General features: G+C 66.7%; 52 protein-coding genes, 1 tRNA gene, 1 other RNA gene, 1 pseudogene and 1 riboswitch (1 of these 56 running past the window's edge). Of the genes and pseudogenes, 28 read left to right on the forward strand and 27 right to left on the reverse strand.

Features of this window, described 5'->3' with window-relative positions; translation table 11 throughout:
- The first annotated feature begins 237 nt into the window (after positions 1-237).
- Positions 238-768, forward strand: coding sequence for a hypothetical protein (locus AC3FNH_RS07635; RefSeq protein ID WP_488719613.1), 531 nt, complete (start codon positions 238-240; stop codon positions 766-768).
- Between the two features lie 285 nt (positions 769-1,053).
- On the opposite strand, the pseudogene AC3FNH_RS07640 reads toward AC3FNH_RS07635, so the two are convergent.
- The 4 genes and pseudogenes from AC3FNH_RS07640 to AC3FNH_RS07655 all read right to left on the reverse strand — a co-directional run.
- A pseudogene (locus AC3FNH_RS07640) lies at positions 1,054-1,191 on the reverse strand (polyphosphate kinase 2); the annotation flags it as partial.
- Entirely contained in the window at positions 1,178-3,118 is a 1,941-nt protein-coding gene (gene ftsH, locus AC3FNH_RS07645; RefSeq protein WP_488719614.1) for an ATP-dependent zinc metalloprotease FtsH, read from the reverse strand. The pseudogene AC3FNH_RS07640 and the gene ftsH, both read right to left, overlap by 14 nt.
- Positions 3,119-3,708: 590 nt before the next feature.
- Positions 3,709-3,793: transfer RNA gene (locus tag AC3FNH_RS07650), tRNA-Leu, on the reverse strand.
- An 81-nt stretch (positions 3,794-3,874) separates the two neighbouring features.
- Entirely contained in the window at positions 3,875-4,237 is a 363-nt protein-coding gene (locus AC3FNH_RS07655) for an HNH endonuclease (protein WP_488719615.1), read from the reverse strand.
- 93 nt (positions 4,238-4,330) lie between these two features.
- On the opposite strand from AC3FNH_RS07655, the gene AC3FNH_RS07660 reads away from it, so the two are divergent.
- Positions 4,331-5,242, forward strand: a complete 912-nt coding sequence (locus tag AC3FNH_RS07660) for an alpha/beta hydrolase (RefSeq protein WP_488719616.1) — start codon at positions 4,331-4,333, stop codon at positions 5,240-5,242.
- A 6-nt stretch (positions 5,243-5,248) separates the two neighbouring features.
- Here the strand turns inward: AC3FNH_RS07660 and AC3FNH_RS07665 are convergent, their stop codons facing one another.
- The 4 genes from AC3FNH_RS07665 to AC3FNH_RS07680 all read right to left on the reverse strand — a co-directional run bounded on the left by AC3FNH_RS07665 (position 5,249) and on the right by AC3FNH_RS07680 (position 9,671).
- Positions 5,249-6,139: an NAD(P)-dependent oxidoreductase gene (locus tag AC3FNH_RS07665; RefSeq protein WP_276098339.1), complete on the reverse strand. Its 891-nt coding sequence runs from the start codon at positions 6,137-6,139 to the stop codon at positions 5,249-5,251.
- Positions 6,140-6,189: 50 nt separating this feature from the next.
- Entirely contained in the window at positions 6,190-7,362 is a 1,173-nt protein-coding gene (locus tag AC3FNH_RS07670) for an ABC transporter substrate-binding protein (RefSeq protein ID WP_488719617.1), read from the reverse strand.
- Between the two features lie 127 nt (positions 7,363-7,489).
- The gene (locus AC3FNH_RS07675; RefSeq protein WP_488719618.1) at positions 7,490-8,638 is read right to left on the reverse strand and encodes a methyltransferase; all 1,149 of its coding nucleotides are present in this window, start codon (positions 8,636-8,638) and stop codon (positions 7,490-7,492) included.
- A 91-nt stretch (positions 8,639-8,729) separates the two neighbouring features.
- Positions 8,730-9,671: a CysB family HTH-type transcriptional regulator gene (locus tag AC3FNH_RS07680; protein WP_276098336.1), complete on the reverse strand. Its 942-nt coding sequence runs from the start codon at positions 9,669-9,671 to the stop codon at positions 8,730-8,732.
- 165 nt (positions 9,672-9,836) lie between these two features.
- On the opposite strand from AC3FNH_RS07680, the gene AC3FNH_RS07685 reads away from it, so the two are divergent.
- Genes AC3FNH_RS07685 through cobA form a run of 7 tightly spaced genes read left to right on the forward strand, consistent with a single transcriptional unit; the run spans position 9,837 to position 16,880 of the window.
- Entirely contained in the window at positions 9,837-10,610 is a 774-nt protein-coding gene (locus tag AC3FNH_RS07685) for a sulfite exporter TauE/SafE family protein (protein ID WP_488719619.1), read from the forward strand.
- A gap of 28 nt (positions 10,611-10,638) precedes the next feature.
- A complete protein-coding gene (locus AC3FNH_RS07690) occupies positions 10,639-12,321 on the forward strand; it encodes a nitrite/sulfite reductase (protein ID WP_488719620.1) in 1,683 nt (560 codons plus the stop codon).
- Between the two features lie 17 nt (positions 12,322-12,338).
- The gene (locus AC3FNH_RS07695; protein WP_276098333.1) at positions 12,339-12,914 is read left to right on the forward strand and encodes a DUF934 domain-containing protein; all 576 of its coding nucleotides are present in this window, start codon (positions 12,339-12,341) and stop codon (positions 12,912-12,914) included.
- Complete coding sequence (locus AC3FNH_RS07700; protein ID WP_488719621.1) at positions 12,911-13,714, forward strand: phosphoadenylyl-sulfate reductase; 804 nt, start codon at positions 12,911-12,913, stop codon at positions 13,712-13,714. The genes AC3FNH_RS07695 and AC3FNH_RS07700 overlap by 4 nt, the downstream gene beginning before the upstream one ends.
- Before the next feature lie 28 nt (positions 13,715-13,742).
- A complete protein-coding gene (gene cysD / locus AC3FNH_RS07705) occupies positions 13,743-14,708 on the forward strand; it encodes a sulfate adenylyltransferase subunit CysD (protein WP_276100805.1) in 966 nt (321 codons plus the stop codon).
- 24 nt (positions 14,709-14,732) lie between these two features.
- Positions 14,733-16,037 carry a sulfate adenylyltransferase subunit 1 gene (locus AC3FNH_RS07710; RefSeq protein ID WP_488719622.1) on the forward strand — a complete coding sequence of 435 codons (1,305 nt, stop codon included), beginning with the start codon at positions 14,733-14,735 and terminating at the stop codon, positions 16,035-16,037.
- A 39-nt stretch (positions 16,038-16,076) separates the two neighbouring features.
- Complete coding sequence (gene cobA / locus AC3FNH_RS07715) at positions 16,077-16,880, forward strand: uroporphyrinogen-III C-methyltransferase (protein WP_488719623.1); 804 nt, start codon at positions 16,077-16,079, stop codon at positions 16,878-16,880.
- Between the two features lie 519 nt (positions 16,881-17,399).
- On the opposite strand, the gene AC3FNH_RS07720 is transcribed toward cobA, so the two are convergent.
- The 3 genes from AC3FNH_RS07720 to lptF are packed head-to-tail and all read right to left on the reverse strand — an operon-like array spanning position 17,400 to position 20,100.
- Positions 17,400-17,813 carry a sirohydrochlorin chelatase gene (locus AC3FNH_RS07720; protein WP_488719624.1) on the reverse strand — a complete coding sequence of 138 codons (414 nt, stop codon included), beginning with the start codon at positions 17,811-17,813 and terminating at the stop codon, positions 17,400-17,402.
- A gap of 14 nt (positions 17,814-17,827) precedes the next feature.
- Positions 17,828-18,982: an LPS export ABC transporter permease LptG gene (lptG, locus tag AC3FNH_RS07725; protein WP_276098328.1), complete on the reverse strand. Its 1,155-nt coding sequence runs from the start codon at positions 18,980-18,982 to the stop codon at positions 17,828-17,830.
- Entirely contained in the window at positions 18,979-20,100 is a 1,122-nt protein-coding gene (lptF, locus tag AC3FNH_RS07730; protein ID WP_276098327.1) for an LPS export ABC transporter permease LptF, read from the reverse strand. Before lptF ends, lptG begins: the two co-directional genes overlap by 4 nt.
- Before the next feature lie 165 nt (positions 20,101-20,265).
- Here lptF and AC3FNH_RS07735 point away from each other — a divergent pair, with 165 nt between their 5' ends.
- Genes AC3FNH_RS07735 through AC3FNH_RS07745 form a run of 3 tightly spaced genes read left to right on the forward strand, consistent with a single transcriptional unit; the run spans position 20,266 to position 22,780 of the window.
- Positions 20,266-21,798 (forward strand): leucyl aminopeptidase, encoded by a 1,533-nt coding sequence (locus AC3FNH_RS07735; protein ID WP_488719625.1) that lies wholly within the window; start codon positions 20,266-20,268, stop codon positions 21,796-21,798.
- A gap of 23 nt (positions 21,799-21,821) precedes the next feature.
- A complete protein-coding gene (locus AC3FNH_RS07740) occupies positions 21,822-22,256 on the forward strand; it encodes a DNA polymerase III subunit chi (RefSeq protein ID WP_488719626.1) in 435 nt (144 codons plus the stop codon).
- Positions 22,253-22,780, forward strand: coding sequence for a hypothetical protein (locus AC3FNH_RS07745; RefSeq protein ID WP_488719627.1), 528 nt, complete (start codon positions 22,253-22,255; stop codon positions 22,778-22,780). The genes AC3FNH_RS07740 and AC3FNH_RS07745 overlap by 4 nt, the downstream gene beginning before the upstream one ends.
- An 85-nt stretch (positions 22,781-22,865) precedes the next feature.
- Here AC3FNH_RS07745 and ilvD read toward each other — a convergent pair whose 3' ends face one another.
- Entirely contained in the window at positions 22,866-24,539 is a 1,674-nt protein-coding gene (gene ilvD / locus AC3FNH_RS07750; RefSeq protein WP_488719628.1) for a dihydroxy-acid dehydratase, read from the reverse strand.
- A 151-nt stretch (positions 24,540-24,690) separates the two neighbouring features.
- Between ilvD and AC3FNH_RS07755 the strand changes: the two genes are divergently transcribed.
- Both AC3FNH_RS07755 and lgt read left to right on the forward strand, forming a co-directional pair.
- The gene (locus AC3FNH_RS07755; RefSeq protein WP_488719629.1) at positions 24,691-25,638 is read left to right on the forward strand and encodes a LysR family transcriptional regulator; all 948 of its coding nucleotides are present in this window, start codon (positions 24,691-24,693) and stop codon (positions 25,636-25,638) included.
- Between the two features lie 17 nt (positions 25,639-25,655).
- Positions 25,656-26,486, forward strand: coding sequence for a prolipoprotein diacylglyceryl transferase (lgt, locus tag AC3FNH_RS07760; protein WP_488719630.1), 831 nt, complete (start codon positions 25,656-25,658; stop codon positions 26,484-26,486).
- A gap of 18 nt (positions 26,487-26,504) precedes the next feature.
- Here the strand turns inward: lgt and AC3FNH_RS07765 are convergent, their stop codons facing one another.
- Complete coding sequence (locus AC3FNH_RS07765) at positions 26,505-27,548, reverse strand: M48 family metallopeptidase (protein ID WP_488719631.1); 1,044 nt, start codon at positions 27,546-27,548, stop codon at positions 26,505-26,507.
- Positions 27,549-27,599: 51 nt separating this feature from the next.
- The gene (locus AC3FNH_RS07770; RefSeq protein WP_488719775.1) at positions 27,600-28,700 is read right to left on the reverse strand and encodes a YjgN family protein; all 1,101 of its coding nucleotides are present in this window, start codon (positions 28,698-28,700) and stop codon (positions 27,600-27,602) included.
- 735 nt (positions 28,701-29,435) lie between these two features.
- On the opposite strand from AC3FNH_RS07770, the gene AC3FNH_RS07775 reads away from it, so the two are divergent.
- The 5 genes from AC3FNH_RS07775 (at position 29,436) to AC3FNH_RS07795 (ending at position 35,170) form a co-directional block, all read left to right on the forward strand.
- Positions 29,436-30,152 carry a GntR family transcriptional regulator gene (locus tag AC3FNH_RS07775; protein WP_488719632.1) on the forward strand — a complete coding sequence of 239 codons (717 nt, stop codon included), beginning with the start codon at positions 29,436-29,438 and terminating at the stop codon, positions 30,150-30,152.
- A complete protein-coding gene (locus tag AC3FNH_RS07780; RefSeq protein WP_488719633.1) occupies positions 30,149-31,591 on the forward strand; it encodes a malonyl-CoA decarboxylase domain-containing protein in 1,443 nt (480 codons plus the stop codon). The genes AC3FNH_RS07775 and AC3FNH_RS07780 overlap by 4 nt, the downstream gene beginning before the upstream one ends.
- A gap of 152 nt (positions 31,592-31,743) precedes the next feature.
- Entirely contained in the window at positions 31,744-32,745 is a 1,002-nt protein-coding gene (locus AC3FNH_RS07785; protein ID WP_488719634.1) for a Bug family tripartite tricarboxylate transporter substrate binding protein, read from the forward strand.
- A 3-nt stretch (positions 32,746-32,748) separates the two neighbouring features.
- Complete coding sequence (locus AC3FNH_RS07790; RefSeq protein WP_488719635.1) at positions 32,749-33,531, forward strand: enoyl-CoA hydratase/isomerase family protein; 783 nt, start codon at positions 32,749-32,751, stop codon at positions 33,529-33,531.
- 85 nt (positions 33,532-33,616) lie between these two features.
- Positions 33,617-35,170, forward strand: coding sequence for a malonate--CoA ligase (locus tag AC3FNH_RS07795; protein ID WP_488719636.1), 1,554 nt, complete (start codon positions 33,617-33,619; stop codon positions 35,168-35,170).
- A gap of 43 nt (positions 35,171-35,213) precedes the next feature.
- Here the strand turns inward: AC3FNH_RS07795 and AC3FNH_RS07800 are convergent, their stop codons facing one another.
- The 6 genes from AC3FNH_RS07800 to AC3FNH_RS07825 all read right to left on the reverse strand — a co-directional run bounded on the left by AC3FNH_RS07800 (position 35,214) and on the right by AC3FNH_RS07825 (position 38,622).
- Positions 35,214-35,906: an SIMPL domain-containing protein gene (locus tag AC3FNH_RS07800; RefSeq protein ID WP_488719637.1), complete on the reverse strand. Its 693-nt coding sequence runs from the start codon at positions 35,904-35,906 to the stop codon at positions 35,214-35,216.
- A gap of 83 nt (positions 35,907-35,989) precedes the next feature.
- Entirely contained in the window at positions 35,990-36,802 is an 813-nt protein-coding gene (locus tag AC3FNH_RS07805) for a sulfite exporter TauE/SafE family protein (protein WP_276098312.1), read from the reverse strand.
- A gap of 65 nt (positions 36,803-36,867) precedes the next feature.
- The gene (locus AC3FNH_RS07810; RefSeq protein ID WP_488719638.1) at positions 36,868-37,371 is read right to left on the reverse strand and encodes an EVE domain-containing protein; all 504 of its coding nucleotides are present in this window, start codon (positions 37,369-37,371) and stop codon (positions 36,868-36,870) included.
- 101 nt (positions 37,372-37,472) lie between these two features.
- Positions 37,473-37,690, reverse strand: a non-coding RNA gene (ssrS, locus tag AC3FNH_RS07815) — 6S RNA.
- Positions 37,691-37,957: 267 nt separating this feature from the next.
- Positions 37,958-38,299: a cell division protein ZapA gene (locus tag AC3FNH_RS07820; RefSeq protein WP_276098310.1), complete on the reverse strand. Its 342-nt coding sequence runs from the start codon at positions 38,297-38,299 to the stop codon at positions 37,958-37,960.
- Positions 38,296-38,622 carry a hypothetical protein gene (locus AC3FNH_RS07825; RefSeq protein WP_276098309.1) on the reverse strand — a complete coding sequence of 109 codons (327 nt, stop codon included), beginning with the start codon at positions 38,620-38,622 and terminating at the stop codon, positions 38,296-38,298. Before AC3FNH_RS07825 ends, AC3FNH_RS07820 begins: the two co-directional genes overlap by 4 nt.
- 197 nt (positions 38,623-38,819) lie before the next feature.
- A riboswitch (cobalamin riboswitch) is annotated at positions 38,820-39,073 on the forward strand.
- A 73-nt stretch (positions 39,074-39,146) separates the two neighbouring features.
- Between AC3FNH_RS07825 and AC3FNH_RS07830 the strand changes: the two genes are divergently transcribed.
- Genes AC3FNH_RS07830 through AC3FNH_RS07860 form a run of 7 tightly spaced genes read left to right on the forward strand, consistent with a single transcriptional unit; the run spans position 39,147 to position 46,020 of the window.
- On the forward strand, positions 39,147-41,063 hold the full coding sequence (locus AC3FNH_RS07830; protein ID WP_488719639.1) for a TonB-dependent receptor plug domain-containing protein: 1,917 nt from the start codon (positions 39,147-39,149) through the stop codon (positions 41,061-41,063).
- An 18-nt stretch (positions 41,064-41,081) separates the two neighbouring features.
- Positions 41,082-42,089, forward strand: a complete 1,008-nt coding sequence (locus AC3FNH_RS07835; protein WP_488719640.1) for a FecCD family ABC transporter permease — start codon at positions 41,082-41,084, stop codon at positions 42,087-42,089.
- Positions 42,086-42,922 carry an ABC transporter ATP-binding protein gene (locus tag AC3FNH_RS07840; RefSeq protein WP_488719641.1) on the forward strand — a complete coding sequence of 279 codons (837 nt, stop codon included), beginning with the start codon at positions 42,086-42,088 and terminating at the stop codon, positions 42,920-42,922. The genes AC3FNH_RS07835 and AC3FNH_RS07840 overlap by 4 nt, the downstream gene beginning before the upstream one ends.
- Positions 42,919-43,572 carry a cob(I)yrinic acid a,c-diamide adenosyltransferase gene (gene cobO / locus AC3FNH_RS07845; protein ID WP_488719642.1) on the forward strand — a complete coding sequence of 218 codons (654 nt, stop codon included), beginning with the start codon at positions 42,919-42,921 and terminating at the stop codon, positions 43,570-43,572. The genes AC3FNH_RS07840 and cobO overlap by 4 nt, the downstream gene beginning before the upstream one ends.
- 46 nt (positions 43,573-43,618) lie before the next feature.
- Positions 43,619-44,659, forward strand: a complete 1,041-nt coding sequence (cobT, locus tag AC3FNH_RS07850; RefSeq protein WP_488719643.1) for a nicotinate-nucleotide--dimethylbenzimidazole phosphoribosyltransferase — start codon at positions 43,619-43,621, stop codon at positions 44,657-44,659.
- A 9-nt stretch (positions 44,660-44,668) separates the two neighbouring features.
- On the forward strand, positions 44,669-45,445 hold the full coding sequence (locus AC3FNH_RS07855) for an adenosylcobinamide-GDP ribazoletransferase (protein ID WP_488719644.1): 777 nt from the start codon (positions 44,669-44,671) through the stop codon (positions 45,443-45,445).
- Positions 45,430-46,020 carry a histidine phosphatase family protein gene (locus AC3FNH_RS07860; protein WP_276098303.1) on the forward strand — a complete coding sequence of 197 codons (591 nt, stop codon included), beginning with the start codon at positions 45,430-45,432 and terminating at the stop codon, positions 46,018-46,020. The genes AC3FNH_RS07855 and AC3FNH_RS07860 overlap by 16 nt, the downstream gene beginning before the upstream one ends.
- Here the strand turns inward: AC3FNH_RS07860 and AC3FNH_RS07865 are convergent, their stop codons facing one another.
- From AC3FNH_RS07865 to cobU, 4 genes are read right to left on the reverse strand one after another with little or no spacing between them, the layout of a single operon-like run.
- Positions 46,021-46,935 (reverse strand): cobalamin-binding protein, encoded by a 915-nt coding sequence (locus tag AC3FNH_RS07865; protein ID WP_276098302.1) that lies wholly within the window; start codon positions 46,933-46,935, stop codon positions 46,021-46,023.
- Positions 46,936-46,967: 32 nt separating this feature from the next.
- Positions 46,968-47,990 (reverse strand): threonine-phosphate decarboxylase CobD, encoded by a 1,023-nt coding sequence (cobD, locus tag AC3FNH_RS07870; protein WP_488719645.1) that lies wholly within the window; start codon positions 47,988-47,990, stop codon positions 46,968-46,970.
- The gene (gene cbiB / locus AC3FNH_RS07875) at positions 47,987-48,967 is read right to left on the reverse strand and encodes an adenosylcobinamide-phosphate synthase CbiB (protein WP_488719646.1); all 981 of its coding nucleotides are present in this window, start codon (positions 48,965-48,967) and stop codon (positions 47,987-47,989) included. Before cbiB ends, cobD begins: the two co-directional genes overlap by 4 nt.
- A complete protein-coding gene (cobU, locus tag AC3FNH_RS07880; protein WP_276098299.1) occupies positions 48,964-49,623 on the reverse strand; it encodes a bifunctional adenosylcobinamide kinase/adenosylcobinamide-phosphate guanylyltransferase in 660 nt (219 codons plus the stop codon). Before cobU ends, cbiB begins: the two co-directional genes overlap by 4 nt.
- Before the next feature lie 122 nt (positions 49,624-49,745).
- On the opposite strand from cobU, the gene AC3FNH_RS07885 reads away from it, so the two are divergent.
- On the forward strand, positions 49,746-51,206 hold the full coding sequence (locus AC3FNH_RS07885; RefSeq protein WP_488719776.1) for a cobyric acid synthase: 1,461 nt from the start codon (positions 49,746-49,748) through the stop codon (positions 51,204-51,206).
- Here the strand turns inward: AC3FNH_RS07885 and AC3FNH_RS07890 are convergent.
- Positions 51,203-51,757: a GNAT family N-acetyltransferase gene (locus AC3FNH_RS07890; protein ID WP_488719647.1), complete on the reverse strand. Its 555-nt coding sequence runs from the start codon at positions 51,755-51,757 to the stop codon at positions 51,203-51,205. The genes AC3FNH_RS07885 and AC3FNH_RS07890 overlap by 4 nt on opposite strands.
- 173 nt (positions 51,758-51,930) lie before the next feature.
- Here AC3FNH_RS07890 and AC3FNH_RS07895 point away from each other — a divergent pair, with 173 nt between their 5' ends.
- Complete coding sequence (locus AC3FNH_RS07895; RefSeq protein ID WP_488719648.1) at positions 51,931-53,133, forward strand: PepSY-associated TM helix domain-containing protein; 1,203 nt, start codon at positions 51,931-51,933, stop codon at positions 53,131-53,133.
- A gap of 115 nt (positions 53,134-53,248) precedes the next feature.
- Here the strand turns inward: AC3FNH_RS07895 and panC are convergent, their stop codons facing one another.
- On the reverse strand, positions 53,249-54,097 hold the full coding sequence (panC, locus tag AC3FNH_RS07900; RefSeq protein ID WP_276098296.1) for a pantoate--beta-alanine ligase: 849 nt from the start codon (positions 54,095-54,097) through the stop codon (positions 53,249-53,251).
- A 150-nt stretch (positions 54,098-54,247) separates the two neighbouring features.
- Positions 54,248-54,653 carry the 3' portion of a segregation and condensation protein A gene (locus AC3FNH_RS07905; RefSeq protein WP_488719649.1) on the reverse strand. Its footprint extends 479 nt past the window's final position, so the window shows 406 of its 885 coding nt (coding positions 480-885); its start codon lies off the right edge, out of view — the gene reads right to left on this strand; the stop codon is at positions 54,248-54,250.

Genomic DNA, 54,653 nt, shown 5'->3' on the forward strand with positions numbered 1-54,653 from the left:
TTTGTCGCTCGGACAAAAGAGTAAGTCGCCGGCTACGCCGGCGAAACAGCGGCGCCCGCCAAGCACGACAACCCAATCCCAACCACAAAGCCCCCGCCGGCTAAGCCGGCGAAACAGCCGCGCCTGCCAAGCACGAAACCCCCAACCCTTCCCCATGCAAAAGTTGACGCTTGTCAATTTAACGGAAACCACGGGTCCTATAGTTCAACTACTTTCTTATAAACGAGGAGCTTTCGCATGGTCCACCTTCGCCGCTTTCCCATCCTCCTCGCAGCCGCTGCCCTCGCATGGGCGCCCGTCGCCTTCTCGGCATCGCCGTCAAACGACGCCGAGCACGAGAAGCACCATCCTAAGGAGCAGGTAAAAAAGCCGGCGCCGGCGGTCACACCCCAGAAAAAGGGAGATGGTGACCTCGACGCCAAGACAGCACACTTGCGCGCAATCCGTGAGCGGCTGTCGCGGGCCGGAACCCCGGAAGAGGTCCAGGCACTGATGGCCGAACGCAACAAGGTCGTGCAGGATGCCATGGCTGTCATGCACAAGGACATGATGGGAATGGGAATGGCCGGCGCAGGCGGGATGTCGTCGCCCAAGGGCAAAGGCGGAGCATCGCCCGACCAAATGCAAATGTGTCAGGACATGATGGGCCAGCACATGGCCTTCATGCAGGAAATGATGCAGGCAATGACGGGTTCTCAAGCGATGGGCGGCGGCAGTATGGGCCAAGGGATGGGGCAGGGAATGGGCGGCGGTATGATGAGCAAGTAGTCTGTTCTCAGCGGGCCATCTGTCATTGCCACGCAGGCGGCAGACGTCGGTTATTCAAAGGCGTAAGTTGGCCTCGCTCCGTTGAGCTTGGTTACCACTGGCGCGCAGCGCACGGGCCTCTCGCGTTAATCAAGCATTTCGACTTGGGGTGCCAGGGAGGCCACTGTCGCCGCCGTTCGTCGCACGCACCATCCCTGATGGTCATCCTAAGGCCAGCCGTCTCAGACCCTGTGAAGGCCACCACGCCTGAAGCCCTTGCGAGGCTTAAGGACGAGGGTATGCACCCAGAATCCGGTCGTTGCAGCAGATGAAGTGCTTCTGCAGCTTGACCAGTTCAATTTGCAGCAGGTGCAGGCTGGCCTCGTAGTCCTCATGGGAAATGGCGCTTGCTTCGGATGTAGAACTCTTGCTACTTGCCTTCATTCTCTTGGTTCCCCTTTGGCGATTCGGACGCATCGGGTGGAGCTGGGTGAGGCCTCCCGGGGGTAAGCTGGGTGACTTTTTCGGAGAGCAGCAGGTCCAGGGCAGGTCGGTCGACGACTTCCTGTTCGAGCAGTAGCTTCGCAAGTGCGTCCAGCTTGTGCCGATTTGCCAGCAAAGTCTGCTTCACCCGCTGGCTCGCGTCACCCAGGATCTTCCGGACCTCCGCATCAATAATCTGAGCCGTGCTCTCGCTGTACTCCTTACGTCCCCGGGGCACCAGTCCTGGTGCGTTGAATAGGGGGCTTGGCATGTCCTCGTAAGTCGCAAGTCCAAGCTGGTCGCTCATACCGAACTGCGTAATCATCTGGCGTGCCATGTCCGTCGCTCGCTGCAAGTCATTCTGGGCGCCGGTGGATACATCGCCAAAGACGATTTGCTCGGCCATTCGCCCGCCGAGCAGCACATCGAGCCGGTCAAGTAGTTCGCTCTGCTTCAGTAAATAGCGGTCCTCGGTCGGCGTCTGCTGTGTATAGCCGAGTGCTGCCACGCCACGCGGAATGATGGAGACCTTTGAAACTCGGTCAGAGCGGGGGCGCAGTTCCGCGACGATGGCGTGACCGGCCTCGTGGTACGCGATGGTTTCCTTCTCCTGTGGATTCATGACGCGATTCTTCTTCTCCAGGCCGCCAATGATGCGGTCCAGTGCCTCGTCGAAATCGACCATCTCCACGGCATCTTTACCCTTGCGCGCAGCCAGCAGAGCGGCCTCGTTGACGAGGTTGGCGAGGTCTGCCCCAGCGAAGCCAGGCGTGCGGGCTGCCAGCTTTGTCAGTTCGACAGTGGGAGCCAGGACGACATTCCTGATGTGGACTTTGAGAATCTGCTCGCGACCCTTCAGGTCTGGGCGGTCCAACGCGACATGACGGTCAAACCGTCCTGGGCGCAATAGTGCAGGGTCGAGAATTTCCGGCCGATTGGTCGCGGCCATAATGATGACGCCCTTGTTGGTATCAAAGCCATCCATCTCGACCAGCAATTGGTTTAGGGTCTGTTCGCGTTCGTCATTGCCGGTAACTGCACCGAGCGCACGAGTTTTGCCCAGCGCGTCGAGTTCGTCGATGAAGATAATGCAGGGTGCTTTGGTCTCCGCCTGGTTGAAGAGGTCGCGCACCCGTGCTGCCCCGACTCCGACAAACATCTCGACGAAGTCCGAGCCACTCATGCTGAAGAACGGCACGCCGGCCTCACCGGCTACCGCCTTTGCCAGGAGTGTCTTGCCGGTGCCCGGCGCCCCGAGTAGCAGCACGCCCTTGGGAATCTTGCCACCCAGGCGACGATAGCGCTGCGAGTCCTTCAGGAAATTGACGATTTCAGCAAGCTCGTCCTTGGCTTCGTCGATACCGGCGACGTCGGCAAACGTCACGCCAGTTTCCTTTTGCATGTAGACCTTGGCTTTGCTCTTCCCAATCTCCATCATGCCGCCGGCGGCACCACCCATCCGTTTGATGAGGAAGCTCCAGACGGCAAAGAAGAGCATTGCAGGAACAACCCAGGACAACAGCGTGCTAATCCACTTGTTGTCGGCCTGGCCAACAAAGCGCACCTTGGCAGTTTCGAGGTCCTGGACCAGATTCGGGTCATTGACCCGGAGCGTTGAGAACAGGTGGTCCCCCTTCTCCTGACGCTGCATCTCTTCGACTTGTTGCTTGGGAAGCAAATGCTCAATGCCATCGGTGTTGACCGTACCCGTAATGGCGCCCTCGCCAAGGGAAATGTCCTTGAGCTTGCCCGCCTTGAGCAGAACCTTGAAGTCGCTGTACGGTAACGTTTCGACGTGGGACGAGAACAGGACACTCTGAAGGATGAGCATCGCCGAGACGGCCAAGAGCACATACCAGAGGGAAAACTGCTGTTGTCGAGGTTCCATGAAGGGCCTTTCGTGTTGTCGCGAATCGGTAGAAATTGGGGCCGGTGCTATCCACAGTCGACCGCCAGTCCAGACGGAAGGGGCAAAGAGCAAACGTCCAGGCAAGGGAAGGCGTGTGCCGTGTCAGACAAGCCCTTTCGGTTCAAGGTTAGTCTTTGCCTTCAAGCACGTTGTGGAGCCATGCGAAAAAGGCGCCGGCAGCGAAGAACCAGGCTACGAAAAGGGAGGCTCTGCTGGATAGAATTCGAATTCGCATTGTCAGTGTGGGCATCCAGGGGAATTGGCTCTTGATGCCAATCAAGAAACCCGAGCGTTTTCGTGCATGCGAAAGTGCTGGGTAGCCCACGATAGTTCTGGGCGCTGCTGGCGTATCCAAAGCTTCTCTCGGGCGGGGTTCTTGGTGTTTCCGCAAATTGGCGGGTGGCCGTTGCTCGGAGGATGCTGCAGCGGGTGAAACAGCAGAGCGCCACCCCGGAATATGGGGTTTCACTGGAGTGAGGACGTTCTCGGACTCTACGGGAAACAAAAAACCCCGCAAAGCCAGGCTGGGCGGGGTTTGCGGGTTCTGGGAACTGCTTTGGAACTGTGTCTGGTGCCCGGGGTCGGACTCGAACCGACACGCCTTGCGGCGGGGGATTTTGAGTCCCCTGCGTCTACCTGTTTCACCACCCGGGCAGGTGTGGGCGCCTGAATCGGCACCGCGCTGAGCCGCGAATTATGCCGGAAATCGTCGCTGCCGACAACCTGCGGGCGCGCTCAGCGGCCCCGCCGGGCGTTTGTGTGGCGGCTGCGGTCGTTGTATTCGGGCGGCTTGCGGGCGATCCAGCGAATAAAGTCGGCCATGGCCGGGTGGTGCCGCAGTGCCTCCCAGTCGTGGAAGCCGCCCGCCAGCTCGGCCTCGGTGAAGACCGAGTGGATTTTCTGGTGGCAGACGCGGTGCATCGGTACGGTGTCGCGCCCGCCATGGCTGCGCGGCACGGGATGGTGGAGGTCGGTGCTCGGGCCTTCCACGAGTGGCCTGCCGCAGAGCGGGCAGCGGCCGGCGGCGTCGTCCGGCGTGGGTTCGGGCGGGCCGAGCTGGTCGGGCCGGCCGGCCCGGAGACTGCGTTTGACGACCATGGCGCGGTCCGGTGAGTGGTATTGGTACGGATATCCGCGCAGGCCGGGCCGGAGCTACGATGGCAGGGTTTGCCACGCGCCACCGAGCACGCCATGCCCGCACAATCCTCCCTGGCCAGCCTGGCCCGGCTGCCTTCGCAGGACCCGGCCTTCTACGAGCGAGAATACAACAACCGCGCCCGCGTGCCCGACAACGCCGAGCACATGGCGCGCTGGGCGACGCTGTCGGCGCAGGTACGCGCGCGCGGCGGCTACCAGGAGGATCTCAGCTATGCCGCACCGGGTTCGGCCCACGCGCAGGACGAGCGGCTGGACTACTTCCCGGGGACCGGCGAGCGCCCGCCGCTGCTGGTGTTCGTGCATGGGGGCTATTTCCGCGCGCTCGACAAGCGCGACCACAGCTTCGTGGCGAGCGAGCTGCCGCGGCTCGGCGTATCGGTGGCGGTCGTGAACTATTCGTTGTGCCCGTCCGTGACCGTACCGGCCATCGTGCGCCAGGTGGTGGGCAGCGTAGCGTGGCTCTACCGGCAATCGGAGCGGCTCGGCCACGACCACGCGCGCATCTTCGTGGCGGGCCACTCGGTTGGCGGTCACCTCGTGGCCATGCTGATGGCGGCGCTGTGGCCGCAGGTGGGCCAGGACCTGCCGGACGACCTGATCAAGGGCGGGCTGTCGATCAGCGGCCTGTACGACCTGGAGCCGCTGCGCCGCGCCGACTTCCTGCAGCGCGACCTGCGCCTGTCCGAGGCCGACGTGGCGCGCCTGTCGCCGGCATTCATGCAGCCCGCGACGCACGCGCCGCTGGTGACGGCCGTGGGCGAACTGGAAGCCGCCGAGTACCACCGCCAGAACGCGTTGATCCGCGCCGCGTGGCCGGCCAATGCCAATGCGGCGCAGGATGTGCCGCTGCCGGGCCGTCATCACTTCAACGTGATGGACGACCTGGCCAATCCCGACAGCACGCTGCTGCGCGCTGTCCTGGCCCTGACGGGCGTCAGGGCGTAGCCGCGCTCAATCCTCCAGCACGCGCAGCAGGGACGAGGTGTCGTCCTTGCCCCAGCCCTTGTCCATCAGGATCTGCAGCTGGGCGGAAGTGGCCTGCAGAGCGGGCAGCGTCAGTCCGATCTGCCCCGCGATATCGCGCGCCAGTCCGAAGTCCTTGTCATGCAGCCGCGCCTCGATGCCGGCGGCGAAGTCGCGGGCGACCATCTTGGGGCCCATCATGTCGAGCATGCGGCTGCCGGCCATGCCGGTGGACATGGCCTCGAACACGCGCGCCGTATCGACCTGCTGCGCAGACGCGAAGCGCATGGCCTCGGCGATGCCTTCGATGTTGACCACCTGCGCGATCTGGTTGCACAGCTTGGCCACCTGGCCAGCGCCGTGGTCGCCAATGTGCGTGATGGTCTTGCCGAGCAGCGCCAGCAGCGGGCGCACGTCTTCCAGCACGGCGGGCTTGCCGCCGACCATGATGGTCAGCGTGGCGGCCTCGGCCCCCATGGTGCCGCCGGATACCGGGCAGTCCAGCATGTCGATGCCGCGCGCGGCCAGCGCGGCGGCGATTTCGCGCGTGACGATCGGCGAGATGGTGCTGTGGTCGACGCAGACCGTGCCGGGGGCGGCGCCGTGGATCGCGCCGTTCTCGCCGAGCAGCACCTGGCGCACGTCCTCGGACGACGTGACGTTGGTGAACACCACGCTGGCGCCGCGCGCGGCTTCGGCGGGCGTGAAGTACGGCTCGGCGCCAAGCGCGCGCGCAGCCTCGGCGGCTTCCGGGCGGCGCACGAAGGCGCGCACCGAATGGCCGGCGGCCAGCAGGTGGCGGACCATGTGCGTGCCCATCGCGCCCAGGCCGATAAAGGCGACGGTGCGCGCGGAGGATTGTGGAGTGGTGGTGGTCATGCGGTGTTTCCCTTTCAGGGCGGCCGTGCCGGTCGCAATGGCTACAGGTGCTACTCGTCGCCCGCGTAGGCGAACTTGCCGTTGCGGACGGTTCCCATCACGCGCGAGCGCTGGTCGAAGCCCTGGTGGTCCTTCGCGTTCAGGTTCAGCACGCCGTTGGGAACGGTGAGGTTGGTGGTGGCTTCAATGGCGTTGCGCAAGGCGTTGCGGAATTCGCGTGTGCCAGGCTGGGCGCCGGTCTTCAGCGCGCGCCGCGAGGCATCGTCCAGCAATTGCCACGCGCCCCACGCGTCGCCGGCGAACTGGGTCACGCTGTCGGCGCCGTACTTCGCTTCATAGCGCGTGACGAAATCGAGCGCCACCTTGCGCACGGGATGGCTGGCCGGCAACTGGCGTGCCACCACGACGGGACCGGTCGGGAACAGCGTGCCTTCCACGTCCTTGCCACCCACACGCAGGAAGTCCCACGTGGCGATGCCATGGGTCTGGTAGATCCTTCCCTTGTAGCCGCGCTCGACCAGCGTCTTCTGCGGCAGCACCGCGGGCGTGCCCGAGCCGGCGATGAGGATGGCGTCCGGGTTGGCCGACATCAGCTTGAGCACCTGCCCGGTCACCGAGGTGTCGTTGCGGCCAAAGCGTTCATTGCCGACGACCTTCAGCTTGCGCACTTCCGCCAGGCGCGAGAACTCGCGCCACCAGCTTTCGCCGTAGGTGTCGGAGAAACCGATGAAGCCGACCGTCTTCACGCCATGGTTGCCCATGTACTCGGTCAGCACCGTGGCCATGTGCGAGTCGTTCTGCGGCATCTTGAAGGCCCAGCGCCGGCGCGCATCGGTCAGCGGCTCGATGATCGCGGCGGAGGCGGCCAGCGCCACCATGGGCGTTTCGTTCTCGGCGATGGCATCCAGCGCGGCAATCGCGTTGGGCGTGATGTTGGGGCCGACGATGACATCGACCTTTTCCTCGGAAATCAGCTTGCGCACGTTGCGCACCGCGGCGGCGGGGTCCGAGCCGTCGTCGAGCAGGACGTAGTGGGCTTTCTGCCCGCCGAGCGTCTGGGGCCACATCAGGACGGTGTTCTTCGACGGAATGCCGATCGATGCCGCCGGCCCGGTGGTCGAGACATCCACGCCGACACGGATGTCGGCAAATGCGGCATTGGCAATCAGTGCGGTGGCGGAGGCGCAGGCGACGGCGAGCGCGCGGCGCAGCAGGTTGGACATGGTTCTCCTCTTGATGTGTTTTCTCTTTTTTCTCTGCTGCTTCTCTCCCGCGGATGTGGGGAGAGAAGCAGTCAGGCAGCAAGCATAGCGGAGCGGCTGATCGTCCGCATTGTCCAGTGGCGCGTGCTTACCGTGCGCCCAGCCGCCAGAGCGAAGTGACTTCCGCCGAGCGCGCTGCATGCAGCGCGTCCGCGGCGTCCGCCGCACGCGGGTGGCGCGGGCGGATGTCCGAGCGGCCCAGCACCTGCAGGCCGGCCGCTTCGATCCAGCCGAGCAGTTGCTCGCGCGAGCGCAGGCCGAGGTGCTCGGCCAGGTCGGACAGCAACAGCCAGCCCTCGCCGCCAGGCTCGAGGTGCGCCGCCAGGCCGTCGAGGAAGCCGCGCAGCATCGCGCTGTCGGGATCGTAGACGGCGCGCTCCACGGGCGAGCTCGGTCGTGCCGGGACCCAGGGCGGGTTGCAGACGACCAGCGGCGCGCGGCCCGGCGGGAACAGGTCGGCCTCCAGGATCTCTACCTGGCCAGCCACACCAAGCTGTTCGAGATTCTCGCGCGCGCAAGCCAGTGCGCGCGCATCCTGGTCCGTGGCCACGACGCGCTGGACGCCACGCCTGGCCAGCACGGCCGATAGCACGCCGGTGCCTGTGCCGATGTCGAAGGCAAGGGTCTTCGAAGGCAGCGGCTCATTGGCGACCAGGTCCACATACTCGCCGCGCACCGGCGAGAAGACGCCGTACCACGGGTGGATGCGCGCGCCCAGCGCGGGAATCTCCACGCCCTTGCGGCGCCATTCGTAGGCGCCGATCATGCCGAGCAGCTCGCGCATCGACGCCACATAGGCCTCGCCGGCTTCGCCATAAACCTGCTCGCAAGCCTGCGTGACATCCGGCGCGCGGCGCAGCGGCACCTTGTGGCCGACGTCGAAGGGCAGCAACAGCATGCCCAGCGTCCGTGCGCGCTGGGACTGCGCCAGCCTGTGCTGGTGGAAAGCCTCGGTGATCGACTCGGGTGCGGCGGGTTTGTGCCCGGGCCGGCTCTTCTTCTTGGGCTTGCGCTCGGTACGGCGGGCCATGGCCTGCAGCAGCTGACGCGCGTTCTGGAAGTCGCCGCGCCACAACAGCGCGGTGCCTTCGCAGGCCAGGCGGTAGGCGGTGTCGGCGGAGGTAGTGTCATCGGCCACCACCACGCGGCGCGGCGGCGGCAGGCCGGCTTCGGAGCGCCAGCGCGCGCTATGCTCGGCGCCGTCCTCGGTCCAGTGGATCTGCGGGAGTTCGCTCATGAGCGGGCCTCCGGCTGCGGGCGGCACGGGCGTGCCAGGAAAACGTGCATGAAAGTGTCCTGCATAAGAAGAAAGGGCGGGGCGACGGGGCTCAAAGTTCGTAGGCCTCGTGCTCGCCCGACATGGCCTGTTCCACCAGCTTGCGGTTCAGCGTTGGCGAAAACAGTTCGATGAAGGTATAGACGAAGCTGCGCAGGTAGGCGCCCTGCTTGACGGCCAGGTGCGTCACATTGGTGCCGAACAGGTGCCCGGCCGGGATGCCCCGCAGGTTGCGGTCGCGCTCGGCATCATACGCAAGGCCGGCGACAATGCCGATGCCCAGCCCGATCTCCACATAGGTCTTGATCACGTCCGCATCGATCGCTTCCAGGATGATGTCGGGCTGCAGGTGGCGCAGCTCGAACGCCTTGTCGATCTTCGGCCGTCCGGCGAAATTCGGGTCGTAAGTGATGAGCGGGTAGTTCTTCAGGTCCTCCAGCGCCAGATGTTTCTTTTCCAGCAGCGGGTGGTCGGGTGGCGTGATCACCACATGTTGCCATTGGTAGCCGGGTAGCGAGACCAGGGTCTTCTCGTCGGAAATGCCTTCGGTAGCAATACCGATGTCGGCTTGGTCATGGAGCAGCATGTCGGCAATCTGTGCCGGGTTGCCCTGCTGGATCGACAGCCGCACTTTCGGGTAGCGCTTCGTGAACTCGCTGATGACGCGCGGCAGCGCATAGCGCGCCTGGGTGTGCGTCGTCGCGATGGTGAAGTTGCCCTGGTCCTGGGCGGCATAGTCCATGCCGACACGCTTCAGGCTTTCCACTTCCTGGAGAATCTTCTCCACCGAGTTCAGGATGCGGCGCCCCGGCTCGGTCAGGCTGCGGATGCGCTTGCCATGGCGCGTGAAGATATCGACACCCAGCTCTTCTTCCAGCTCAATAATGGCCTTGGACACACCGGGTTGTGATGTGTAGAGCGCTTTTGCAGCTTCCGTCAGATTGTAGTTCTGGCGTACCGCTTCACGCACAAAACGAAACTGGTGCAGGTTCATATAACTTCAGTCGTATAAACAAACAACTTCTTATTAGTTTGAGGTATGAGGCCAGTTTATTACGATTCTCGAACTTTGTTAATGAACGGCCAGCCCGCATTGCGCCCGCAGCCGCCACCCTGAAAGTGGCGCCGGCAAGACGGACTGGCCCAGCCGAGCCTCCCAATGTCCCTTGCCTATACCGTTTCCGGTCTGCTCGTAGGCGTCCTCGTCGGTCTGACCGGTGTGGGCGGGGGCTCGCTCATGACGCCGCTGCTGACGCTGCTGTTCGGCTTCTCGCCGGCCACGGCGGTCGGTACGGACCTGGCCTTCGCGTCGATCACCAAGGGCTTCGGCACGCTAGCGCACCGTGCGCACGGGCATGTGCAGTGGCAGGTCGTGCGCCGCCTGTGCCTTGGCAGCCTGCCGGCCGCGGCGGCCGCCATCCTGGTCCTGAAGAGCGCCGGTGAACTCAATGGACAGTGGCTGCACGCGATTCGCGTGACGATCGGCGTGTCGGTGCTGCTGACCGTGCTGTCGCTGCTGTTCCGCAAGCAGATGCTGGTCTGGCTCGAACGCAATCCGCGCTTTCAGCTCGCTGGCCGCTCGCAGGCCATCGCCACGATCGTGGTGGGCGCTGTGCTGGGCGTGCTGGTGACCGTTTCCTCGATCGGCGCCGGCGCGGTCGGCGCCACGCTGATCCTGCTGCTGTATCCGCAAATGAAGCCGGCCGAAGTGGCCGGCACCGATATCGCCTACGCCGTCCCGCTGACGGCGCTGGCCGGGCTGGGCCATGTGTGGCTCGGCACCGTCGACTGGAATCTGCTGCTGGCGCTGCTGGTGGGCTCGATCCCCGGCATCTGGCTGGGTGCTCAGCTTTCCCGCGCGCTGCCCGAGCGCCTGGTGCGCGCGGCCCTGGCCACCACGCTGACCCTGGTCGCCATCAAGCTCGTCTCCTGAATCCCACGAATACTGAACGGACCCCGCCATGTATCAGTACGACCAATATGACCAGCGCATCGTCAACGAGCGCGTCGCCCAGTTCCGTGACCAGGTGCGCCGCCGCCTGTCGGACGAGCTGACCGAGGAAGAATTCCTGCCGCTGCGCCTGCAGAACGGCCTGTACATGCAGCGCCATGCCTACATGCTGCGCGTGGCGATTCCGTACGGCCTGCTGGCCTCCAAGCAGCTGCGCAAGCTGGCCCACATCGCGCGCGAGTACGACCGCGGCTACGGCCACTTCTCCACGCGCCAGAACATCCAGTACAACTGGATGGAACTCGAGCGCGTGCCAGACGTGCTGGCCGAGCTCGCCAGCGTCGAGATGCACGGCATCCAGACCTCGGGCAACTGCGTGCGCAATATCACCACCGACCACTTCGCCGGCGTGGCGCCGGACGAGTCGGTGGACCCGCGCGTGCTGGCCGAGTTGCTGCGCCAGTGGAGCACGTTCCAGCCGGAATTCGCGTTCCTGCCGCGCAAGTTCAAGATCGCGATCTCGGCCTCGAAGGACGACCGCGCCGTGGTGCAGATGCATGACATCGGCATCTACGCCTACAAGAACGACGCCGGCGAGACCCGCATCCGCGTGCTGGCCGGCGGCGGCCTGGGCCGTACCCCGATCCTCGGCACGGTCATCAAGGACGACCTGCCGTGGCAGCACATGCTGACCTACGTCGAGTCCGCCATCCGCGTGTACAACCGCTATGGCCGCCGCGACAACAAGTACAAGGCGCGCATCAAGATCCTGGTCAAGGCCATCGGCGCCGAGAAGTTCGCGCAGGAAGTCGAAGAGGAATGGCAGTACAGCAAGGACGGCCCGGGCACGCTGACGCAGGACGAGTTCGACCGCGTGGCGCAGTACTTCGCGCCGCCGGCCTATGAAAAGCTGGCCGACACCGACACTTCGTACGAGAAGCACCTGCTCGAAGACAAGGCCTTCGCCCGCTGGGTCAGCCGCAGCGTGCATGGCCACAAGGTACCGGGCTACGCCGCCGTGACGCTGTCGACCAAGCCGGGTCCGGTCTCGCCTCCGGGCGACGCTACCGCCGAGCAGATGGAAGCCGTGGCCGACCTGGCCGACCGCTTCGGCTTCGGCGAGCTGCGCGTCGCGCACGAGCAGAACCTGGTGCTGCCGGACGTGAAGAAGCACGACCTGTACGAGCTGTGGCAACTGGCGAAGAAGGCTGGCCTGGCCACTGCCAACATCGGCCTGCTGACCGACATCATCGCCTGCCCTGGCGGCGACTTCTGCTCGCTGGCCAACGCCAAGTCGATCCCGATCGCGCTGGCCATCCAGGAGCGTTTCGACAACCTGGACTTCGTCCATGACCTGGGCGAAGTGTCGCTGAACATCTCGGGCTGCATCAACGCCTGCGGCCACCACCATGTCGGCAATATCGGCATCCTCGGCGTCGACAAGGATGGTTCCGAGTGGTACCAGGTCACGCTGGGCGGCGCCCAGGGCAACAGCACGGCGCTGGGCAAGGTCATCGGCCCGTCGTTCAGCGCCGAGGAAATGCCGGATGTGATCTCGCGCATCATCGAGACCTTCGTGGCCAACCGCATCGAAGACGAGCGCTTCATCGAAACCGTGAACCGGATCGGCATCACCCCGTTCAAGGAACGCGTGTACGCCGACAAGCAACCGCGCGAGCGCGCCGAAGCCTGAGGACCGGAGAAAGACACATGGCAAAGATCATTCAACTGCAACGTACCGCCGACGCGGTCACCCCGGTCATCGTCGAAGACAGCTGGACCGTGCTGCGCGGCGCCGAGGGCCAGCCGCTGACCGACGAGCAGATCACCGCCGCCGTGCAGAGCCAGGATGCCGTCCTGTTCCCGCTGTCGGTGTGGAAGTCGCATGAAGGCCTGCTGGCCGGCCGCGCGCGCGAGCGCACCGGCGTGTGGCTTGCTCCCGAAGACGAGCCGGGCGATGCCCAGGCGCTGTTCGACGGCGTGGCCGTGGTCGCGGTCGATTTCCCGGTGTTCCGCGATGGCCGCGGCTTTTCCACGGCCTACCTGCTGCGCACCCGCTACCAGTGGAAGGGCCAGCTGCGCGCGATCGGCGACGTGCTGCGCGACCAGCTCAACTTCATGAAGCGCTGCGGCTTCGACACCTTCGCGGTGCGTGCCGACAAGAACATCGACGACGCGATCAAGGGCTTCACCGAGTTCACCGTGACGTACCAGGCTTCGGTCGACGAGCCGCTGCCGCTGTTCCGGCGCGCGCGCGCCGAGTTTGGCGCAAGGGAATCGGCATGAGCAGTGCATTGAGCGACATCGCGGTGGTGGATGCCGGCGCGCCGGCGTCGGCGCTGCGTCCCGCGCTGTGGACCATGCCCGAGTGCACGGGCAGCCTGGCGGCGCTGGAAGAGAAGGAGCGCGAGCTGGCGACCCGCCTGGCGGGCATTGCCGGGCGCTTCTTCCGCGCGCGCTTCGCCACCAGCCTCGCCGCCGAGGACATGGTGCTGACCGATGCGATCCTGCGCGGCACGGAGGCCGTACGCGCCGGCATCCGCGTGTTCACGCTGAACACCGGGCGCCTGCACGCCGAGACCCTGGCTGTCCTCGATCAGGTCAAGGCGCACTACGGCTACACCGTCGAGCAGTTCACGCCGGACACCGAGGCCGTCGAGAACTACCTGAAGAAGCACGGATTGAACGCGTTCTATGACAGCGTCGACCTGCGCAAGGAATGCTGCGGCATCCGCAAGGTGGAGCCGCTCAACCGAGCGCTGTCGCACGCCGATGCCTGGATGACCGGCCAGCGCCGCGAACAGGCCGTCACGCGCGCCGAGCTGCCGTTCGAGGAACTGGACGAAGCCCGCGGCATCCCGAAGTTCAATCCGCTCGCGGACTGGACCGAGGCCGAGGTATGGGCTTACCTGAAGCGCCACAACGTGCCGGTCAACGCGCTGCATGCCAAGGGCTACCCCAGCATTGGCTGCGAACCCTGTACCCGCGCGGTGCGCGCCGGTGAGGACGTGCGTGCCGGGCGCTGGTGGTGGGAGAGCAAGGACTCGAAAGAGTGCGGGCTCCACGAACAGAACATCAAGCATTGACGCATTGAAGCATTCGAGGCCGAACGACATGGGCATCATGAACGACATCGCAAGCGCCGCCAGCAACGTGGCGCACCTGCTGCAGGTACAGAACGACCACCTCGACCGCCTGGAGGCCGAGTCGATCTACATCATCCGCGAGGTCGTGGCCGAGTGCCGCAACCCGGCGCTGCTGTTCTCGGGCGGCAAGGATTCGATCGTCATGCTGCACCTGGCGCTGAAGGCCTTCCGCCTCGGTGACCGCAAGATCGACCTGCCGTTCCCGCTGGTGCACATCGACACCGGCCACAACTACCCGGAAGTGATCACGTTCCGCGACCAGCGCGTGGCCGAGCTCGGCGCGCGCCTGGTGGTGGGGCACGTGGAAGATTCCATCAAGCGCGGCACCGTGCGCCTGCGCAAGGACACTGACTCGCGCAACGCCGCGCAGGCTGTGACGCTGCTGGAAACCATCGCCGAGCACCAGTTCGACGCGCTGATGGGCGGTGCCCGCCGCGACGAAGAGAAGGCCCGCGCCAAGGAGCGCATCTTCTCGTTCCGCGACGAGTTCGGCCAGTGGGACCCCAAGGCCCAGCGCCCCGAGCTGTGGAGCCTCTACAACGCCCGCATGGCGCAGGGCGAGCAGATGCGCGTGTTCCCGATCTCGAACTGGACCGAGCTGGACGTGTGGCAGTACATCGCCCGCGAAAAGCTGGCGCTGCCGCCGATCTACTACGCGCACCAGCGCGAAGTGGTGCGCAAGAACGGCCTGCTGGTGCCGGTGACGCCGATCACGCCGAAGCAGGACGGCGACGTCAGCGAGGTGCTGTCGGTCCGCTTCCGCACAGTGGGCGACATCAGCTGCACCTGCCCGGTGGCCAGCACGGCGGATTCGCCGGAATCGATCATCGCCGAGACGGCCGTGACCGAGATCACCGAGCGCGGCGCCACGCGCATGGACGACCAGACCAGCGAGGCGTCGATGGAACGCCGCAAGAAGGAAGGCTATTTCTAAGCCGACGCAGCCAAGGATTCAGACATGACTCACCAATCTACCCACCAGGGCCTGCTGCGCTTCATTACCGCCGGCTCCGTCGACGACGGCAAGAGCACGCTGATCGGCCGCCTGCTGTTCGACAGCAAGGCCGTGCTGTCCGACCAGCTCACTGCGCTCGCCAACGCCAAGAACAAGCGCACCGCGGGCGAAGAAATCGATTTCTCGCTGCTGACTGACGGCCTCGAAGCCGAGCGGGAGCAGGGCATCACCATCGACGTGGCGTACCGCTATTTCTCCACGGCGCGCCGCAAGTTCATCATCGCCGATACGCCGGGCCACGAGCAGTACACGCGCAACATGGTCACGGGCGCCTCGACCGCGCACGCGGCCATCGTGCTGGTGGACGCCACCCGCGTGACGGTCAAGGACGGCCGCGCCGAGCTGCTCGCGCAGACCAAGCGCCATTCGGCCATCCTGAAGCTGCTGGAGCTGCAGCACGTGATCGTGGCCGTCAACAAGATGGACCTGGTCGACTACAGCGAAGAACGCTTCAACGAAATCCGCGCGGCCTATGCCGAACTGGCTGAACAGCTCGGCCTGAAGGACGTGCGCTACGTGCCGGTGTCGGCGCTGCGCGGCGACAATATCGTGCATGCCAGCGACGCCATGCCGTGGTATCAGGGCGAGTCCTTGCTGCCGCTGCTCGAAGAGCTGCCAGTGGAAGAAGCCGCGCCCGAAGGCGACGCCGCGCTGCGCTTCCCGGTGCAACTGGTGATCCGCCAGGACGGCTCGCAGTCGGACGATTTTCGCGGCTATGCCGGCCGTGTCGAGGCAGGCACCGTGCGCGTCGGCCAGAAGCTGCGCGTGCTGCCGGCCAACCGCGAAGCCGTGGTGGCCGAGGTGCTGACGCCGAACGGCGCCGCCGACTCCGCCAGCGCGGGCGATACCGTAACGGTGCGCCTGGCCGAGGACGTCGATGTATCACGCGGTGACATGTTCGTTACCGCCGACGCGACGGCCGCCTCGGCCAAGAAGCTGCAGGCCGACCTGTGCTGGTTCGACGACGAATCGCTGAACCCGTCGCGCAAGTACGTGCTCAAGCACACCACGGCCAGCGTGTTCGCGCGCATATCGGCGGTGGATCGCGTGCTCGACGTGCACACGCTGTCGCACGAGACGGGCCGTCACGAGATCCGCCTGAACGATATCGGCTCGGTGCAACTCTCGCTGCAGAAGCCGATTGTTTGCGACACCTACGGTGACAACCCGGCGACCGGCGCATTCGTGCTGATCGACGAGGCGACCAATCATACGGTGGCCGCGGGCATGATCCGTGCGTACTCCTGAGCGTTACGACACGCAGTCAAGCGCAAGCGCAAGGGGCAGATGATGAGCAAGACAGGCAAAGCGACCGGCAAGGTCTACCTGATCGGGGCGGGTCCCGGGGCGGCGGACCTCATTACGGTGCGTGGTGCACGGTTGTTGGGCGAAGCCCAGGTCGTGCTGCATGACGCACTGGTATCGCCGGAGATGCTGGCCTGGTGTCCGCAGGCGAAGCTGGTGGAAGTGGGCAAGCGTTGTGGCAAGCGTTCGACGGCGCAATTGTTCATCAACCGCCAGATCGTCGACATGGCTACCAAGTTCGAACGCGTGGTGCGCCTGAAGGGCGGCGACCCCATGCTGTTCGGCCGCGCCGACGAGGAGCTTCAGGCGCTGGAAGCCGCGGGCATCGCGTACGAGGTGGTGCCCGGCATTACCGCCGCGCTCGCGGCCGCATCGGCCATCGCCAAGCCGCTCACCAAGCGCGGCGTGTCGCGCAGCGTTGCCTTTGCCACGCAGGCCAAGGCGGCGGACGGCACCGAAGTGCCGGCCGCGGTGGCCGACATCGAGGCCGATGTGCGCGCCGATACGCTGGTCTACTACATGGGGCGTGACCAGGCTGCGGCCATCGCGGCGCAACTGATCGCGCACGGCAAGGCTCCTTCGACACCGGCCTGGGTAGTGGAGGCCGTGAGCACGCCGCGCCAGCGCAGCCATGCCTTCACGCTGCAGCAGATGGCGGCCGGCGAGGCAGCCGGCTGGATCGACCCGGCACAGCCGAGCTTGCTGATGATCGGCGCGGCGCTGGCGGGCCGGGCGACGGAGCCGGTGCTCGATGTGACGGAGCCTGTTGCGGCGAAAGCGGCCTGAGGCAGCGTTGCAGACGAAAGAACGACCGGGCAACTGCCCGGTTTTTTTTGTTCCTCGGCGGATTGTGGGGGATGGGGGATGATGGGTTGTCGTGCTTGGCAGGCGCCGCTGTTTCGCCGGCGTAGCCGGCGAGTCACTTTTTGTCCGAGCGACAAAAAGTAACCCAGGCCGCAGGCAAACCGCGCCGCAGCGAAGCAGAGAAACCGAACCGTTGGCACTGGCGACGATGATGCCCGTCGCAGACCGACTAGGACGTGCGCGCAGCGCAGCCGTAGGCGTCCCACCGCTGACGCTGTTGGAACGCTGTACCCGAGCCCTACATGGGGATCGTACACAAGCCGGTTATCGCAGGCACTGGTTCTGAATCACTATGCGTAGCAGGTTCGAACGGGCAACCACGTCTCGCGAGACCAAAGCCGCTTGAAAACAAGAAGCGTATCGTTGATGGCCAGCGGCGCCTGCCAAGCACACAAACCCCATCATCTTCCATCCCCCGCATTCCGGCGAAGAACCTTTCTTTCAGGCGCCATCAGTCGCAGCCGGGGCGAGCGACGCCACGCAGTACGAGGCAATCGCATCCAGTACGCTGTCGGCTTCGCCCACGGCCGCGGCGCAGCGAATCGACAGGGCAGGGTACTGTTGCCGGCAGGCATCGACCAGCGCCGGCAGGTCGCGCCGCAGGTGGCCGCCCTGGCCAAAGAACACAGGTACTACGGTGATCTCGTCGACGCCTGCGGCAGCCAGTTCACCGAGGGCCTCCGGCAACTGCGGCGACATCAGTTCCAGGAAGGCAAGGCGCACCGGCATATCCGGCAGCACGGCGCAGAGCTTCTGCGCCAGCCGGTCGAATGGTTCACGCCAGCGCACATCGCGCGCGCCATGCGCGAACAGGACAAGGGCCTGGCGACTGGGCGTGGTTTCGGTCGGTTGCATGGCGTGGCCTTGCGTCAGTGACGATCGACCCAGCGCAACGCCGTCAGCGCCAGCAGCAGGTACAGCGTGCCTGGCACGAGCGCCGACACGATCGGCGGCCACGTATGCAGCAGCCCCACGTGCGAGAACAGCGTATTCGACAGGTGGAAAGACAGCCCGAGCATGATCCCGCCGAACACCTTGACGCCGACCGCGCCGGCACGCGCGTGCAGGTACGCGAAGGGCAGGGCAAGCGCCATCATGACGAACAGCGTCAGCGGGTAGACCACCTTCTTCCAGAACGCGATCTCGTAGCGCTGCGTGTCCTGCTTGTTGTCACGCAGGTGCCGGATATAGCGGAACAGGTCCAGCGTGGACATGCGCTCGGGCGTGACCAGCAGCACGGACAGGATCTGGGGCGTGAGTTCAGAGTGCATGGTGACGCTCGGGAAGCGCACCTGTTCCGCGCGGAACTCGGGCGCCAGGCCGTCGCGCCGGGTGGTGGACGGCTGCTGGTTCAGTTCGGAAAAGCGGGTTTCGTTGACATCGTTGAGCTGCCACGACTGGGCACCCTGGTACCGGCCTTCCTTGACCACGCGGATGACGCGCAGGCGGTAACGGTCGTCGAACTCGTAGACCGTGATGCCCGTGATGGTCTGGTCCGGCCGCAACCCGGCCACATTGACGAAGCGCGTAACCTCGCTGCCGGTCGCGTCCTTGTCGCGGTCCTTGACCCACACGCCGGAGCGGAAGTCCGACGAGACCGTGGCGCCAATGGCTTCCAGCTTGATCTTCTGCGCGAACTGCTCCGCGCGCGGCCCGATGAACTCGCCGAAGATGAACGTGATGATGGCCAGCGGCACCGCCAGCTTGAACAGCGAGAACAGCGCCTGGCGCGTATTGAGCCCCGCCACGCGGAAGATGGTGTACTCGGACTGGCTGGCGAGCTGCGAGAAGACATAGATCGCGCTGATCAGCACTGCGATCGGCAACACCTCGTAGATCCGCGTGGGGGCCTGCAGCAGGACATGCAGGAACGCGATCAGCGAGGTGTACTTGCCGTTGACGCTCTCCAGTTCGTTGAGCAAGTCGAAGAACACGAACAACGACAGCACCGCGAACAGGATGAAGATGAACACCCCATAAACCTGGCGCGCAAAGTAGCGCTCATAGACGCGCAGCAGCCTCATGCCGTACCCCCCTTGGCGGGTGCGGGCCGACGCCCGAACACGGCGCGCCAGCCTCCCAGGCTGCGGTTCTGGCGGTAGCGGAACATCAGCAGCGCGGCCAGGAACACCACCAGGTGGATCGGCCACCACCCCAGCCAGAACGGGACCGAGCCGGAGCGCACCCAGGACTGGGCGAGGTTGATCATGTTGCTGTAGGTCAGGTAGATCAGCACCGCGAATACCAGCGGCGTGTAGCGCCCGAGCCGCGGGTTCACGTATGCCAGCGGGATCGCGATCATGACGAAGTTGAAGGCGAGAATCGGCAGCGAAATGCGCCAGAGCAGCTCGCCGAGGTTCTCGCGCGTGGGGTTGCGCAGCAGGTCGATGGTGTTGCGGCTCTTGGGCGGCTGCTCGTTCTGGCTTTCAGGTGGCTTGTTGTCCACCTTGACCGCATAGCGCTCGAACTCGACGATGCGATAGTCGATCTGGCCCGGCGTGCCCGCGTAGCGGCGGCCGTTCTCCATCACCACCAGGCGGTCGCCGTTGGGCATGGTTTCGAAGGTGCCCTGGTGGGCCAGCGCGACGCCGATCTTGTTGGCCTCGGCATTGGCGACGAAGACGTTGCGGGCGTATTTCATGTCGGCATCGATGCCTTCGATGAACAGCACGTAGTTGCCGTTGGATGGCTCGATGAAACGCCCGGCGGCAATCATCGACAGCACGCCGCGCTGCTCGAAGCGGTCGCGGAACAGCGCGCTCTGCTGGTTGGCCCACGGCCACGCGAACATGCCCAGCAGCAGCGCCAGCACGATGAACGGCGCGGCGAACTGCAGCACCGGCTTGACCAGGTCGCGCAGCGAGATGCCGGCCGAGAACCAGACCACCATCTCGGAGTCCTTGTACCAGCGCGTCAGCACGATCAGCGTCGAGATGAACAGCGTGGCCGAGAGCAGGATGGACAGGTAGCCGATGGTGGCCAGGCCGATCAGGATCAGCACATCGTTAGGGCTGGCCTTGCCATTGGCGGCCAGGCCCAGGATACGGATCACGAGCGACGTGAGCATGAAGGTCAGCATCACCAGGAACACCGCGCCGGCGGTGTAGGCGAGCTCGCGTCGCAGGGCTTGTTGAAAGATCATGCGGTGTCGGTTCCGGACTGCCGGCCGGCGCGGGCGATGAGCCGTGCGTGAAGTGCCTCGCAGGACAGCGGGCTGGCGGCGGGGCGGATCGGCAGCGGCAGGTCGCGGATAAAAATCGCGGATAATGGAGGCTTTCGTGTCTACAAGCCCCTGGAAGGAAGCGCGATGGAATTTAGCACAAAAGCCCTGGATTGGAGTAAAGCCGGCCAAAATGGTTTCCTGGCGACAAAGACCGACTGCCTGGTGGTCGGCGTGTTCGAAGGCCAGAACCTGGCGGGCGTGGCCAAGGCCCTCGACGTGGCCACCAAGGGCTTGGTCGCACGGTTGCTGAAGCAGGGCGACTTCGAAGGCAAGCGCGGCACGCAGCTCACGCTGCACGAAGTGGCCGGCGTGGGCGCCGCCCGCGTGCTGCTGGTCGGCCTGGGCAAAGAGGCGGATTTCAACGACAAGGCCTTTGCCGAAGCCGTGCGCACGGCCGTGCGTGCCTTGTCGGCCACGCGCGCCACCTCGGCGCTGTGGTGCCTGTCGCAGCAGCCGCCGCAGCAGCGCGACATCGGCTGGGCGGTCATTACCACCATCACGCTGGTGCGCGACGCGGGCTACCGCCTGCTGGAGCGCCACCCGGGCCTGAAGCGCGCCAACGGCAAGCCGGGCGCGGCCGACAAGCCGACGCTGCGCAAGGTAGTGCTGGCCGTGGACGCCAACCATGCCAAGGCCGCGACCCAGGCCGTGGTGCGTGGCACGGCCATTGCCAACGGCATGGAACTGACCCGCGACCTGGGCAACCTGCCGTCCAATATCTGCACCCCGACCTACCTGGCCAACACGGCACGCGCCATTGCCAAGCGCCACAAGCTCAAGGTGGAAGTGCTCGGCCGCAAGCAGATCGAAGCGCTCAACATGGGCTCGTTCCTGTCCGTGACCCGGGGCAGCGACGAGCCGCCGCAGTTCATCGTGCTGCGCTATGACGGCGCCGGTGCCAAGCAGGCGCCGGTCGTGCTGGTGGGCAAGGGCATCACCTTCGATACCGGCGGCATCTCGCTCAAGCCGGGCGAGGGCATGGATGAAATGAAGTACGACATGTGCGGCGCCGCCTCGGTGCTGGGCACGCTGCAGGCCGTGGCCGAGATGGGCCTGAAGCTCAACGTGATCGCCGTGGTGCCGACCTGCGAGAACATGCCCAGCGGCGTGGCCACGAAGCCCGGCGACGTCGTGACCAGCATGTCGGGCCAGACCATCGAGATCCTGAACACCGACGCCGAAGGCCGCCTGATCCTGTGCGACGCGCTGACCTACGTCGAGCGCTTCAAGCCGGCCGCGGTGATCGATGTCGCGACGCTGACGGGCGCCTGCATCATCGCGCTGGGCCACATCAACAGCGGCCTCTACGCGCGCAGCGACGCGCTCGCCGACCAGCTCCTGCAGGCCGGCCGCACGTCCATGGACACCGCCTGGCGCATGCCGCTGGACGACGAGTACCAGGACCAGCTCAAGTCGAACTTCGCCGACATGGCCAATATCGGCGGCCGCCCGGCCGGCAGCGTGACCGCCGCCTGCTTCCTGGCGCGCTTCACAGAAAAGTACGACTGGGCCCACCTGGACATCGCCGGCACGGCCTGGAAGAGCGGCGCGGCCAAGGGTGCCACCGGCCGTCCGGTGCCGCTGCTGGCGCAGTTCCTGATGGATCGCGCCGCCTGACAGGCGCAAGGGGCAGGGTAGTCATGACGCGCATCGATTTCCACAGCAACGTGCCGGACAAGCTCGGCTATGTCTGCCGGCTGGTCCGCAAGGCGTACAGCGCTGGCCAGAAGGTCGTGGTGCACGGCCAGCCGCCGCAGCTCGCGGAACTCGACGCGCGCCTGTGGACGTTCTCGCCGCTGGACTTCCTGCCTCACTGCGGCGTGGACAGTCCCAACGCATCGGTCACGCCGATCGTTTTGGCCACCAGCCTGGACGGTGTCCCGCACCATCAGCTGCTGATCAACCTGGATGCGCAGGCGCCGGGGCAGTTCGCCAGCTTTGAGCGCCTGATAGAAGTGGTCGGCGCCGGCGCCGAAGACCGCGAGGCCGGGCGCGAGCGCTACCGCTTCTACCGTGAGCGCGGCTATGCGCTGACGCACCACGATCTCAGCCAGCCACGGGGAGACTCAGCATGAGCGAACGCACGACCTCGCGGGTGATCCCGCGGCTCGGGCCCAACGACAGCATTCCGCTGCTGACCGAGGTGGTGGACTTGCCGGATGCTGCTGCGGCGCCATCGGACGACGGCGTCATCGATACGGCTGGCATGGCCGAGTCGGGCGTGGTCACGCACGTAGGCGACACGGGTGAGCCGGACGCGCTGGCGATTCCGGTTTTGACCGATGAGCTGGAAGACGGCGATACCGCCTTGCCCGTCACCGAACCGGAGGACACCGTGGCCAGCCGCTACGCGTCCGATGCGCCCGGTGAAGACGACTTGCGCGCGATGCGCAGCGAGTTGCTGACACGCGTGATGATGCGGTTCCGCACCGAGTGGCCGCAGGTCGTGGAGGCGCATACCGAGGCAACGCTGCGCGCGCGGCTGGCGCCGCTGACCGCGCAGCTTGCGGCGGAATTGACGCAGGCGCTGGAGGCGCGGCTGGTTGAATGGCTCGATGCGACGCTGGAGGAGATTGAGAGGGATCCGGGGGGGATGTGAGGGGGGATTGGGTGGTGGTGCTCTGGTCGGGATTGGTGCATTCGGTGCATTCGTTCTTGCCAAGCACCCCCGCCAGCCAGCCCAATTAATCCGTCACCGCCCCCTTACTCGCCGTAGACGCCAGCCGCGAAAACTTCGCCAACACCCCCCGCGCATAACGCGGCGCTGGCTGCTTCCACTCAGCCCGGCGCCGCGCCAACTCTTCATCCGACACATTCACCCGCAGCAGCAGCTTGTGCGCGTCGATGGTGATCGAATCCCCTTCCTGCACCAGCGCGATATTCCCGCCTACATACGCTTCAGGCGCAACATGGCCCACCACCATGCCCCACGTGCCGCCCGAGAAGCGGCCGTCGGTGATGAAGCCCACTGACTCGCCCAGCCCCTTGCCGATGATGGCCGAGGTCGGCGCCAGCATCTCCGGCATCCCCGGCCCACCCTTGGGCCCCAGGTAGCGCAGCACCAGCACGTCGCCTGGGTTGATCTTGTCGGCGAGGATCGCCTCCATCGCGCTCTGCTCGTCCTCGAATACGCGTGCCGGCCCGGTGATGACCGGGTTCTTCAAACCGGTGATCTTGGCAACGGCGCCTTCCTCGGCCAGGTTGCCCTTCAGGATGGCCAGGTGCCCTTCGGCGTAAAGCGCCTTCTCGATCGGCATGATCACGTCCTGATCGGTGCGCGGCTGGTCGGGCACGTGCTCGAGTTCCTCGGCCAGCGTGCGGCCGGTGATGGTCAGGCAGTCGCCATGCAGCAGCCCGGCCTTCAGCAGGATCTTCATGACCTGCGGGATGCCGCCGGCCTTGTGCAGGTCGGTGGCCACGTACTGGCCCGACGGTTTCAGGTTGCAGATCACCGGCACCTTGCGGCGGATGCGCTCGAAGTCGTCGATGGTCCATTCGACTTCGGCCGAGTGGGCGATCGCCAGGTAGTGCAGCACGGCGTTGGTCGAACCGCCGGTGGCCATGATCAGGCTGACCGCGTTCTCGATCGACTTGCGCGTGATGATGTCGCGCGGCTTGATGTCTTTCTTGACGGCCTCGACCAGCACGCGCGCCGATTCGGCCGCGCTGTCGACCTTCTCCTGGTCGGGGTTGGCCATGGTCGACGAATACAGCAGCGACATGCCGAGCGCCTCGAACGACGAACTCATCGTGTTGGCGGTGTACATGCCGCCGCAGGAGCCGGTGGACGGGCAGGCGTTCCGTTCCACGCCCTCGAAGTCTTCCTCGCTCATGCGGCCGGCGGTGAATTCGCCCACCGCCTCGAACGACGACACGATGGTCAGGTCCTTGCCTTTCCAGTTGCCGGGCCGGATGGTGCCGCCATAGACATAGATGCCCGGCACATTGGTGCGCGCCAGCGCGATCATGCCGCCCGGCATGTTCTTGTCGCAGCCGCCGATCACGACCACGCCGTCCATCCACTGGCCCTGTGCGGCGGTCTCGATGCAGTCGGCAATGACCTCGCGCGAGATCAGCGAGTACTTCATGCCCTCGGTGCCCATCGACATGCCGTCGGAGATGGTCGGCGTGCCGAACACCTGCGGGTTGGCGCCGGCGGCCTTCACGGCATCGATCGCGGCATCGGCCAGGCGCTGCAGGCCGGCGTTGCACGGCGTGATCGTCGAATGGCCGTTGGCGATGCCGACCATCGGCTTGTCGAAGTCCTCCTTCTTGTAGCCGAGCGCGTAGTACATCGAGCGGTTCGGGGAACGCGCCACGCCTTGCGTGATGTTCTGGGAGCGCTTGTTGAATGCCATGATGGGGTCTCCGGGGGATGTCTTTCGGCCGCCAGGCCGCCGTGCGGGCGCAGGCAGAGCGATGTTGTGCCGAAAGAATGCGACTTGCGTTTTGGCGTGTCAAATATATTATTTGACCGTTATTGAGTCGAAAAACATATCAGGAGGACCATTGGACCTGCGCCAGCTGCGGTACTTTGTCACGGTAGCGGAAGAGTTGCATTTCGGGCGCGCGGCCACGCGGCTGGCCATGACGCAGCCGCCGCTTTCGCAGCAGATCCAGGCGCTGGAGGAGGAAATCGGCGTGCAACTGTTCGCACGCACGCGCCGCTCGGTGATGCTGACGCCCGCCGGTCAGCAGTGGCTGCCGGAGGTCCGGCGCGTGCTGGCGGACGCGGCGGCGCTGCCGGGGCTCGCGCAGCGGTTCGCGCGCGGGGAAATCGGCTCGCTCGCGCTGGCGTTCGTCAGTACGGCCGACTACGGTATCCTGCCGGACCTGCTGCGGCGCTTCCGCGCGCAGCATCCGGAGGTCCAGCTGCAGTTGCGCGAGGCCACCAGCGATATCCAGCTCGAGGCCCTGATCGACGGCAGCATCGACGCCGGGCTAGTCATCCGTCCGCAATGGCCGGCCATGCCGCACGGCCTGTCCTACCTGCCGCTGATCAGCGAGCCGCTCGTGCTGGCGGTGCCGGATGGCTGGCGGCCCGCGCACGGCACCGTACCGGTGGATGGCAAGGTTTCGCTGCGCGACGCCGCGCACGAGCCGCTGATCATTTTCCCGCGCCGAAGCGCGCCGGTGTTCTATGACATCATTACAGGCTACTATGCGCGCGACGGCTTGACGCCGGTGATCGCGCAGGAAGCCATCCAGATGCAGACCATCGTGAGCCTGGTGTCTGCAGGCATGGGGGTGGCGCTGGTGCCGGCCTCGCTCTGCAACCTTCGCCGCACCGGCGTGTCGTACCTCGCGTTGCGCGAGGCGGGGCCGCAGATCGAGACCGGACTGGCCTGGCGCGAAGGCGCCGCCGGTGTCGCGCCGGCGCTGCGTTCCCTGATCGACATCGCGAGCGGGCTGGCGTCCGAGGGATCTTTGGTATCCGCGGCTGCCGGGCCTTTATAACTTCCACCCACCTCACCATGCTGATTCATCCCCAATTCGATCCGGTTGCCATCCATCTTGGCCCGCTTGCCATCCGCTGGTACGGGCTGATGTACCTGGCCGGGTTCATCATGTTCCTGTGGTTCGGCCGCCTGCGCATCCATCAGCCGCATATGGCGGCGAAGGGCTGGGTGACGCGCGACCTCGACGACATGCTGTTCTTCGGCGTGCTGGGCGTGATCCTGGGCGGGCGGCTCGGCTATGTGCTGTTCTACAAGCCGTCCTACTACCTTTCGCATCCGCTGGAGATCTTCAAGGTGTGGGAGGGCGGCATGGCCTTCCATGGCGGCTTTCTCGGCGTGCTGGTCGCGATGTGGCTGTTCGCGCGTCTGCGCAAGCGCCACTGGCTCGAAGTCACCGACTTCATCGCGCCGATGATCCCGTGCGGGCTGGCCGCTGGCCGCATCGGCAACTTCATCAACGGCGAACTGTGGGGCCGGCCCACGGACCTGCCGTGGGGCATGATCTTCCCGCAGGCGGGCGACAACATTCCGCGCCACCCGTCGCAGCTTTACCAGTTCGCCGGCGAAGGCGTGGCGCTGTTCATCATCCTGTGGCTGTTCGCGCGCAAGCCGCGGCCGATGGGCGCAGTGTCCGGCGTGTTCCTGATCGGCTATGGCTGCTTCCGTTTTGCCGCCGAATTCGCGCGCGAGCCGGACAACTTCCTGGGCCTGCTGGCGCTGCACCTGTCCATGGGCCAGTGGCTGAGCCTGCCGATGATCCTGGCCGGTATCGCGATGGTGGTGTGGGCCTATCGCCGGCAGGCGCGTTCCGGCGAGGAACAGCCCGCGGCGGGATCGGGCGCCTGACGGTACGTTCGCGCGGCGTCAGGGGCCTGCCGCGCGCAACGCCTCGATCCGTTCGCGCGTGTGCGGATGCGTGGAGAGGAAATCATCCAGCGCAGGGCCCTCCGCCTTGGCGCCGGCAGCAGGCTCGTTCTTCTGCGCGCCACGGTTCTGGTTCTCGAGCGCGATCAGGACATCGGCGAGCGCTGACGGCGGCAGCCGGTTGCGCTGCATGATCTCGATCGCATAGGCATCGGCCTCGCGTTCGTGCTCGCGCGAATAGCGCAGCGTCAGCATCGCGGCGGGCACGCCGGCCAGCACGGAAGAAAAGTCCCCGAACATATACGCAGCCAGCGCGCCGACGGCCGAAGCCTGGATGACCTGCTGCAGGCCGTGGCGTTGCGCGACATGGCCCGCCTCGTGGGCGAGCACCCCGAGCATGCCGGCGCCAGTGCCGGCCAGCCCCACCAGTTCGTCCGTGACCACGATGGCGCCGCCGGGCAGGGCCAGCGCGTTGGCGCCCAGGCGCCCGCCTTGGCGGAACACGATCTGGTAGTCATGGCCGGGATCATCCGGCCGCTTCAGCCCGGCGAAGCCTGTGCGGATGCGGGCCTGTTCCGCAGGGGGCAGGCGCGTGGGCTCGACCACCCCGTTGTCCAGGCTGGCCAGCGTGGCACGGCCGAGCTGTGCCTCGAGCGCGGGCGGCACCGCCCGCGCAATATGCGACGCGCCCCACGGCAGCAGTACGTAGTAGCCCAGCACGAATACGGCGACCAGCGCAGCCACTGCCATGCCCGCCATGCGCCAGCTGTTCTGTGCCTTGACCACCCAGCCTTCCTGATGCCCCGTCGCGGCGAGCAGGCTGTCGAAGGCAGCGTGGTCGCTGACCTGGCAGAAGGCGCCGTCCGCGAACGTTACGAGGCGCGGCGCGCGCCGTACCCGCTCCGATACGCGCAGCGACGACAGCGCCGCGCGCCGCAGCTCCGCGCCATCGGCATCGCGCAGCACGGCCTGCCCGGCGTCCACGGCCAGCGTGGCCGGGTGCGCCCGCGACGAGCGGCCATCGAAGTAGGTGACGGGAATCATCGGCGCAATTTCGTCGGTGAGTCATTTCCGGCTCTGGCTGTGCACGCAGGCTCAGAGCGCAATGTCGATGTCATACCAGTCCGCCGCGGCATCGCCGAGCGCACCGACGTTCTCGGCCTGGCCCGCGACGAAGGCGTCCAGCGGCGCGCGCGCCAGCAGCGACATGCATTCCACGCGGTAACGCGCGGACCTGACCCGGGCAAACGGCAGGAACAGTCCCAGGGTCAGTGCAATGCCAATCATGTTCGTCAGGAAAATATAGAACAGGCGGCCTGCCTTCACTTCGCTGCAGAAACCGTGCGGGGCCAGCGTGGTGTGGTTCCACACGAGGTTCTGCAGCGAGGCATTGAAGTACGGGCCGACGGCCAGCAAGGCGACATAGATGCCGAGGGTGCCGAGCAAGCCGGCAAACACCGCGGCGCCGCGGCCCGATCCGGCACTGACGCCCAGCGCGATGCCGCCGGCCACCGCGACCAGCACGACCACGATCGTCATGGCGAAGGTGCGCAGGTACACGCCGTAGAACGAGCCGGCCGATGCATCGAACGCAAATGGCGCCGTGCCGAAACGCGTGTGATTATGCTGGTAGTGCTTCAGGCGCTGATGCGCCAGCGGCGCCAGCGCACCGAGCGTGAATACCGTGAGCAGCGGCCACAGCACGAACACCTTGTACGCTTCGGCATCGCCTCCGGTGAAGGCAAAGCGCAGGCCGCGATAGCTCGAGTTCGCCATGCGAAAGCGCAGCGACCGGACCAGCAGGAGCGGGAACACCGCCGCCAGCGCCAGGGCCAGCAGTGCAGCCAGCATCGGTGACACCTTGCCGGCAAGCTGGAACGCGAATGCCAGCACGAACACGATGGCGCGTCCCTTGAGAATCGCTGCTGCCCGGCCGTGGTAATCGAATGTGGCCCCGTCCAGGCTGGTGTTGCGATAGAAATACTGCAGCGTGCGGACCTTGGCCCACGCGGAGTAGATGCCGAACGTGACGATGGTCAGCAGCGTGTTGACGATCCAGATGCGGAAATACTCCGATCCCGTGCCTGTGAAGGCGAGCCGCAAGGCCCTGGGCTCGATCGGGCGTGTCGCCGGAGCCTGGCCGCTGTCGGGCGTTTCGGGAGAAGCAGGGACTGCGCTGGTGTCGCCGGTTTGCATGGTCGGAATTCCCGTCTGGTCGGATGGCGGCCCGAGGCCAAGTTGTTTCATCAGCGCAACCAATTTGCGCGTGTCGATTGTGCCTTACTCCACATACTGCAGGTGCCTGAACTGGCAAATTCGCCACAAATGCCAAGGTCTGCGGGGAAACACCCAAAGCCGCAAGATGGCGTCCCTGAGACTTTGGTCGTAACACCCGAGATACATTCTGTTACACGAATGCGGCTTTGTAACAAGTTTCCCATCCTCAACATCAATAAAAACAATGGTTTATGTCTCGTGGCACGATACTCGCTAACTACCTTGTTACAAGAATGCGGGCCATGCCGAAGCCCGCGAAGGACGGGGCCGGGGAGGACCTGCAGGCAGACAGGGGCACCGGACAATAAAACGACGGCAGACGGGAAATCCGCGCATACGACAGGGTGCGCGATCAAGGGGGGCGCAGGGTCAGCGTCGGTAGTCCATGACCCACGCAGGCCGATGCCGTCGAGGCAGCGACCGGCGATGACATAGTCCGCAGCAGTTCTTTCAGGCGCGGGCGCATGCTGGCAGGGAGGCTGGCATGCGCCCGCCGCACCTCTGGCTCATTCCGATACCGCGTATGTTTCTTTTCTGTTGCGCGCCGCAACATCGAAATGCCTTGCCTGAGACTTCCGATTATTCATAATTATGAATTATGTGGCGACCTGCACATGGTGCGGGAGGGGCCCGGATCGATCCTGGCGGAGGCTTATGCGTATCGTCCAGCAGGCGCTTTATCTCGAGGTGGCGGACCGCATGCGCGGCATGATCGACGCACATGCGCTCGTACCGGGGGCATGGATCGACGAAAGCGCGCTGGCCGCCCAGCTCGGCATCTCGCGCACGCCGCTGCGCGAGGCGCTCAAGGTGCTGGCCGCCGAAGGCCTCGTCCGGCTCGAGCCCCGGCGCGGCTGCTTCGTCAACGAACTGTCCGAGCGCGATCTCGACGAGATCTTTCCGCTCATGGCGCTGCTCGAGGGGCGCTGTGCCTACGAGGCCGCGCGCAATGCCACCGCGCAGGATCTTGAAGCGCTGGAAGGGCTGCACGCCGAGCTTGCGCGGCATGCCGGCGCAGGCGATATCGATGCCTATTACGAAACCAATTTCCAGATCCACGAAGCCATCCAGCGTCTGGCCGGCAACCGCTGGCTTTCCGGGCTGATCAGCGATTTGCGCAAGGTGCTGCGCCTGTCACGGCACAAGAGCCTGAAGCTGCCCGGGCGCATTCATGAGTCCTGCGCCGAACACCTGGGCATTTTTTCGGCGCTCAAGGCGCATGACCCCGAAGGCGCCGAAGCCCTGATGAAGACCCATCTGCTGCGCCAGCGTGCCGCACTGACGGCGCTGGACCGCACCGCTACGGCCGAAGCGGCCGCGCTGCACGAGTTCCCGAAGATTTCGTCACGCACCAAGGCAGGTATCCCATGAGCTCCCTCGACTCCGGCGACCACAAGATCAGCGCCCCCTTGGGCGTCAGCGAACCGTCAGGCCCCAATCTCTTGTCGAGGATCGGGCGCTGGTGGGGCCGCAAGGGCGATGCCGACGCGGCTCCTGCACCGGCAAAGGATGCCGGGGCCGCGCCACTGCCCGCGCGCGTGGCGCGCCGCCAGCGCGAACAGTTGCGGCTATGCCTCGATGCGCGGCTGACCGACAGCAACGCCAACGCTGCTGCGCAGGCCTGGCAATCCGAGTACGAAGCCGCGGACGAGGGCATGCGCCGCGGCATGCTCGAAGTGCTGGCGGAGGTGGCCGGCAGTACGGGGCCGGATGAGGGCGCCGCGGACGCGGACAAGCCCGGCAAGCCGGCACGCGGCGGCTCCGGCCTGAGCCAGGCCTTGTCCAATGCGCGCATCCGCTTCTTCAAGCGCCTGGCCGCGCTGCATGGCCAGCGTGGCAACAGCGCGTGCGGCCTGCATTTCCTGATCCGCCTGCGCGCCGATATGCTGCGCTGGCAACGGCGCATTCCCGGCTTGCGCGTGCTCGATGAAGACCTCGAGGCGCTGTTCTCGAACTGGTTCGATGTCGGCCTGCTCGAACTGCAGCCCATCACCTGGGACTCGCCGGCCTCGCTGCTCGAGAAGCTGATCCGGTACGAAGCCGTCCACGAAATCTCGTCATGGACGGATCTGCGCAACCGCCTCGATTCTGACCGGCGCTGCTATGCGTTCTTCCATCCGCGCATTCCGCGCGAGCCCCTGATCTTCGTGGAAGTGGCCTTCGTGCCGGAGATGGCGGCCAACGTCCAGGCTTTGCTCGACGAAGCCGCGCCGCTCGAAGACCTGCGCCGCGTGAAGTGGGCCATCTTCTATTCGATCTCGAACACGCAGGCCGGGCTGCGGGGCGTCAGCTTCGGCAATTTCCTGCTCAAGCGCGTGATCGAGGAGCTGCAGCGCGAGTTTCCCAAGGTCCGGCAGTTCGCGACGCTGTCGCCGATCCCCGGGTTTGCCGACTGGCTGCGCAAGCAGGACGGCGCCGCCGTGGCCAGCGCGCTGGGACCAAAGCGGCTGGCGCGCTGGCAGGACCGGCACGGCCCGGCGCCAGCCGGCGGCGCGGGCTGGCTCGAGGCGTTGCCGCCCGATTCCCAGGACGCCGTGGTGCGTGACACCGCGTTGTCGCTGGCCGCCCATTACCTCGTGCGCGAGCGCAGCCAGTCCTTCCCCGCCGATCCGGTGGCGCGTTTCCACCTTGGCAATGGTGCGTGCGTGGAACGGCTTAACTGGGGGGCGGACCTGTCGCGAAAAGGCTGCATACAATCGTGCGGCATGATGGTGAATTACCTTTACGCGCCCGAGGCACTGGATGACAATCTAGCGCGCCTTGGCGAAGGCAACCCGCGCATCAGCCGTGCCGTGGGGAAGCTGCTGTGACTCGGGTCAGGTCACGAACAACATGCCATGGCACCGCTGAGCACCAGGTACGGCATTTGTCGGGATTTACAACAAGCGCAACGAGCACAACGAGCAAAACAAGCAGTATCCGGATCAACTTTCCACTTCGAGAGAAAGAGGAGGCAGTGAAGATGAATCGTCGTCAGTTCAGCCTGGCCGCGTGCGCGCGCGCCGCCGTCGTGGTCGCTGGCCTTGCCGGCATGGCATGGCAGGCGCCGTCCGCGCTGGCGGATACCTGGCCGTCCAAGCCGGTCACGGTCATCGTGCCGTTCCCCGCAGGCGGCGGCACCGACGCCTTCGCGCGCCCGCTGACCGCGCAGCTTTCCAAGCAGCTCGGCAAGCAGTTCGTGATCGATAACCGCGGCGGTGCCGGCGGCACCCTTGGCGCGAGCCTGGCGGCCAAGGCCGCGCCGGACGGCTATACGGTCTTTATCGGCGGTGCGCACCACGCGATTGCGCCGTCGTTCTACAAGAAGCTCGACTACGACATCGAAAAGGATTTCATCCCCGTCACGGTGATCGCCCAGCCGCCCCAGGTCATCGTGGTGAACCCGTCGCGCGTGCACGCCAATACGCTGCAGGAACTGCTCGACTACGCACGCAAGAATCCGGGCAAGCTTAACTATGGCTCGGCGGGCAACGGCTCCTCGCACCATCTCGCGGGCGAGCTGTTCAAGCTGCAGACCAAGACCCTGATCACGCATATTCCCTACAAGGGCGCGGGCCCGGCGCTGTCGGACCTGATCGCCGGCCAGGTCGACATGATGTTCGACGGCCTTGGCTCATCCGCGCAACATATTCGCGCCGGCCGCATCAAGGCGCTGGCGGTGGCATCGGCCAAGCGCTCGCCGGCATTCCCGAATGTGCCGACCGCGGCGGAGGCGGGCGTGCCGAACTACGAGGTGTCGACCTGGTACGCGATGTGGGTGCCCAAGGGCACGCCGAAGGAGATCGTCGACCGCCTGTACACCGAGACCGAGAAGGCCCTGAATACGCCCGAGCTCAAGCAGGTCTGGATCAGCAATGGCTCGGAAACGCCGCAGTTCACCCAGGAGCAGTTCGCCCAGTTCCAGCGCAGCGAGATCAAGCGCTGGGCCCAGGTGGTGCAGCTCTCCGACGCCAAGATCGACTGAGCGATGAGCGGTACTGTCGAGTTCGCAGCCCAAGGCACCACGGCTGCTGTCACGCTGTCGCACCCGGGCAAGCTCAACGCCATCTCGGCGCAGATGTGGCTGGCGCTGGCCGACGGCTTCACGCGGCTGTCGGCCGACACCTCGCTGCGCTGCGTGGTGGTGCGCGGCGCCGATGGCAATTTTGCCGCCGGCGCCGACATTGCCGAGTTCCCCATCGTGCGCGGCGACGATGCCGCGGTGCGCCGCTACCACATGGAGATCATCGCTCCGGCGCTGGAGGCCATTGCCGGCTGCCCGCACCCGACCGTGGCGATGATCGAGGGCGTATGCGTCGGCGGCGGGCTGGAGGTCGCCTGCCATTGCGACCTGCGCATCGCGGCGGACAATAGCCGCTTCGGCGTGCCGATCAACCGGCTCGGCTTTCCGATGGCGCCGGGTGAACTGCAGGGTTTGCTCGCGCTGGCGGGGCGCGCCGTCGCGCTGGAGATCCTGCTCGAGGGCCGCGTCTTCGATGCGGCCGAGGCGCGCGAAAAGGGCTTGCTGACACGCGTGGTGCCGGCCGGCGCACTGGCGGCGGAGGTCGATGCCACGGTGCGCAGGATTACGGCCGGGGCACCCGTCGCGGCGCGCATCAACAAGGCCACGATCCGCCGCCTGTCGCCGCAGCCCGAGCCGCTGAGCGCCAAGGAACTGGCCGCGCATTTCGCCTACGCCGAAGGCGGCGACCATGCCGAAGGCGTGGCGGCCTTCCTGGCCCGCCGTCCCCCGCGGTTCGAAGGGAACTAGCGCGTTTCCCCATTACAATCGTCCATCGCCCAATCGTCCATTGCCTTCCGCGCCTGGATGCCGGAAGTCTTTCTTCATCCGCACCATGAACGCCAACCTGTTCGCACTGTTCGAAACCCGCTTTCCCGCTGACCGCACCGCCTGCTGTATCGAGACGCACGACGGCCTGTACTACAGCTGGGACGATCTCGACCGCGCCACCGCCAAGCTGGCCAACCTGCTGAGGGGGCTAGGCCTGCCCGAGGGCGCGCGCGTGGCCGTGCAAGTGGAGAAATCGCCCGAGGCGCTGTTCCTGTACCTGGCCACGCTGCGTGCCGGCTATGTCTACCTGCCGCTGAACACGGCCTACCAGGAAGCGGAGATCGACTACTTCGTCGGCAATGCCGAGCCGTCGGTGGTGGTGTGCAGCAGCAAGAATTTCGGCTGGGTATCGAAGGTGGCCTTCCGCCACGGCACCAGCTACGTTTTCACGCTCGACGAAGACCGCACCGGCTCGCTGCTGTCGCGCGCCGCGGCGCGGCCCGATACCTTCGAGACCGTGCAGCGCGCCGACGACGACCTGGCGGCCATTCTCTATACGTCCGGCACCACCGGGCGCAGCAAGGGCGCGATGCTGACGCACGGCAACCTGGCCTCCAACGCGCAGACGCTGCACAAATACTGGGGCTGGCGCAGCGACGACGTGCTGCTGCACATGCTGCCGATCTTCCACGTGCACGGCCTGTTCGTCGCCTCGCACGGCGCGCTGCTGGCCGGTGCCAAGATGATCTGGGCGCCGAAGCTGGACATGGCGCAGGTGCTGAAATTCCTGCCGCGCTCCACGGTGATGATGGGCGTGCCGACCTACTACGTGCGCATGCTGCAGGAGTCGCGCTTCGACGACGACACCTGCCGCCGCATGCGCCTGTTCGTGTCGGGCTCGGCGCCGCTGCTGCTGGAGACCTTTGAAGAATTCCGCAAGCGCACGGGCCACACCATCCTCGAGCGTTACGGCATGAGCGAGACCGTGATGCTGGTCTCCAACCCGTACGACAGCGCGCTGGGCGAACGCATCGGCGGCACTGTCGGCATGCCGCTGCCCGGCGTGTCGGTGCGCGTGGTCGATGGCGAGGGCCGGCCCAGCGCGATCGGCGAGATCGGCAATATCGAGGTCAAGGGCCCGAACGTGTTCAAGGGCTACTGGCGCATGCCGGAGAAGACGCGCGAGGAATTCACCGCGGACGGCTGGTTCAAGACCGGCGACGTGGGCCGCTTTGGGGGCGCCATCGTCAGCCAGGCCGGCGAGCGTCCGGTGCCGGACAACTATGTGACCATTGTCGGGCGCAGCAAGGACCTGATCATCTCCGGTGGCTACAACGTCTATCCGAAGGAGATCGAGAGTTTCATCGACGAGATGCCGGGCGTGGCCGAGAGCGCGGTGATCGGCGTGCCGCATGTCGATTTCGGCGAGGCGGTGGTGGCGGTAGTGGTGAAGAAGCCAGGCGCCGACCTCGACGAGGGCGAACTGATCGGCTCGCTAAAGGGCCGCATCGCCAACTTCAAGGTCCCCAAGCGCGTGCACGTGGTGGAAGAGCTGCCGCGCAACACCATGGGCAAGGTGCAGAAGAACGTGCTGCGGCAGCAGTTCGCCGCGCTCTGAACGGCGGCGGGGCGGCCTGCCAGCGCGGCCGGCCGCCCGGGTTTTACTTCAGCATCTGCACCGAGCCATTCACCGACACGGTGACCTGCGTCTTGCCGCCCTCGACGGGTACCGGTGCCGCGGAGTCGGACATCATGGCCTTGGCAGCGCCATACATGCGCGGCATCGGCGGCACCATGCCGCTCTCGTTCACGTTCACTTCGCGGATCGTATAGCTGCTGTAGCCGAACAGCTTCGAGGCGGACTGCGCTTTTTCGCGGAATGCGCTCACGGCCTGCTCGGTCAGCTTGCCCTCGGCGGCCTGGCGCGCTTCGCGCGACAGCGAGAACGCAATGCCCTGTACCTGCATCTGGTTGGCCAGCTCACCGGCCAGCTTCGACACGGCGGCAAAATCACGCGACTGCAGGATGACTTCCGAGCGGCCGCGCCACGTACTGATGCGGCCGTTGCGGTCGGTACTCGGGCGGATCGTGAAGCCACCAGACTCCGCCTGCACACCCGGCGTGCGCTTGGCCTGGTTGATGACGGCCTGCGTGCGGGTCGAGAGCTGCGACGAGATCGCGCCCGGCTCCGCGCCTTCCTGCTCTGCCGCCAGTGTCAGGTGCACCACGTCGGTCGGCACTTCGGTCACGGCCTGTGCCGAGAGGGACAGCACGCCGGCCGGCGCCGGCAGGGTTTGCGCGGATGCGACCAGCGCCGAGGCGCCGAGCAGGGTGGCTGCAAGCAGTTGTTTCATCTTGTTCTCCCAGTCAAAGTGATGGGTATGAGACGCGAACTCCCCGCAATCGTTCCCGGTACGGCCGGCGCGCGGCGGTCCCGTCAGAATGCCCTCCAGGCCTTCCAGAACATGTAGCTGGCCAGGGATAGCAGTAACACCGCGAACGCCTTCCTGAGCTGCGCCACGTCCATGCGGTGCGCGGTGCGCGCACCCAGCGGCGCCGTCAGCACGCTGGCGATGGCAATCGCCAGCAGCGCCGGCAGGTAGATATAGCCGAGCGAGCCGACTGGCAGGCCCGGCTGCTGCCAGCCGCTCCAGATGTAGCCGAGCACACTGGCTACCGCAATCGGAAAGCCCAGTGCAGCCGAGGTGGCCACTGCATTGTGGATGGGCACATTGCACCAGGTCATGAACGGCACGGAAACAAAGGCACCGCCCGCGCCGACCAGGCTGGACAGGAAGCCGATCACCGATCCCGCGCCCACCATGCCCGGCACGCCCGGCAACTGGCGGCTTGGCTCGGGGCGCCGGCTGCGCAGCATCTGCAGCGCCGAGAAGCCGACGAAGCAGGCAAATGCCAGCGACAGCCAGCTTGTCTTGAGCGCGGCGAACACCTTGCCGCCGCCGATCATGCCGCCCAGCAGGATCCCCGGCGCCAGCGCGAGCACGATCGGCCAGCGCACCGCGCCGCGCTTGTGATGGGCCCGCACCGACGACAGCGAAGTGAACAGGATGGTCCCCATCGACGTGGCGATGGCCATGTGCACGATGGCCTCGCCGGCAAAGCCGAGGCTCGTGAACAGCAGCGTGAGGAAGGGCACCATCATCATGCCGCCGCCGACGCCGAGCAGGCCGGCGCAGAAACCGGTAAAGGCGCCCAGCGCGAGCAGGGCGGGAATCAGGGCAAGACTCATGGGAAAAGAAAAACGCAGCGTCGCTTGTGGTTGTGGATGCGTCTGCCGCTGTCGGGCAGCGCGAATCAGCCCATCAGCCGCGTGGTAATGAAGCGCCATTCGGCCGGCGTGACCGGCGTGATCGAGAGCCGGTTGCCGCGCCGTAGCACGACCATATCGGCCAGTTCCTCATGCGCGCGCAGTTCCGCCAGCGGGATCAGTGCGCTCTTGCGCACGAACTTCACGTCGACGAGCTGCCAGCGCGGTTCGTCTGCCCTGGATGCCGCGTCGTAGTAATGGCTCTTCGGATCGAACTGGGTCGGATCGGGGTAGGGCTGCGAGCAGACCTCGGCGATCCCGGCAATGCCAGGTTCCGGACAGGACGAGTGGTAGAACAGCACGCCGTCGCCGATGCGCATGATGTCGCGCATGAAATTGCGTGCCTGGTAGTTGCGCACGCCGGTCCACGGCAATGTCCCTTCCGTGGCAAGGGTATCGATACTGGCTTCGTCCGGCTCGGACTTCATCAGCCAGTACTGGCGGGCACGTGCGGGCGCTTTTTCCGTGCGGTTGTTTTCTGCGCGGCTCATGGCAGTCGGGTGCGGGTGTCTGCAATACGCGCTGCACGCGCGACGCGGCAGCGACCGGCAAGAAAAAAGGCGGTGGTCTGTGAAACCACCGCCTTTTTTGAGGGGTCCCCGCCTCGGCCGTTGGGTCGGCATCCTGAACCCAAGTGAGGTTCAGAGTGGCTGCGGAAGTCGTATTTCGGGTACATCACCCACTCAGGGAGTCCAAGCCAGGCCCGGACTATGAGTGCGGCGACGCGCTCGCCCATACGACATGATCCCGCACCATGCGATGCATATCGGTTCAAGGAGTTTATGACCCTCGCGAACCAGGCAGGGAAACTGTCAAACGTCTGACGCTCCGGACACCCCGACGTGACCAAAAACCGGACGCGCGGGCGGGATGTCAGACGTTTGCCGTTTCGAACTAGGATGGGATGAGAACGGCGGCCAGGCGCGATAACCCGGCCATTTTGCTGCACGTCTGTGGTGCCCCGTGCAGTCTGGCTACACTATACACCTCGATGTGTTGCATACCAAGTCCACCGCACCGCGTAGTTACATTTTGCAGAGCAGCGCGGCATCCAGCGCACATCGGTGCCGAGCGCGCTCAGTTCGGCTGCGCCTGCGTGCCGGTGCCAACATGCGCATATTGCCGCAAGGCCTCGTCGGCGCGCTCGTTGAGCTCGCGGATGCGCGCGCGGATGGCATCGACGGGGATCGCGCCGTCCGCCTGCTGCTTGCGCTGCAGGGCCAGCAGGTCGGACGCGATGGTGATCGCCGCCATCACCGCCACGCGCTCCACGCCCTTGGCCGAGGCGTTGTTGCGCAGCTTGTTCATCTGCGTGTCCACCAGGGCCACCGCCTCCAGCAGCGCGGCCTCGTTCTCGGGCGAGATCGCGAAGCGGTAGGGCTGGCCGGCGATATTCACTTCGACTTGCTTGTTGCTCATGCGTGTTCTCCCGAGGCCTTGTGCGCGGCGCGTTCCTGGGCCGAGGACCCGGTGTCCTCGCCGAGCAGGTCGAGCTGGCGCGAATCGCCCGCGGTGGGCAGCTTGTCCAGGATGGACTGGATGCGCAGTTGCGCTTCCTCGATCTTGATATTGAGCAGCTCGCGGTCGGCGGCCATCGCTTCGCGCTCGCCGCGCAACTGTGCGGCCTCGCCTTCCAGGCGCGCGATTTCGTCGCGCAGCCGCTGGTTCTCCGCCGCCAGGGTGTCCGCGTGATGGAGCACGCGGCCGATCTTGGCGGCCAGCTGTTCGAGTTCGTTAAGCATAGGGCCTGTCATGGTGAAGGGTGTCAGGTATCGCGATTCTAGCCGAAGCGTCGTCGCGCACAATGAAAGGCAAGGCGGATGTGACCGCCATGGCGCGCGGAAGTTGCAGGCTTCTGCGCCGAATTCGCCGTTTGCGCGCCATTTATGCGTCGTCAAGGGCGGTCCGGGGCCGCATTGACTCAGCTAGGGAAACTGCCTACACTCGCGCTCGTTCCAGGTGCTCGCCATCGTGCCCGCGGCAGGGTGGCAGTTCAACGGGAAACAGGGAGCCGCGGCCGACAGACAGCTCGGCCAGGCCAACCTGTGCTGCCCCCGCAACGGTAAGCGGCCGCGATGCCTGCCCACACACGGCATCGCAGGGCTGGCCCATCGCCACTGAACCTCAAGCGTTCGGGAAGGCGGCCAGCCTGGCGTCGCCAGCCCGGATACCGGCCTGAACGCGGGCTGCCGCCCCTGCGCGGCACGCCTCATCGCCATCTGGCCCGCGGGGGAACGGGTCTGGCTGTCCTATCCATTCCTGCATCATGCGTTCATCGCTTTACAGGTCGAACCGTCCGGCGCTGCCGACGGTGCGTCCGTCCGTGGCTGTCGTGCTGGCTGCCCTGTCTTCCCTTGCCCTGAATCCTGCCGTGGCCCAGACCGCCGGGACGCCGGGCGCGTCCCAGCCGGCCGCCGACGCCGCGCCCGCGCAACTCGCGCCGGTGGTGGTCACGTCGACCCGCACCGCGCAGCCGCTCACCGAGGCCCTGCCGCATACCACGGTTGTGACGCAGGAAGATATCGTCAACTCGCAGGCACCGGACCTGCGCACGCTGCTGCGCAACCAGGCCGGCGTGGAGCTGACCACCAATGGCGGCATGGGCACGAACACCTCGCTGTTCATGCGCGGCGCCAATTCCAACCAGACACTGATCCTGATCGACGGCGTGCGCGTGTCTTCGGTGAGCAGCGGCACGGCGCAGCTGGCCAATATCCTGCCCGACCAGATCGACCATATCGAAGTGGTGCGCGGCAACGTGTCGGCGCTGTACGGTTCGGACGCAATTGGCGGCGTGGTGCAGATCTTCACCAAGAGCGGTGCTGGCCAGGCACCGGCCGCGAACGCGCAGGTCGAATACGGCAGCAACAATACGCGCCAGGGCACGGTCGGCTACGGCGGCCAGATCGGCGACACCTCGTTCAACGTGACCGGCTCCGCGTTCAAGACCGACGGCTTCTCGTCGATCAACACGAAGCAGGCGCCGCGCGCCAACCCGAATGACAACCCGTACGAGAACCAGAGCGTATCGGCGCAGGTGAAGCACCAGTTCACGCCGAACTGGGACGCGGGCGTGGCCGGCTACTATTCGAAGAGCAAGCTGTCGTACGACAGCAGCTTCGGCCGGCCCACCGACGACAACCGCTCCAACAGCGAGCTGTACACCGTGTCGGCCTTCGTCAACGGCAAGGTGCTGCCGGACTGGGCCACGCACTTCAAGCTGGCGCAGAGCGAGGACCGCAGCGAGAACTTCCTGAATGGCGTGAACAACGGCACCTTCAACACGCGCAACCGCCAGTTCAACTGGCAGAACGAGTACGCGCTGGCACCGACACACACCTTGCTGTTCGGCACCGACTACCTGCAGCAGGAGCTGGATTCCAATTCGTACGTCGCGCCCTCGCGCAATGTCTTCTCGGTGTTCGGCGGCTATGATGGCCGCTTCGGCAAGCACCAGCTGCAACTCAACGGCCGCAACGACCACTACTCGGACTTCGGCAACCAGGGCAGCTTCTTTGCCGGCTATGGCTACAACCTGACCGAGGCTCTCAAGCTGATCGCCAGCGTCAGCAACGCCTTCCGCGCGCCGACTTTCAACGAGTTGTATTTCCCGGGCTTCGGCAATCCGAACCTGCAGCCAGAGCGCGCCAAGTCGGCCGAAGCCGGGGTGCAGTACAACACGCCGCAAGCCGGCCTGCTGCGCGTGACGGCCTTTGAAACGCGCTACAACGACCTGATCGTCACGGTGGCGCAGCCCAACGGCATGTTCCTGCCGAGCAACGTCAACAAGGCCAAGGTACAGGGCCTCGAGGCCTCCTGGCGCGCGACACTATGGAACACCGATGTCGGCGCCAGCGTCACGTTCCAGAACCCGGTCGACGAGCAGACCAACACCCAGCTCGTGCGCCGTGCGCGCCGCCATGCCGCATTCGACGTGGGCCGCAATTTCGGCAACTGGCGCTTCGGCGGCGAGTGGCTGCTGTCGTCGTCGCGCCTGGACGCGGGCTCGCGCACGCTGGGCGGATACGGTATCGTCAACCTCAACGCGCGCTACAACATCGACAAGCAATGGTTCGTCGCTGCCCGGGTGGAAAACCTGTTCGACAAGAACTACCAGCTTGCCTTCCCGTACAACACGCAGGGCAGGGCGGGCTACATCACGCTGGGCTGGCGCCAGAAGTGACGGGCCGGATGGCGCGCCATGTCTGACTTCCGGCGCGCCCTCGCGGTATGGCTGGCGCTCGCGGCCGCGGTCGTGGCGGTGTTCCTGCTGTCGCTGGCGCTGGGCAGCGTGCGCATGGATGCCGGCCAGCTCTGGCAGGCGCTGACCGGCGCCGACACCGGCACCGCCGGTGCCATCGTGCGCGACCTGCGCCTGCCGCGCGCGGCGGCAGCGTTCGCATGCGGCGGCTTGCTGGCCCTGTCCGGTGCGCTGATGCAGGTGCTGCTGCGCAATCCGCTGGCCGAACCGTATGTACTGGGCGTATCCGGCGGCGCCGCCACCGGCGCGCTTGGGGCGATGCTCATGATGCTGCCGCTATGGGCCGTGCAGGGCGGTGCGGCGGGCGGTGCGCTGCTGTCGATGGTGCTGGTTGCCACGCTGGCGCGGCGCGATCTGCTGCATCCGCAGGTACAGGGCGGACACCATGAGGCCGGGGCGCGCCTGTTGCTGACTGGCGTGATCCTGGCTTCAGGCTGGGGCGCGCTGATCACGCTGATCCTCGCGATTGCGCCCGAGGCCCGGCTGCGCGGCATGCTTTTCTGGCTCACGGGCGATCTGGGCGGTACGGCCGAATATGGTGCCGCGCTCGCCATGCTGCTGCTTGCCGTGCTGCTGGCCATGCCGATGGCGCGTTCGCTCAATGTGATGCTGCTCGGTGAAACCGTGGCGCAATCGCTGGGTGTGCGAGTCGGGCGCGTGCGCCTGGCCACGTTCCTGCTCGCTTCGCTGTCGATCGCCGTGGCCATCACGACCGCCGGCTCCATCGGCTTTGTCGGCCTGGTGGTGCCGCATCTCGTGCGCCTCGCCTGGGGCAACGACCAGCGCCTGCTGCTGCCGGCCTCGGCGCTGCTTGGCGGCGCGCTGCTCATGGCTGCCGACCTGATCGCCCGCACCGTGATCGCGCCCGCGCAGCTTCCGGCGGGTGTCATCACCGCGCTGCTGGGCGTGCCGACCTTCCTCTACCTGCTGCTGCGGAGGCCACGATGACGTCATGGTCAGCACCCGCGGCCGCATGCCCGACGCTGGCGCTCCGTGATGTGAGCCTGCGCACCGGCACGCGCGTACTGCTCGAGCGCCTGTCGCTGGAGATCGCGCCGGGCCAGCTCTGGTGCGTGGCCGGGCCCAACGGCGTGGGCAAGTCCACGCTGATGGCGGTGCTGTCCGGCCTGCGCCGCGCGGATGCCGGCGGCGCCAGCCTGGATGGCACGCCGCTCGAGCGCCTGTCGCCGGCCGCACTGGCCCGCCAGCGCGCCTATCTGCCGCAGGCGGTGCATGACACCTTCTCGATGTCCGTGCTGGATGCCGTGCGCGTCGGCCGCCATCCACACCTGTCCGGCTGGGGCTGGGCCGGCCGGGACGACGATGCCGTGGTGCGCGCCGCCATCCATGCGATGGATCTCGACACCCTGTCCGCACGCGATGTGCTGACGTTGTCCGGCGGCGAACGCCAGCGCGCGGCGCTGGCCGCCGTGCTGGCGCAGCAGGCGCCGCTGCTGCTCCTCGATGAACCGGTCTCGCACCTGGACTTGCGCCACCAGATCATGGTGCTCGAAGCGCTGGCGGCGCTGGCGCGCGCCGGCCGCCACGCCATCGTCGTGATCCTGCACGACCTGAACCTGGCCCGACGCTATGCCACCCATGCGCTGCTGATGGCCGAAAATGGCACCGCGCTGCATGGGCCGGCGCATCAGGTGCTGACACCCGAACAATGCTCGCATGCGCTGCGCACGCCGATCGTCAGCGTCACGGACGGTGTGCACACCGCGCTGATTCCAGATGGATCTCCCCGCCCGGCGGGGTCATCGCACGACGAACCATGAACGACAACACGAACGACAACACGACGGAACAGACCAGCGGCCAGGACGATGCCGGCCGCGATGCGCGCCACAAGGCACGCATGGTCCGCAAGAAGGAAGTGGTCGACGCGAAGATCGCCGCCGCGCAGGACGAGCGCGGCGTGATCGTGATCACCACCGGCAACGGCAAGGGCAAGTCCAGCTCGGGCTTCGGCATGGTGGTGCGCGCGCTGGGCCACGGCATGCGCACCGGCGTCGTGCAGTTCATCAAGGGCGCGCAGCCCACCGGCGAGGAAATGTTCCTGCGCCGCTTTCCCGACGAGTGCGCTTTCCACGTAATGGGCGAAGGCTATACCTGGGAAACGCAGGACCGCGCGCGCGACGTGGCCAAGGCCGAAGCGGCCTGGGAAGTGGCCCGCGGCATGCTGCGCGACCCGTCGATCGGACTCGTGCTGCTCGACGAACTCAACATTGCGCTCAAGCTGCACTATCTTGATGTGGAGCAGGTCGTCGCCGACCTGCGTGCGCGCCCGCCGATGCAGCACGTGGTCGTCACGGGCCGGGGGGCGCCACCGGCACTGGTGGAGGCGGCCGACACCGTGACCGACATGGTTCCTGTCAAGCACGCCTTCCAGCAGGGCATCAAGGCGCAGCGCGGCGTGGAGATGTAGCGGTACACTGCGGCCGGTCCGTTTTTACTCGTACTCATTGCGCATCATGATGTTCCCCGAAATCGCCCCTCTCGACGACGCGCTGCGTCCGGCCCTGCGGGCCGCCATCGACGACAAGACCAAGCCGCTCGGCGCGCTCGGCCGGCTGGAAGACCTTGCCATGCAGATCGGCCTGATCTGTGGCACCACGCAGCCCTCTCTCAAACGCCCCACCGTGATCGTTTTCGCGGGCGATCACGGCGTCGCTGACGCGGGCGTCAGCGCCTATCCGGCCGAAGTCACGGCGCAGATGGTGCTGAACTTCCTGAACGGCGGCGCGGCCATCAACGTGTTCTCGCGCCTGCATGGCATTGCACTCGAGGTCGTCGATGCCGGCGTGCGCGCGCCGTTGCCCGCGTCGCCGGGACTGGTCAACTGCCGGATCGCCGACGGCACGCAGAACTTTGCCGAAACGCGCGCCATGAGCGCGGAGCAAGCCAGCGCGGCGATGATGGCCGGCATGGCGCGCGTGCTGCGCGCCGCGCAGCAGGGCTGCAACGTGATCGGCTTCGGCGAGATGGGCATCGCCAACACCTCGTCGGCGGCCTGCCTGATGAGCCGGCTCACGGGTCTGCCGCTGGCCGACTGCATCGGCCGCGGCACGGGGCTCGACGATGCGGGACTCGCGCACAAGCGCGAGGTGCTCGAACGCGCGCTCGCACTGCACGCGGACGCCGTGGCGCCGCTCGATGTACTGGCCGCATTCGGCGGCTTCGAGATCGCGATGATGGCGGGCGCTTTCCTGGCCGCCGCGGCGAGCCGCATGGTGATCCTCGTCGACGGCTTCATTGCGTCGGCCGCGCTGCTGGTGGCGCAATGCATCGATGCCCGCGTGCTGCAGTACTGCGTGTTCTCGCACTGCTCGCACGAACGTGGCCACCGCGCGCTGCTCGATCATTTCAAGGCCGAGCCGCTGCTGGCGCTGGACCTGCGCCTGGGCGAGGGCACCGGCGCGGCGCTGGCCTGGCCGCTGCTGGCATCGGCCACGGCCTTCCTGAACGAGATGGCCACCTTCAGCGGTGCCGGTGTCAGCGGCGCCTCGGCCTGACCGCAACGCATGGCCGACGAACTGCGCTTCTTCCTGACCGCGCTGGGCTACTTCACCCGGCTGCCGCTGCCGCCGCCGCTGGCGCGCTGGGTCGGCTATGAGCCGCGTTACCTGAATGCGGCCGCGCGTTACTTTCCGTTCGTCGGCCTGCTGGTCGGTGCCGTGGCCGCGTTGGCCACGTGGGGCGCGCTGCAGTGGTGGCCGCCCGGCGTGGCGGTGCTGCTGGGCATGGCGGCCACCTTGCTGCTGACAGGCGCCTTCCATGAAGACGGGCTGGCCGATTGCGTGGATGCGTTTGGCGGTGCGTGGCGGCGCGAGGACGTGCTGCGCATCATGCACGATTCGCGCATCGGCGCCTTCGGCGCCATCGCGCTGGTCGTGGCGCTGCTGCTTAAATGGCAATTGCTTGTGGCGATCGGCGCGCGCAGCGGGTTGGCCGAGTTGCTGCTGGTGCTGGTCGCCGCGCATGGCGCCAGCCGCGCCATGGCCGTGAGCTACCTGGCCACGCTGGAATATGTGCGCGACGAAGGCAAGGCCAGGCCCGTGGCGCAGCGGCCTGGGGCGACGGGGCTGGCCTTTGCGCTGCTGTGCGGGGCCGCGCCGCTGGTGCTCGTGTCGCCGGCCTTTGCTGGCGTGACGCTGGCCGCGCTGGCGATCCTGCGCATATTGCTGGGCCGCTATTTCGTGCGCCGCATCGGCGGCTATACGGGCGACTGTCTCGGCATGGCCCAGCAACTGGCCGAACTGCTGATCTACCTGGTGGCCGCGGCATGGACGTGGTCCTGATCCGCCACGCGCGGCCCGATATCGGCCCCGGTATCTGCTATGGCCGCCTGGACCTGTGCCTGGCCGCGCCGGTTGCGCCGGCGCCAGCGGCCATCGTTGCGGCGCTGCCGACACCGCATCGCGTGCTGACGAGCCCACTGCGGCGCGCCGCGGACACGGCCCGGCTGCTGCTGCAGGCCTTGCCCGCGCACACGCTGGAGCCCGAGTTCGAGCCGCGCCTTGCCGAGATCGACTTCGGCGCGTGGGAAGGGCGCGCATGGGACGACATCGCGCGCGGCGAGCTCGACGCGCTCGCACAGGACCTGCTCGATGCCTGCCCGCACGGCGGCGAGACCGCGGCGCAGGTCATGGCGCGTGTGTCCGGCTGGGCAGAGTCGCTGGCTCAGCCGGCTTCGCCCGACGCCTGTCTGTGGGTAATCGGCCACGCGGGACCCATGCGCATGCTGGCCGCCCACTGGCTCGGCCTGCCGCTGGCGACGACGCTGGGTTGGGAGCTGGGCTTTGGCGCGAGCTGCCGGTTCCGTCTCGGCCACGGCATGCCGCAGCTCGCGTGGTGGAACCGCAGCGCGGGTTGATCAGCGCGCGGGCCGGCGGCTGCGCGCCGTGTCGAGGTCCTTGCAGATCTGCTCGGCGCCCTGCACCACGCGCGGGCCGGCGCGGTTGACGAGGTCGCCGTTGATCGTGAACAGATTGCCGCGTGCCACCGCCGTGACCTGCTTCCATTTCTCCCACATCGCAAAATCCGCCAGCGGCCGGTCCGATTGCGTGGCGCCCGCGCCTGCGGTCAGCATGACTTCCGGATTGCCGGCCACCACAGCCTCCACCGACACGGTGGGCACCAATGGCGATTCAGCGGCAAACAGGTTGCGGCCGCCGCACAGCGCAAGCAGGTCGCTGACCAGGTGCTGGCCATTGAGCGTCATCAGCGGCTGCTGCCAGACCTGGTAGAACACCGTGACGGGCGGCTTGCCCGCGTAGGTCTTGCGCAGCGTCGCCACGCGCTGGCGGAAATCGTCCGCGGCACGGCGGGCCACGGCTTCGGTGCCCAGCAATGTGCCGAGCTTTTCCAGGTTCTCGGGAATCGCATCGAGCCGGCGCGGCTCGCTGTAGAACAGCGGCAGCCCCAGTGCGCGCAGGCGGTCGGTCTGCTTCTGCGCATTGCCGTGGCGCCACACCACGATCAGGTCCGGCTTGAGCGCGGCAATGCGTTCGAGGTCCAGCGCCTTGTTGTCGCCGACGCGCGGAATATCACGCGCCTGCGGTGGGTAGTCGCTGTAGCTGACGGTGCCGACGATGCGCTCGCCGCCGCCCGCGGCGTAGATCAGCTCGGTCACGTGCGGGGCCAGCGACACCACGCGCCGGGCGGGCTGGGCGAGCGTGACAGTCTGGCCGGCGTCGTCGACGACGGAAATGGCGGCCATGGCCGGCGCGGCAGCGCAGAGCCATGCAGCGGCAGCAAGGTGGCGTATGAGGGCAGTACGATCGGACATCGGCTGGATGAGCGGGTTCGCAGTGGTGGCATTCAGCGGCGCATCACGGCAGCCAGCGCGGCTTCCAGGTGCTGCCATGCGTGCTGTGTGTCGGGCGGCAGGCCAAGGCGCAGGCCCGGCGGGCAGTCGCCGGCGGCATCGAAGCGGCGGGTCCAGACGCCATGCAGGGCCAGCGCATCGTGCAGTCGGGCCGCCTCTTCATGGGGCACCCAGCAGAACAGCGGTTGCATCACTGCCTGCAGGCCGTAGCGATGCAGCAGTGCCGACAGGCGCTCGCCCCATGCGGCCAGCCGGTCACGGTTGGCAGCCTGCCAGCCGGCATCGGCCAGTGCCGCGCGGGCGATCACGCGCGCCGGGCCCGATACGGTCCAGTGGCCCAGGCGCTCATGCAGCACATCGAGCAGCGCGCGCTCGCCGAGTACGAAGCCGCAGCGGACGCCGGCGAGCCCGTAGAACTTGCCAAGCGAGCGCAGCACTACGAGGCCTGGTGCGCCGGTGTGAGCCGCGATGGAGTGTCCCGGCGTGCAGTCGATGAAGGCTTCGTCGACGACCAGGGTGCCGGTGCGCCGGGCGAGGGTCGCGTGCCAGCCAAGCAGCGTTTTTGCTGGGAGCAGGCGGCCGGTCGGATTGTTCGGATTGACCACGACCAGGTGGTCCAGGCCATCAGCCAGCGAAGGCTGCGCAAAATCCGCTTCGCCGAGCAGCACGACTTCATGGCCGGCAGCGGCGAACGCAGGGGCGTACTCGCTGTATCCGAGCGCGGCCACGCCGACGCGTCCGCGCGCGAGCTGTTGCGGCAACGTGCGGATTGCGGCCTGCGAGCCGGCGACCGGCAGCGCCTGCCGAGCGCCGAACGCGCGTGCGGCGATGTCCGCGAGACCGTCGTCGTCCTCGGGCAGGCGCTGCCAGGCCTCGGCCGGAATCGGGGGAACCGGATAGCCCGACGGATTGATGCCGGTGGACAGGTCCAGCCATCCGGCGGCGGGCCGTCCGTAGCGGCGCACGGCTGCCTGCAGGTCGCCGCCGTGGCGGATGGGAGCCAGTGCGGGCCTCATCGGGATAGCAGGGGGGAAAACGCGTACAGGGCCGCTGCGCTCGCCAGGGCCAGCGCGAGCCATAGCCACAACGTGCGCCGCACCAGCCGCAGGCAGGCCAGCACATGGCCGGCGTCAGGCCGGGCGCCGGTGCCCAGCGGCGGACGTGCCTCGAGTTCACCGTGGTAGCGGGCCGGACCGCCCAGCGCCACGCCTATCGCACCGGCGCCGGCGGCCATTACCGGGCCCGCGTTGGGGCTGGACCAGGCCGGCGCCTGCGTCCGCCAGCACCGCAGGGCTTGCGCGGTGGTGCCGAGCAGCGCATAGGACAGCGCCGTCAGCCGCGCGGGCGCGAGGTTGAGAACATCGTCAAGCCGCGCGGCAGCCCAGCCGAAATATCGCAGGCGCGGCGTGCGGTAGCCCCACATCGCATCGAGTGTATTTGCCAGCCGGAACGCGATCACCGCGGGCGCGCCGCCCACGAGGAACCAGAACAGCGCGCCGAAGATCGCGTCGTTGCCATTCTCCAGCGCCGATTCGCATGCGGCGCGCGCCAGCGCTTCACTGTCGGCATCGGCCGTGTCGCGTGACACGACGCGAGCGGTCAGTGCGCGTGCCGCGCCAAGGTCGGCACGTGCCAGCGCCTCGGCGATCGGCGCGATGTGCTGGTACAGGCTGCGCGCGCCCAGCGCCGCGTAGAGCGCGACGACGTGCACCATCCAGCCGAGCCACGGATGCCACCCGGTTGCCGCGTCGGCCAGCAGCGAGACCAGCGCCGCCGGCACCAGCACCATCAACGACCACGCGGCAATGCCCGCGATTCGCTGGCGCCAGGCGGGCGTGGTCTGTGGAGATCGATTGAAGCGGTGTTCCAGCGCATTGGCGAGACGGCCGAAGCCGGCCAGCGGATGCCAGCGCCTGGGCTCGCCCAGCCACTGGTCCAGCAGCACGCCCGCCAGCGCCGCGGCCGCGCAAGCTGGCCAGGACAACGTGATCATGCCGGGTCAGGGCCTTTGACGGGAACAGGAATGCCGGCGACCAGCAGCCGCACGCAGTCGGCGGCCGCAGCCAGCTTCTGGTTCAGGCGGCCGAGTTCATCGACATAGAAACGGGTGATCGCGCCCATCGGCACCACGCCGAAGCCGATCTCGTTCGATACCAGGATCACGTGGCCGGGCAGCGTGGGCAGGGCGTTGAGCAGCGCTTCGATTTCTTCGGTGAAGACGTCCGGCGGCGTGATCACGCCATGCTCGGGATACGCGCGGTCTTTCGGGAACAGCAGGTTGTTGAGCCACAGCGTGACGCAATCCACCAGGATGCAGCCGTCATGGCGTGCATGCGCGTAAAGCGTATCGGCCAGGCGGATCGGTTCTTCAACCAGCTGCCAGTCGGCCGGCCGGCGTGCGCGGTGCAGTGCGATGCGCAGCTCCAGCTCTTCGTCGGTCTGGTCCGGGTCCTGGCGCGCAGTGGCAACGTAGGTGACCGGCCCGCCCTTGATGGTGGCATGGTCGGTCGCCAGCTGCTCGGCGTAATGGCTCTTGCCCGAGCGTGCGCCGCCGAGCACCAGCGTGAGCTGGCGCGGGCCATGGCCGTTCGCGGCTCGGCGGGGCTCGGCGGCCGTGGCGGACGCGGTATCGGTGGCCGGTGTTTCCATCCGGGTATTGTAGCGGTCGCATCCGGTCGTCGCACGGACCGATGAGATAATCGGCCGCTATGCAATGTGATGCTTCTGAAACTAGGGACAACGGCGACATGGGTACCTTGCGCGGCACGCTGATGGTCCAGGGCACGACTTCCGACGCCGGCAAGAGCACGATCGTCGCGGGCCTGTGCCGCGTGCTGGCCCGCGCCGGCACGCGCGTGGTGCCATTCAAGCCGCAGAACATGGCGCTGAACAGCGCCGTGACGGCCGACGGCGGCGAGATCGGCCGCGCCCAGGCGCTGCAGGCGCTGGCCGCCGGGCTGGCGCCGCATACCGACATGAACCCGGTGCTGCTCAAGCCCAGCAGCGACACCGGCGCGCAGATCATCATCCACGGCCAGGCCCGGCTCGACCTCGACGCGCGTGCCTATCACGCCTACAAGCCCGAGGCCATGAAGGCGGTGCTGGCCTCGCACACGCGGCTGGCGCAGGCCTATGACGTGGTCGTGGTGGAGGGCGCCGGCAGCCCCGCCGAAATCAACCTGCGCGACCGCGACATCGCCAACATGGGGTTTGCCGAGCGCGTCGATTGCCCGGTCGTGCTGGTGGCCGACATCGACCGCGGCGGTGTCTTCGCGCACCTCGTGGGCACGCTGGATTGCCTGTCGGACAGCGAGCGCGCGCGCGTCACCGGCTTCATCGTCAACCGCTTCCGCGGCGATATCCGCCTGCTCGAGCCGGGGCTGGACTGGCTGGAGGCGCGCACCGGCAAGCCGGTATTCGGCGTGCTGCCCTACTTGCACGGCCTGCATCTCGATGCGGAAGACGCCATCATCGGCACGCAGTCGGCCAAGCTCGGCGCGGCGGACACGCTGCTGCGCGTGATCGTGCCGGTGCTGCCGCGCATCTCGAACCATACCGATTTTGACGCGCTGCGCGCCCACCCGCAGGTGGACCTGCGCTTTATCGGGCCCGGCATGCCGGTGCCGCCGGCGGACCTCGTGATCCTGCCCGGCAGCAAGAGCGTGCGCGCCGACCTGGACTTCCTGCGTGCCAATGGCTGGGAGCCGGCGTTGCAGCGGCACCTGCGTTATGGCGGCAAGGTGATCGGCATCTGCGGCGGCATGCAGATGCTGGGCCGGCAGATCCACGATCCCGCCGGGCATGAAGGGCCGGCGGGCAGCAGCGCCGGCTTCGGCTGGCTCGACTACGAGACCACGCTCGCGCCGCACAAGCAGCTTCGCCGCGTCAGCGGCCGGCTGGCAGGCGCCGACGCGGCGGTCGCCGGCTACGAAATCCACATGGGCGTCAGCGCCGGTGCGGCGCTCGACAGCCCGGCGCTATGGCTGGAAGCGGGCGATGGCACCGCACGCCCCGATGGTGCCTGTTCCGAAGACGGCCAGGTGCTGGCGTCCTACGTGCACGGCCTGTTCGACGAGCCGGCGGCCTGCCAGGCGCTGTTGCGCTGGGCCGGGCTGGACGGGGCGCAAGGGATCGACATGGCGGCCCTGCGCGAGGCTTCGATCGAGCGGCTGGCCGACAGCGTCGCCAGCCATCTCGACCTGCGTGCCATGTTCGCGCCGCTGCGCCGCTAACGGGTTGTCGGCTGCAGCCGTGCGAGCAGCGCCGGGACGTCGTTCCAGGTCACCCGCCGGACCGCCACGATGATGTCCGTACCGGGAAACGGGTCCTCGAAGCTTTCGGATTCGTGGCTGTCCAGTCTGCGGTAGAACTCGCGCGCCTGGTCGTTGCCGTCGAGCACATACAGGAACAACGGGCGGCCCGGCCAGCCTGTGGCCACGCGCGCCGCGCAATGGGCCAGCAGGCGCTTGCCTAGCCCATGCCCGTGGAAGGCCGGCAGCACGTGCAGATTGTCCAGGTAGATGCCATGGGAAGGTTCCGCATTGGGCATCAGGCACGCGAAGCCAGCGGGCTCGCCATCGACTCGGACCAGCGTCACTTCGAGTGGCGCTTCGGCGCCATTGCACAAGCGCGCATGCCAGGCCGCACGGCGCTCTGCCGGTGCGGTATGTGCCAGGTATTCTTGCGGCAGCAAGCCGGCGTAAGTGCGGCGCCAGCTTTCAGCGTGCAGGGCCGCCACCAGGTTGGCGTCGGCGCAGGTGGCGGGCGTCAGGGCGACAGGCATGGATCGTGGCGGTCAGTGGCGGGGTGGGGCTTCATTCTGCCGCATCGGCACGCGGCCACCTGCCGGCATCCCGCCTCCTGTTAGAATTGCGAATCTTTCCCATTTGCATTGCTTGGCCCGTGGCATGCATCGTGCGCCATTTCCGCCGGCCTTCGCATTCCCTTCTGTCGCCCATGGTCACTGGCCGCCTTCGCGTCGTCATCGTCAAGCTGCACCTGTATATCGGCCTGGTTTTCGGCCTGTTGTTCGTCCTGATGGGGCTCACCGGCACCACCATTGCGTGGCGCGACGAGCTCGACGCGTGGCTGAACCCCGAGCTGCTTGTGGCATCGGCACCGGTGTCGATGCCGGTGTCGCCCGATACCGTGCAGGCGGTCACCGAGCGCCTGTCTGGTCCCGGCTACGGCAAGCCCAACCTGCTGATGCTGCCGGTCGACGAACATGGCGTCTTTGTCGCCTGGTACCCGATCAAGGGGCCTGACGGCGCCGTGCCGGGGCGTTCGCGCCAGGTGATGATCGACCCGGTCACGTTCGAGGTGAAGGGCGAGCGCGTGTGGGGCGAGCCCGGCCTGTCGCGCCGGCAACTGCTGCCGACGCTGTTCCACCTGCATCGATACCTGCTCAGCGGCGAGACCGGCAAGACCATCACCGGCGTGGGTGGCATGATGCTGCTTATCACCGTGCTGCTCGGCATCGTGGCATGGTGGCCGAAGCTGCGGCCGCGTTCGGTGCTGCAGGCGTTCCGCATCACGCATGGGGGATCGTGGTCGCGCTTCACCTATACGCTGCATCGCGCGGGCGGCATTTTTGCCGCGCCGGTGCTGGCGATCATCGCCTTCTCGGGCTGGTATCTAAACCTGCCGAAATGGGTCACGCCGATCGTGTCCAGCGTGATGACCGTGACGCCGCCGGCGAGGCACGTGTCGGCGCCGGTCGAGCCCGGCGCGCGGCCGCTGGGCGCGGCGCGGATGATGGCGGCCGCGCAGGCCGAATACCCGGATGCCGCCGTGACCCGTATCAGCTTCCCGCGCAAGGCGGGCGATGCCTATGAGGTGCGGCTGCGCCAGCCGGGCGAGGTGCGCAAGGACAGCGGCGCCACGCGCCTGTGGCTAGATGCCTATACCGGCCGGCGGCTCGGCGTGCGCGATCCCGCTGATGCGCCGGCGGGCGACACCTTCCTGAACTGGCTGTTCCCGCTGCATACCGGCGAGGCCTTCGGCGTGCCGGGCAGGGTGTTCATCACCGTATTCGGGCTGGCGCCGCTGATGTTTGCCATCACGGGCGTGCTGATCTGGTGGAAGCGCCGGCGCGGGCACCGGCGCCATGTGGTTAAGGCGAGCCAGCGGGGCGGGGGGATGCGTGGGCTTGAAGTGTGAGGGGTTTGGGGGGATGGCAGGCGCCCCAATCATCACCACAAGCCCCCCGCCGGCGACGCCGGCGAAACAGCGGCGCATGCCAAGCACGACAACCCAATCACCCCAAATCCGCCCCTCAAATCTCCAGATTGTCGATCAGCCGCGTAGCCCCCAGCTTAGCCGCCGTCAGCACCACCAGCGGTTCACCGGCGGCGAATTCCTCGCGCGTCGGCGCCTGCAGGTTGCTGCGCTTGCGGATGGCCACGTAGTCCGGCTTCCAGCCGCGCTGGGCCAGTGCGGCGCACGCGTTGGCCTCGACGGTCTGCAGTTGCGTGGCCGCGCGGTCGCTGCCCAGCACGGTGTCGCGCACATCGTGCAGCGTGCGGTAGAGCATGGGCGCCTCGGCGCGCTCGGCTTCGCTCAGATAGCGGTTGCGCGACGACAGCGCCAGGCCGTCGTCGGAACGCACGGTTTCCGCTGGCACGATCTCGATCGGCAGCGCGAACTGCTGGACCATGCGGCGCACGATCATCAACTGCTGGTAGTCCTTCTTGCCGAATACCGCCACGCGCGGCTGTGCGCACGTGAACAGCTTCATCACCACGGTGCAGACGCCCTTGAAGAAGCCCGGACGGAACTCGCCTTCGAGGATATCGCCAAGGTCGTGCGGAGGATCGATGCGGTACTCCTGCGGCTCCGGGTACATATCGCGCTCGGTCGGGGCGAACAGCACATACACCCCTTCGCTTTGCAGCTTCTCGATGTCGTCCTGCAAGGTGCGCGGATACTTGTCGAAATCCTCATTCGGGCCGAATTGCAGGCGGTTGACGAAGATCGAGGCCACCACCGGGTCCCCGTGCTGGCGTGCCAGGCGCATCAGCGACAGGTGGCCTTCGTGCAGGTTGCCCATGGTCGGGACGAACGCGACACGGTTTTGCCCGCGCAACTGGTCACGCAGCTCTTGGATGGAGGAAATGACTTTCATGAACTTGGTGTGCTGTCGTGGTATGGGTGACCCTGGCGCCTTCTGGCGGGCGCGCCGACATGCCCTGCCGGGCCTCGTGCGGCCTCTTCAAGGGTTGTCGGCGGATTGTAGAACATGTGGCTGCGCGGCGGGCTCGGCGCGGCGGGGAGGTCAGGTCGGGGTGTACGCCAATCGCACATAAATTGGCGCGAACGGCTCGGCCTGCGTGATCTCCACCAGCGATTCGCGCGACAGCTCCAGCATGGCGATGAAGTTCACGACCACCACGGGCACGCCCTTGCCGGAGCGGATGGCGTCGTCGAACAGCTCGGTGAATTCCATGAAGCGCGCGTGCTGCAGCCGGCGCAGGATCTGGCTCATATGCTCGCGCACCGACAGTTCTTCACGCGAGATCTTGTGGTGCTGGTTGAGCTTGGCCCGCTTGAGCACGTCGGCCCACGCTGCCTGCAGGTCGATCGTTTCCACGTCCGGGAAACGCGGCGCCAGGCTTTGCTCGATATAAACCTGCGAGCGCAGGAAGTCGCGGCCGAGCTGCGGCACGGTGTCCAGGCGCTGC

It is taken from the genome of Cupriavidus sp. 22TCCZM01-5 (genome assembly GCF_057798915.1).

What these genes read in the sequence shown, in the direction of transcription:
- AC3FNH_RS07665 (WP_276098339.1), bottom strand. Translation starts at nt 6,139, where the DNA reads ATGACCACCACCACTCCACAATCCTCCGCGCGCACCGTCGCCTTTATC.
- AC3FNH_RS07655 (WP_488719615.1), bottom strand. Translation starts at nt 4,237, where the DNA reads ATGGTCGTCAAACGCAGTCTCCGGGCCGGCCGGCCCGACCAGCTCGGC.
- AC3FNH_RS07685 (WP_488719619.1), top strand. Translation starts at nt 9,837, where the DNA reads ATGTCCCTTGCCTATACCGTTTCCGGTCTGCTCGTAGGCGTCCTCGTC.
- lptG (WP_276098328.1), bottom strand. Translation starts at nt 18,982, where the DNA reads ATGAGGCTGCTGCGCGTCTATGAGCGCTACTTTGCGCGCCAGGTTTAT.
- AC3FNH_RS07830 (WP_488719639.1), top strand. Translation starts at nt 39,147, where the DNA reads ATGCGTTCATCGCTTTACAGGTCGAACCGTCCGGCGCTGCCGACGGTG.
- cobT (WP_488719643.1), top strand. Translation starts at nt 43,619, where the DNA reads ATGATGTTCCCCGAAATCGCCCCTCTCGACGACGCGCTGCGTCCGGCC.
- AC3FNH_RS07660 (WP_488719616.1), top strand. Translation starts at nt 4,331, where the DNA reads ATGCCCGCACAATCCTCCCTGGCCAGCCTGGCCCGGCTGCCTTCGCAG.
- AC3FNH_RS07860 (WP_276098303.1), top strand. Translation starts at nt 45,430, where the DNA reads ATGGACGTGGTCCTGATCCGCCACGCGCGGCCCGATATCGGCCCCGGT.
- AC3FNH_RS07820 (WP_276098310.1), bottom strand. Translation starts at nt 38,299, where the DNA reads ATGAGCAACAAGCAAGTCGAAGTGAATATCGCCGGCCAGCCCTACCGC.
- AC3FNH_RS07695 (WP_276098333.1), top strand. Translation starts at nt 12,339, where the DNA reads ATGGCAAAGATCATTCAACTGCAACGTACCGCCGACGCGGTCACCCCG.
- AC3FNH_RS07805 (WP_276098312.1), bottom strand. Translation starts at nt 36,802, where the DNA reads ATGAGTCTTGCCCTGATTCCCGCCCTGCTCGCGCTGGGCGCCTTTACC.
- lgt (WP_488719630.1), top strand. Translation starts at nt 25,656, where the DNA reads ATGCTGATTCATCCCCAATTCGATCCGGTTGCCATCCATCTTGGCCCG.
- AC3FNH_RS07835 (WP_488719640.1), top strand. Translation starts at nt 41,082, where the DNA reads ATGTCTGACTTCCGGCGCGCCCTCGCGGTATGGCTGGCGCTCGCGGCC.
- AC3FNH_RS07740 (WP_488719626.1), top strand. Translation starts at nt 21,822, where the DNA reads ATGACGCGCATCGATTTCCACAGCAACGTGCCGGACAAGCTCGGCTAT.
- AC3FNH_RS07800 (WP_488719637.1), bottom strand. Translation starts at nt 35,906, where the DNA reads ATGAAACAACTGCTTGCAGCCACCCTGCTCGGCGCCTCGGCGCTGGTC.
- AC3FNH_RS07890 (WP_488719647.1), bottom strand. Translation starts at nt 51,757, where the DNA reads ATGCCTGTCGCCCTGACGCCCGCCACCTGCGCCGACGCCAACCTGGTG.
- cobU (WP_276098299.1), bottom strand. Translation starts at nt 49,623, where the DNA reads ATGGAAACACCGGCCACCGATACCGCGTCCGCCACGGCCGCCGAGCCC.
- AC3FNH_RS07780 (WP_488719633.1), top strand. Translation starts at nt 30,149, where the DNA reads ATGAGCTCCCTCGACTCCGGCGACCACAAGATCAGCGCCCCCTTGGGC.
- cobD (WP_488719645.1), bottom strand. Translation starts at nt 47,990, where the DNA reads ATGAGGCCCGCACTGGCTCCCATCCGCCACGGCGGCGACCTGCAGGCA.
- cbiB (WP_488719646.1), bottom strand. Translation starts at nt 48,967, where the DNA reads ATGATCACGTTGTCCTGGCCAGCTTGCGCGGCCGCGGCGCTGGCGGGC.
- cobA (WP_488719623.1), top strand. Translation starts at nt 16,077, where the DNA reads ATGATGAGCAAGACAGGCAAAGCGACCGGCAAGGTCTACCTGATCGGG.
- AC3FNH_RS07775 (WP_488719632.1), top strand. Translation starts at nt 29,436, where the DNA reads ATGCGTATCGTCCAGCAGGCGCTTTATCTCGAGGTGGCGGACCGCATG.
- AC3FNH_RS07770 (WP_488719775.1), bottom strand. Translation starts at nt 28,700, where the DNA reads ATGCAAACCGGCGACACCAGCGCAGTCCCTGCTTCTCCCGAAACGCCC.
- cobO (WP_488719642.1), top strand. Translation starts at nt 42,919, where the DNA reads ATGAACGACAACACGAACGACAACACGACGGAACAGACCAGCGGCCAG.
- AC3FNH_RS07735 (WP_488719625.1), top strand. Translation starts at nt 20,266, where the DNA reads ATGGAATTTAGCACAAAAGCCCTGGATTGGAGTAAAGCCGGCCAAAAT.
- AC3FNH_RS07745 (WP_488719627.1), top strand. Translation starts at nt 22,253, where the DNA reads ATGAGCGAACGCACGACCTCGCGGGTGATCCCGCGGCTCGGGCCCAAC.
- lptF (WP_276098327.1), bottom strand. Translation starts at nt 20,100, where the DNA reads ATGATCTTTCAACAAGCCCTGCGACGCGAGCTCGCCTACACCGCCGGC.
- panC (WP_276098296.1), bottom strand. Translation starts at nt 54,097, where the DNA reads ATGAAAGTCATTTCCTCCATCCAAGAGCTGCGTGACCAGTTGCGCGGG.
- AC3FNH_RS07680 (WP_276098336.1), bottom strand. Translation starts at nt 9,671, where the DNA reads ATGAACCTGCACCAGTTTCGTTTTGTGCGTGAAGCGGTACGCCAGAAC.
- AC3FNH_RS07635 (WP_488719613.1), top strand. Translation starts at nt 238, where the DNA reads ATGGTCCACCTTCGCCGCTTTCCCATCCTCCTCGCAGCCGCTGCCCTC.
- AC3FNH_RS07690 (WP_488719620.1), top strand. Translation starts at nt 10,639, where the DNA reads ATGTATCAGTACGACCAATATGACCAGCGCATCGTCAACGAGCGCGTC.
- AC3FNH_RS07865 (WP_276098302.1), bottom strand. Translation starts at nt 46,935, where the DNA reads ATGTCCGATCGTACTGCCCTCATACGCCACCTTGCTGCCGCTGCATGG.
- AC3FNH_RS07675 (WP_488719618.1), bottom strand. Translation starts at nt 8,638, where the DNA reads ATGAGCGAACTCCCGCAGATCCACTGGACCGAGGACGGCGCCGAGCAT.
- AC3FNH_RS07790 (WP_488719635.1), top strand. Translation starts at nt 32,749, where the DNA reads ATGAGCGGTACTGTCGAGTTCGCAGCCCAAGGCACCACGGCTGCTGTC.
- AC3FNH_RS07895 (WP_488719648.1), top strand. Translation starts at nt 51,931, where the DNA reads ATGGTCACTGGCCGCCTTCGCGTCGTCATCGTCAAGCTGCACCTGTAT.
- AC3FNH_RS07765 (WP_488719631.1), bottom strand. Translation starts at nt 27,548, where the DNA reads ATGATTCCCGTCACCTACTTCGATGGCCGCTCGTCGCGGGCGCACCCG.
- AC3FNH_RS07825 (WP_276098309.1), bottom strand. Translation starts at nt 38,622, where the DNA reads ATGCTTAACGAACTCGAACAGCTGGCCGCCAAGATCGGCCGCGTGCTC.
- AC3FNH_RS07700 (WP_488719621.1), top strand. Translation starts at nt 12,911, where the DNA reads ATGAGCAGTGCATTGAGCGACATCGCGGTGGTGGATGCCGGCGCGCCG.
- AC3FNH_RS07710 (WP_488719622.1), top strand. Translation starts at nt 14,733, where the DNA reads ATGACTCACCAATCTACCCACCAGGGCCTGCTGCGCTTCATTACCGCC.
- AC3FNH_RS07670 (WP_488719617.1), bottom strand. Translation starts at nt 7,362, where the DNA reads ATGTCCAACCTGCTGCGCCGCGCGCTCGCCGTCGCCTGCGCCTCCGCC.
- AC3FNH_RS07840 (WP_488719641.1), top strand. Translation starts at nt 42,086, where the DNA reads ATGACGTCATGGTCAGCACCCGCGGCCGCATGCCCGACGCTGGCGCTC.
- AC3FNH_RS07720 (WP_488719624.1), bottom strand. Translation starts at nt 17,813, where the DNA reads ATGCAACCGACCGAAACCACGCCCAGTCGCCAGGCCCTTGTCCTGTTC.
- AC3FNH_RS07785 (WP_488719634.1), top strand. Translation starts at nt 31,744, where the DNA reads ATGAATCGTCGTCAGTTCAGCCTGGCCGCGTGCGCGCGCGCCGCCGTC.
- AC3FNH_RS07810 (WP_488719638.1), bottom strand. Translation starts at nt 37,371, where the DNA reads ATGAGCCGCGCAGAAAACAACCGCACGGAAAAAGCGCCCGCACGTGCC.
- AC3FNH_RS07795 (WP_488719636.1), top strand. Translation starts at nt 33,617, where the DNA reads ATGAACGCCAACCTGTTCGCACTGTTCGAAACCCGCTTTCCCGCTGAC.
- AC3FNH_RS07885 (WP_488719776.1), top strand. Translation starts at nt 49,746, where the DNA reads ATGGTCCAGGGCACGACTTCCGACGCCGGCAAGAGCACGATCGTCGCG.
- AC3FNH_RS07855 (WP_488719644.1), top strand. Translation starts at nt 44,669, where the DNA reads ATGGCCGACGAACTGCGCTTCTTCCTGACCGCGCTGGGCTACTTCACC.
- cysD (WP_276100805.1), top strand. Translation starts at nt 13,743, where the DNA reads ATGGGCATCATGAACGACATCGCAAGCGCCGCCAGCAACGTGGCGCAC.
- ftsH (WP_488719614.1), bottom strand. Translation starts at nt 3,118, where the DNA reads ATGGAACCTCGACAACAGCAGTTTTCCCTCTGGTATGTGCTCTTGGCC.
- ilvD (WP_488719628.1), bottom strand. Translation starts at nt 24,539, where the DNA reads ATGGCATTCAACAAGCGCTCCCAGAACATCACGCAAGGCGTGGCGCGT.